We start from the raw sequence: 45914 nt of genomic DNA on the forward strand, positions 1-45914 counted from the left end.
TGTTTCAATCCGCACCCGGTCTTTCGACCGGGTGATGCTCTGCCTCGGAAACGGGTTGTTTCTGGGGCAAAGTTTGTTAGCACCGCGCGAACCTGCTGCGGTGAACCGGAGGCGTTCACCTGAGGTGCGCGTGGCGCCCAACTTCTTACCTTATTTTCAAAGAACAAGGTTCCGCGCGAACCTGCCGGAAAAGCACCCGTCGCTTCGGGTTCGCGGACATATCTCACAGAACCAACGGCCCCTCGAAGTCCACCGCCCGGAACACGCCGTACTGCTTCACCCGAAGGTGGGCCGATTCGGTGATGCGGTAGAAGCGCAGGTTGTCCTCAGCCTCGTCGATCTCGGCGAGCAGCGCGCGTTCGAGCTGTTCCATCTGCATCTCGTTGACTTGACACTCGAACACCGATTTCTGCACCCGCTGGCCTGTGCTCTCGCAGACCTTGGCCACGCGCCGCAGGCGCCGACGGCCAGCGGCGGTTTCGGTGGAGACATCGTAGGTGACGACGACCAGCATGGCGGCGCTATTTGGGCAGGTACGGCAGGTAGCCGTCCATCTCGCCGCGCACGGTGCGGGCCATCAGACGCGCCTGCACGAAGGGCACGATGCCGATCGGCACCTTGATGCCGAGCAGCGGGTGGGTGATTTCCTCCTGCTTGCGCTCCTGCCAGGCGGTGACGACGGCGCGTCGGCCGCTGTCGTTCAGCATCGCCGCGCCGCCTTCGCGTTCATCGAAATCCCTGGGATCGAGCTGACCGCGGTTGATCAAGGTGAGCGCCAGTCGGTCGGCCAGTACGGCGCGAAATTCCTCCTGAAGATCCAGCGCCAGCGCGGCGCGGCCGGGGCGCACGGCATGCAAATAGCCGAGTTGTGGATCGAGTCCCACGGTCTCCAGCGCCGAGCGGCAGTCGTTCATCAGCATGGAGTAGAGGAACGACAGCAGGGCGTTGAAGCGATCGAGCGGCGGGCGGCGGGTGCGGCCGTTGAGGGCGAAGTGCTCGCGCGCCTGCGGTTTGACGACGAGATTGAGCGCCGCGAAGTAGCCGCGCGCGGCCTCGCCCTCCACGCCGCGCAGGGTATCGAGATCGCGTGTTTGCGCCAGGGCGCGCAGTGAGGCGGCCAGGTTGTCCGCGGCGCGGGTGAGCTGCGCCTGCTCTGCGGCATCGGCGGCCTCGCGTGCCGCGCGCAGCAGCAGGCCGCGGCTGTTTTTGAGCTTGCCGGCGATGAGGGCGCGGGCGAATTCCAGCGCAAAGGCGCCATCCGCCGCGCTGCGGTGGTGTGCCTGGCGCAGCAGGATGTTGCCGGACACCGGCCCTTCGAGCCGCGCCTTGAAGCGGCCGCTGCCGTCCAGCAGCACCACGGATTTGCCCTCGTCGGCCATGCGGTGCAGCAGCGCGGGCGAGACCAGCACATTGCCGAAACAGACCAGGCTGCCGAGGTGATGCAGCGGCACCTGCAGGCGCTTTTCGCGCTCCACGTCGATGCGCAGGGTGCTGTTTTCCAGGTGCGCGTAGGCGTTGGGCGTCATCACGTAGAGCGTGTTTTGCAGCGTGTACATGCGCGGCTATCCCTGATCGGTGGCGCTGAACAGTTCGGCGCGCAGTTCGGTTTGCACAGTGCGCGCGGCCAATGCCGGCTGGCAGATCTCGATCAGCGAGCACTCGCGGCAGCGCGCGTCGTTCACCGGCGGCGGCAGGCGGCCACTCGCCAGCATGGCGCGGATCGCCTCGGCCGTCTCCACCACCAGCGCGCGCAGCGCCGGGCTGATCTCCACCTCGCGCCGGCGGCGGCTGGAGGCGTGATAGATGGCGCCCTGTGTCACCGGCCGGCCGAGCATCTCTTCCAGACACAGCGCCTGGGCGGCGAGTTGCAGATCGTCGTTCAGCCACTTCTTGCGCGCGCCGTGCTTGTATTCCACCGGATAGACGGTGCCATCCGGCCAGAACTCGACCACATCGCACTTGCCGATCAACCCCCTCTGGTCGGACCAGACCGGCAGTGCATACTCCACCCGTGCGCCGGACTGTTTGGTTTGGTAGGCGATCCGATCCACCCGGCCATGCTCGGCGTTGCCACGCGCCGTATGGATGTTGTCCGTGAACTCGCCTTCCATATGAATCAACCCACAGCGCCGGGGACAATAGGCGTAATGGTTGAGGGCTGAGAGTGGGATGAGGTCTGTGTCAGTCATCTTCACGCTGCTAAGATGCGTCTGGAACGCAGGCAATGTCGGAGGTGCGCGATGGCGACCCATTTTGAACAGATCGAGGCCCTGGCCTTGGCTTTGTCCACCAAGGAGCGCGGTGAATTGGCCCATCGGCTGATCATCAGCCTCGATGGCGAACCCGAAGGAACACCCGAGGAAATCGCCAAGGCTTGGGACGAGGAAATCGCCCGGCGGGTGGCGGAAATCGACGCTGGGACCGCAGTGTTGATTCCGGAAGAAGAGGTTTTTGCGGAGATCGACGACTTGCTGAGGCAAGCGGGGAAGTGAGAATCGTCTGGCAGGACCACGCAAAAATCGAACTCAGGGACGCGGTTCAATACTATCGAGCCAATGCTGGCGACCACGTCGCCCATGACTTCAGGAATGAAGTGCAGCACACGGCAAGGCAATTGCTCGAACACCCGGAAATCGGGGTGCGCCTCCACCAAAAACTCCGCCGTTACGCTCTGCACGGCTACCCCTTCAATCTTGTTTATCGCTTGACGCCAGAGACCATCATCATCGTAGCCTTGGCGCATCAGAGCCGCCGGCCGGGCTATTGGGCCGACCGGCGATAGTGCGCACTCCATCAATGGCATGGCTCGATCAACTCAACGCCATTGGGTAGACGGTCGCGGCGCACGACAACGCGGTAATCCGAAAAACTGCGCGGCGAGCCTGATAACCCATGCCGGCACATATCCCACCCGCACCGTCTGACAGCGTGGTTTGGTAGGAAATTCGATCCACTCGGCCATGCTCGCCGTTCCCTCGTTCGGTATGAATGTTGAGGAGCTAAGGGAGATAGGATCATTTTCAGCCGCGGTTTGCACGGTGGCGCCTTCACACAATCAACGTGGCACCGGACTTCACTGCCTGCGCATTGAGCGCGCCCGCCATGTAGCCGATGAAGTCGTCGTAAGCCAGCGACCAGGCGAAGAGACCGGGATAGGCGTCGAGAAGCGCAAGGCCGAAATCAATTTTCCTGGTCGCCCAGATTTGCACGCTGTGGCTTTGCAGCGCTTTCCAGTCCGGGCGTCCACCGCTCTTGAGGGCGTCAAGAAAGGGGCCGGGCGTCAGAACGGTGACGGTATCCGACGCGATGACCTTGAAGGCTTCCACGATAGCCGGGAACTGTTTGCCCGCTTCCCACTTGAAAAGCTCGTCTACCACAATCGGATTGCCGGCCTCTCTGACTTCCTGATTAAGCGCCGCCGTGCAGGCATCCGGCGTCACCTGGTTTTTTCTGAACAATTTTGCCAATACTGCTGCCGGGATCCGCATGGCGCGATGCTCGCGGAGTCCGCCGCCGGGCCTCAAACTTACCGACCAGACCTCCGCGTCCGCGTATTCGTTGTGCCGATTCACACGGCCACCAAGCTGCAGCAGGCTGGGGAGACCGGATGCTTCGCGCACGCCTGAACGGAACGAAATATCTACGCCGGCCTCAACCAGCGAGGTGGCAATCAGCATCCAGTCGATATCCTGTTTGTCGGCAAGCCGATCTTTGACACGCGCAAGTGTGCGCTCTCTGTCCAATGGGTTGAGCGCGGTGGAAAGATGCTCCACCTTAGCCCGGCCCTTTTGTTCTGCAAGCGTCAAGGCGACGACGGCGGCAGTCTGTACGGTGTTGAAAACCGCGATGCGCGGGCCTGGCAAGCCCGCCAGAAAATCGAGCAATGTCATCAGATCGAGGTTGTCTGGATGCTGGCGATAGCGGATGCGGCGCGTTTCTCCGTCGTCGAGCTTTGCCCTCAGCGTGTTGCCTACCAGTCGTGGTAACTGCATCGCTATCGCTGGATTCGCCGAGCCGGGGTTGCCGGATTTGCGGTAGAAATCATCCAGCGTCCAGAAGCGTGCGAGCGAGCCGGAGGCGAGCACGACATGACAGCCCCAGCGCTGCGCAAGCTGGCGCAGCCATTGCCAGGCCAACGGCCAGAGGTGCGCAGGCAAGGCGGCGTGCGCTTCGTCGATGAAGATTGCCGAGCGCGCCACTTGATGCAGTTTGCGTAGGCTCGCGGGATGGTTGCTCGCCAACGTCTCGAAAAACTGCACGGCGGTGGTGACGATGACGGGCGCGTGCCAGCGTGTCGCCAAACCGCGCGTCATCGGGTCGGAGAAATCAGTTTTGTGGTGGTGGGCGGCGACGGCGTGATCGGCGACTTCGTTATCCAGAATCAATGCATTGCGGTAGACATTGACCGACTGATCGATGATGTTGGTGAAAGGTTGGACGACGAACACCCGCCGTAAACCCTTTGCATGCGCCGCCCGCAGCAGATGGGCCATCACTGCTGTGGTTTTGCCGCTGCCGACCGGACTGTCGCATTCAACAATCGCGGGCGTGGGGTCGGCGGCGCGGCACGCCTTGTAATGTGCACGACGAAGGGCGGCGCGCTCGATTTCGCGGCAAGTATCGCCACGCTTCAAGCTGCTGACGTAGTCGTCAAGCCGCCTGAGCCGCGCTTCTGGGCACAACAGGGGCGCATCAATGAGCGGCGCGCCGTAATGGCGGGCCGTATCGCCGTGGTCAGCTTCGACGAGGCAGGCGAGCGCCATACGCAGATCGAGCGCCTCCGGCTTGAATGGCAACGCGACGGGCTTCGTTGGGTTCACGGCGAGCGCTTCGTGGTGACGATGCAGATAGTCGGAAAGCTTGGCGTTGGTGCGCGCGACGACATCGGCTGCGGGAAACCGCTCTCCCACTTCGTCGCCGCGCCAAGCCATTGCTCCGCGTGCTTTTTGGCCGGGAACGTCGGGCAAGCCGCGATGATGTGAATAGGCGAGCATCGCGGCGTAGCGAGCGGTTGGCGTGCCCAACCCGAACAGGTGCTTGGTCCCGGCATCGACGTGTTCGCGGGGCAGCGGCTTGCCCGTTGGAGAGGCCAGCACGGCCTGATTGTCTTCGTCGAGCTTACCCAGATCGTGAAACTCGGTTCCCAGCCCGACGGTTTCGACGAAGGCCGCAGCTTGCGGCAGCCCATGACCGGCATCGGCGGCAAGGCCTCGCGCTGTCTCGACCGCGCGGTGCAAATGGTCTCCATACGTTTGCGTCGGGTAGCCGCCCTTCGCACTATGCGCGAGCCAGTCCATGGTCGGCCTCAAAGCAAATCGATCAGCGTTAGCGCCGCGTTGCCTTGCCGGTCTGTCTTGCTGGCGAGTGTCTCGGGCAGCGCGTCGGGAAATCGATATTCGGCGCTGCTCTTCGACGGCTGATCGGGGTCGGCCAGCTTGGTCGGGGAAAGCGCGTCGAGAATGGCGAAGTCCGAGCACGAACCCAGCTTGTCGGAATGTTCGACATACCACGCGCGGGCCAGATCGACTGCCGGTCGCGCGTGCGAGCGAGTGTGCGGATACGCATAGCGGACCAATTCGAGCAACAGCGCGATGTCCGTCCCCGTGCAGCCGGTGCGCGCGGCGGCACTCGGGTTGACGAAAAATGGCATCAGATACAGGCCGTGCGGCACGAAGCGGTAGCCCATCGGCGCCATGCCGCGATCCTTGTCGTCCTGCACGCCGGCCTTGTTGGTGTTGGTGTGCCGCTCTATGTCGATGGGTGCGATAGAGAGGCCAAGGCCAAAGTGCACGCAGCCGGTACGGATGGCGTTCGCCTTGAACTCCTTGATCTCCTGTTCCTTGAAGCCGTGCTTCTTGGCTTCGTCATCTTTCATGCTTTCGAGAAAGGTGTTCCCGAACACGCGGCCGTCCCAGTAGGCGTCCTTGAACGCTTGGCCGTCGCCGGTCAGTTGCTTGGCAATGGCGGCACGATCCCTGCCGCGCGATTCGAGGATGCCAAAATGCGCGGGGTCAAGGCCCAAATCGTTCGACAGCGCCTCCCAAACCTCGCCCTTCCACTCGACGAGATCGCGGAGTTTGCGCTTATAGGACACGGGCGAAATTTCGCCCCGACGATCCGGTCGCTGACGCGGATCGCTGTCGCGGTCAGGGTCGCCGTTGGGGTTGGAGTTGCGCACTTCGATGACGAGCAGGCCAGTGCCGCGTTTGAAGCCGCCGACATCCTTGGTGTAGGTGAGCATGGGGTTCACGTTTAATCCTCCTGTGTGGGCTCGGTCGGGTTGGGTTCGGTTTTGCCGGGCGATTTGGCGAGGTAGCCGAGGATGAGTTGCGCCTTGTCGGCGTCGCTGGCGCGTTCGGGTATGTCGAGCAGGCTGATTTCCGAACAGGTGTCGCCAAGTTGATTGAGAAAATGTCGGGCGAGTTTCTCCGGCCCGTTGCCTTGCGGCTGGCGGGTTCGCGCCCACGCCTGATAGGGCAGGATGCGCTGCGCGTACAGCGCCAGCGCCGCTTCCGGCGTTTCCAGCGCGGTTTGCATCAGTGCGTTGCCGAGCAATTGGCCCGGCACGCTGCCGTTGCGCACGCCTTCACAGTATTGAAGATGGAGACTGTCGGCCAAGGCCAGCAGGCGACCGACGAGAAAAGCGGATGACGCCATGATGCGCTCCTGAGATGTGTTGGGTTCGGACTTGAAAAGCAGCAGGGCCAGAATCGCCGGCAGGGCAGCGAGTGCGGCGGCGCGTTTGTCGCTTGCCTTCAGCATGATCGACGCGTGTTCGCGCGCGCCGGCTGCCACGAGGAATCCCGCCCAACCCGCGAGTGCGTGGCGCAGGGCGCGCTGCGCCATCTGACGCTCGGTGTCGTCGGTGGCCAGCAGCAGCGTTAAGGCGTCTTCCGGGGAAAACGTATTGAATCTGCCTTGGTTTTCGTCGCCGCGAACCCAGAAGGTGTTGAGCCAGGATGCGACCTGATACGGAAAGGGCTGGACGGGTGTGATGTCGTTGCGCTCGCCCTTGGCCTTGCCCCAGCGCGCGAAGGCAACGGGCGGGCTGGTTCTGACACCGGTAACCCACGCTTTGGCAGAAACGAGAAAGTGCCGCATGGTGAAAGTGTGGTGCGACACGACCTTGGTTCGGTGGCCGTCGGGCTTGCGCAAGACGATGAGGTGAACGAGGGTTTCCGACTCGCGCGGCATGCCTTCCAAGGCTATGGCGATACGCTCGGTGCGTGCCTCGAAGCTTGCCGCCGCCGTGGCCTGCTCGGTGAATTCGTCGTCCACGTCATCCGGCAAGCTGCAAATATCGGCGACCTCTGCGTTGGCCAGCATGGGCAACTCGGCCTCCGGGTAAAACAGGAACAGGTTGCCGCCCCGGTACTGCCAGGTTTTGCCGCGCCGTTCGTTCTGGGTCAGGTATTCCAGTGCGCTCTTGGCCCGCTTGCGGGAATCCTTGCCCACCCGGAAGGAATCGGCGTCGGCTTTGCCGTAGCGGTACTGGCAGGAGGCGTCCCTGGTCATCGCGCGCAGGATGACTTTGCCCAAACCGGGGACAATCACATCCGCGAATTTTTCGCCTGCGTCGGTCGCGAGACGACCGTAGGCATCCGGCATCGATGGGGCGTCGCTGGTCTCGTCCGTCGATCCGGTACGTACGAGCAAGGCGTTTAGCAGCTCGGCCGTGCGTGCCGAAGTGATCGGGTAATCGCCGATTTCGTCCCAGTCCGGCAAATCAAGCAGCAGATTGCAGCTCTTGGCAGCCTCGGCCTCGCTTGTGGCGCAATAGAGTTTGAACAATTTTTCGTCATAGGCGGTGGCCAGTTGCGATTCGAGCTGGCGGACGAGTTCCGGAAAGAAGCGTCCTGGCGTCAGGCGCTGCAAGCGTTCCAGCAGGCTACGCAGCACGGCGTAATCCGGGTCGCCAAAAGGCAGAATGGCCGACAATTGCGCTGGCACGTCGGCAAGTGACCTGCTGGATTTCTCGTTCACGTTCCCTCGCTTGGCGTCGGTCCAGGAGCCCTTGAGGCCGGCGCAGCGCCCGCGGATCTGGCCGAATGCGTCTGCCCATCGGTTGACGTCAGCGTTGCGCGCCACTTCCACAAACGATTTGTCAAGGTCCAGTCGGTACAGCGGCAGGCTGCTGAAAACCGGTGTGCTGAAGCCATTGCCGCCCGGCTGCCATTTGCGCAGCGCGGACAAGTCATTATCCCAAGGCAGCACTTCGGTAATCGCGCCACTCGCGTCGAGCAACACCTTGTAGCTCGGGTATGTCGGCAGGGTTTTGAGTGATTTGTGCAGCGTGTCTGGCAGGTTCGGAATCGCGTTTGCCGCCTGCAGGAGTTCATTCAGCATGATGCGCCCCATAGCGTAAGACACCAGCCTCGATCACGAGCCCTTGCGAGTAAGTGAGCGCATGTTCGCCATAGGCGGACTTATTGAAAATCCGATCCGGAATCGATGGCAGGTTTAGGTTGATGTCGGTCTGCGTTGGCGTATCCCGCGCTTCGCCGACATAACTGGGCACGAATTCCCGCCAGCCTAGGCTTGGCACGTAATGGCACTGACCCCGCCTGAGGCGACGCTCGAAAATGTCCTTGAACGCGTGGCAAGGCGAACGCGTTCGTTCCAGCCACTGCCTGATTTTGGGCGGAAAATCTGTGTGCGAAGCCGGATACAGTTCTGCGAATAGTCGGTAGTGCACGTTGATTAGCACGGTGGCGAACAACTGGTAATTATTGCCGTCCTTGATCTGCCCACTTTTGCGCAGCGGGCCGCCGTAGTTGGTAGCGTAATGGTGATAAACGAGCGGCGCGCAGATTTCGACCCGGACTGGAACGATCTCGACTGCCGGATTCCAGAGGATAGCTTCGAAGATACCTTTGGCAGCGGAGCGCGTCGGCACCGGATAGGTGCCAGGCGAATCGCCGGTGTCCGGACGCGTCCACATCGCCGTCGGTCCTGCGATTTCGAGTTGGATATCATATTTTCTCTTCATGACTTTCTCATCATCAGATTTCGCCACGGCAACCCCGACATGCCCCGCCGGGCCGTAGTCGTCGATCTTGCGGTCCGCGGTCACTAGCGTGTTGGAATTCCAGTCATACAACCGAGCATGATGACTGGCGATCAGATAGGCCAGCACCCTGCCCGTGGTGCCGAAGCGCTCACAGGCCAGCAGCGCCCCGGCGGTGGAATGGGAAACCCGCCCGGCGCCGCCCTCGATGTGTGCGCTCTCGGCCTCAGCCCCGGTCGCCGCGTGCAGGTAACGCTGAAAGCCCGGCCGGTACTTGCCGAGGTCGTGCCACAAGCCCGCGAGCCGCGCCCACTCCTGCCCGCCGAACACACTCGCGTGGTTCGCCGCATGGCGGGCGACTTCAGCGAGGTGCTCCTCCAACGCGTGGATGCGCGTTCCGGACGATCCGGATGTTGAATGAGCCGCCGCTTGTTCTCGGCTGCCGCTGGTCACGGTGCCAATCATTTGGGACTCCCTTGGGCTTTTGCCCGTGTCGGGTGCCCATGGTGCGGCGCCACTGTCTTGAATCCTGAGACGGTGAGCAACATTCAACAAAAAATTTTTTGACGCAGCCGCCCTGGAAACGGCTGGCAGCCAACCCCGCGCGACGGCGTCATCGGTGCGCGGCTGGAATCGCGCCGCGAAGCTGCGCTCCTACCGGCGCGGGGCAATAGTGACGGCGCGGGCTGGCGGGCCTTCGCTCAGCGGTGCGCCAGGATGGCCAGCGCGAGCGAGCCCGTCAGCAGCGCTGCACCGAGCGCGCGCGTGCGGTACTGGGCGCCGGTGAGGCGCTCGACGCCGGCCAGGCCCATGCGGCCCATAACGTACACCACCACCAGCACCCACAGGCCGCGCGAGGTCTGCACGATGTTGACGATGGTGGCCTTGCCGGCCAGACCAAAGGCGATCATCAGGAACACCATGCCGGCGATCTGCGCCGCGGCATAGATGGCGAGTGCCCGGCCGAACGGCGCACTCACGCGCCAGCGCCTCGGCAGCAGCGCAAGCGAGATCGGCAGCGTGAGCAGCGGCGGCACGATGAGCGAGTACACGCCGATTTCGAGCGGGCTGATGCCGGCGCGGATGGCGCGCACCAGCAGCACGTCAGTGATGCCGTACAGGATGGCCGCGGCGGTGACGAACAGCGCCGAGCGCAGGCTGCCGCGCAGTTTGCCGTCCGACAGCAGGAACAGGCTGGCAAACGCGCCGGCGGCGCCGAGGTACACGAGCGGCTCGTACACCTCGGCCAGCCACAGCGCGGAAAAGCCGGCCACCGCGAACAGCTTGAGGCCCAGCATCGGCACCACGAACGAGGCGTCGCCGTGCCGCAGCGCGAGGATGAAGAACACCTGCCCGGCGACGACGGTGAGGCCGATCGCCGCCAGTGTGCCGGGCATCTGGGCGACGGCGTCGAAGCCCGCCCACGGCAGTGCCAGCGCCGCCAGCAGGCCGCAGGCGAGCTGGCTCAGGATGGAAATCTGGAACGGGTCGCGGCTGTAGACCCACAGACGCTTGGCCAGCGTGAACGAGAGCGCGTGCAGCCAGGCGGCGGCGAGGGTGAGCAGCACGTAGCTCGGCATGGTGTTCCGTGTTTGGGATCGCCGCACACGGGACAGGCCCGATAACCGGCTGGTCGGTCAGAAACCGGGCCGCGCGCTCCCTCGCTGCGACCGGTTGGGAGGGGGCGGTTTACTCGTCCCAGTCGCCGCCGAGTTCGTCCACCTCGTCGTCGTCGAGGTCGCCCGCGCTCTTTCGCCCACGCCCGCGCGGTGACTCGTCCCAGTCATCCTCGCTCTCGGCATCGGCGGCTGGCTGGTCGGTGTCGTCGGCGTCCTCGTCATCGATGGGGCCCGACCAGTCGTCCGGCGGCTCGGCCGGGTCGAGGTCCATCTCGTACCACTCGTCGAGGCTGATCTCGTCGAGCGTGCCGTCGACGTACTGCAGCTCGATCAAGGCGTTGTCCTCGTCGACGGCGATCACCTCGAAGTCGAGGCCCTTGTCGATGTGCTGATACCAGTTGCCCGGCACAGGGTCGAGGTCGTAACTCATCGGTCAATCCTCCGCATTGGGTGGCTCCCCCGCGGCCGCGATCAGGTCAGCAGCACGTCGAGGTGGGCGCGCACGCTGCGCGCCAGCGCGGGCAAATCGTAACCGCCTTCCAGTGCCGACACGATGCGCCCACGCGCGTGTCGCGCGGCCACGTCGCAGATCACGCGCGTCACCCAGGCGTAGTCGTCCTCGGTGAGGCACAACTGCGCGAGTTCGTCGTCGCGATGGCCGTCGAAGCCGGCCGACACGTAGATCATTTCCGGCGCGAAGGCGTCGAGCGCCGGCAACCATTCGTCGTCGACCGCCGCACGAAATGCAGCGCTGCCGAGGCCGGCGGCGATGGGTGCATGGACCACGTTCGGGGCGCGGAAGTTCATGTCCGTGTACGGGTAAAACGGGTGCTGGAAGCTGCTGCACAGCAGCACGTTCGGGTGGTGATGAAAGATTTCCTCGGTGCCGTTGCCGTGATGCACGTCGAAATCGACGATGGCCACGCGCTGCACCTGGCCGCCCGCCAGCGCGTGCGCGGCGCCGACGGCAACGTTGTTGTAGAAGCAGAAGCCCATCGCGCGGCGCCGCTCGGCGTGGTGGCCCGGCGGGCGCACGCAGCAGAACGCGTTGCTCACCGTGCCGGCGAGCACCAGCTCTGTTGCCTGCACCAGCGCGCCGGCCGCGCGCCGGGCGGCGGCGAGGGTGTACGGGTTCATGGCGGTGTCGGGGTCGATGTGCGTGAGCCCATGGTCCGGGCTGCGCGCGTCGAGCGCGTCGAGGTACTCGGCGTCGTGCACGCGCAGCAGTTGCTCGCGGGTGACTTCCGGCGCCTGGTAGTGGCGCAGCAGGGCGTCGATGCCGGTCGCGATCAGGTGGTCCTCGATGGCTGCAAGGCGCCCCGGCGCCTCCGGGTGCCAGGGGCCGGCGTCGTGTTCGCGGCAGTCGGGGTGGGTGATGAAGGCGGTGTGCATGGCTCAGCGTGGCGGCGGCGTGGTGAGGTCGAGCGTGACACGCACCACGGAGGGATCGTCCGGATCGTCCTTGACCCTGAAGCCGAGCTTGCGCACCAGGCCCAGCATGGCAGCGTTCTCGCGCAGCACGTCGCCCCACACCTCGCGGATGCCGCGCGTGCGCGCGTAGTCGATGATCTGGCGCATTAGCAGCGCGCCCAGGCCCTGGCCGGTCATGTGCTCCGGCACCACCACGGCGTACTCGGCGCGCTCGTTGTCCGGATCGGCGGCGATGCGCACCACGCCGAAGATTTCCGTGGTGCCGGGAATGCCGTGCTCGGTGAGGATGAGCGCCATCTCGCGGTTGTAGTCGATCTGCGTCAGGCGCGCCGCTAGGCTGTGCCCAAGCTCCTTCATCGGCACGAAAAAGCGCAGCCGCACCTGCTCGGGCGTGAGCTGCTCGAAGCTCTTCTGCAGCATCGGCTCGTCCTCCGGCAGGATCGGGCGCAGCAGCAGCTCGCGCCCGTCGCCGACCACGACTGCCGTTTCGAGCGCCTTCGGGTACGGGCGGATGGCCAGGCGCGGTACCGCCGGCTCGGCCACCGCTGCCACGCGCACGCGCACGTCCACTGCCAGCACGCCGTCCGGGCTCGCCAGCAGCGGGTTGATGTCGAGCTCGATCAACTCGTTCACGTCGGCCGCCATCTGCGCCACCTTGATCAGCGTGAGCGCGATGGCGTCGAGGTTGGCGCCGGGCAGGCCGCGGTGGCCCTTGAGCAACTCGTACACGCGCGTGTGCCCGATCAGCTCGTGCGCGAGGCGCATGTTCAGCGGCGGCAGGCCGAGCGCGGTGTCGTTCAGCACCTCGACCGCCGTGCCGCCCGCCCCGAACAGGACGAACGGCCCGAACTGCGGGTCGACCGCCACGCCGACGATCAGCTCGTGGCTGCGGCTGCGGTCGAGCATGGGCTCGACCTGAAAGCCCTCGATGCGCGCGTCCGGCCGCTTGCTGGCGACGCGTTCGAGCATCTGCTCGGCGGCGCGCAGCACCGCGTCGGCGTTCGGCAAATCGAGCGCCACGCCGCCGACGTCGGTCTTGTGCAGGATGTCCGGCGAGCGGATCTTGAGCGCCACCGGCTGGCCGATCTGCGCCGCCGCCTGCGCCGCCGCGGCCGGCGAATCCGCGTGCCGCGGCGGCACCAGCGGAAGGTGGTACGCGGCGAACAGCTCCGCCACCTCGTCCGCCGACAGCCACTCACGGTGATCCGCCAGCGCCTGCTGGCACACGTAGCGGGCGCGCGCGGCGTCCGGCTCGAACTGCTCCGGCACCGACGGCGGCGTCTGCATCAGCGCGAGGCGCCCGCTGCGGTAGCGCTCCAGGTACATGAAGGCCCGCACGGCTTCTTCCGGCGTGCGGCAGGTGCCGATGCGGTTCTCGGAAAACACCAGCCGCCCGGCGCGCGCCGCCTGGTCACCCACCCAGCTCGTCACCAGCGTCTTGCCGGGCTGCGCCTTGACGGCGCGGATCACCGCCCGCGCCGCTTCCACGCCGTCCGCCACGGCCACCGGCGCGTGCAGCGCCAGCACCGCGTCCACGTTCGGGTCCTGCAGCAGCGGCGCGAGCGCTGCTTCGTACCGTTCGGGCGGGGCGTCGCCGATGATGTCGACCGGGTTGCCGTGCGACCAGTTGGCGGGCAGCACCTTGTCGAGCGCGGCGATGGTTTCGGGCGCCAGCTGCGCCAGGTGGCCACCCATATAGCCGAGCGCGTCGGTGGCCATGATGCCGATGCCGCCGCCGTTGCTGACGATGGCGAGTCGATCGCCCGCCGGCAGGCGCGTGGTGGCCAGAATCTCCGCCGCCGTGAACAGCTCGTCCAGCGTGTGCACGCGCAGCATGCCGGCGCGGCGGAACACGGCGTCGTAGACGGCGTCGTTGCCGGCGAGTGCGCCGGTGTGCGAGGCCGCCGCCCGCGCCGCCGCCTGGCTGCGCCCGGCCTTGACCACCACCACCGGCTTCACGCGCGCCGCGGCGCGCGCCGCCGACATGAACTTGCGCGCGTTCACCACCGCTTCCATGTACAGCAGGATGGCGTCGGTGTCCGGGTCGCCCGCCAGGTAATCGAGCATGTCGCCGAAGTCGACGTCCGCCACGTCGCCCAGCGACACCAGGTGCGAGAAGCCCACCCCGCGCGGCTGCGCCCAGTCGATGACGGACGTGATGACCGCCCCCGACTGCGCCACGAAGGCGAGCCGCCCGCGGCGCGGCGACAGGTGCGCGAAGCTCGCATTCAGCCCATGCCCCGGCACCATGATGCCGACGCAGTTAGGTCCCACGATGCGCAGCAGGTGCGGCTGGGCCGCGTCCAGGACCGACTGTTGCAGCACCGCGCCGCGCGGGTCGCCGTTTTCCTTGAAACCGGCCGAGATGATCACCGCCGCGCGGGTGCCGCGGGCGCCGAGTTCGGCAATGAGCCGCGGCACGGTGTGCGCGGGCGTGGCGATGACGGCCAGGTCCGGCGCCAGCGGCAGGCTCGCCACGTCCTTGTAGGCCAGCACGCCCTCGACCGCCACGTACTTGGGGTTTACCGGCATCACCGGCCCGTTGAAGCCGCTGCCGAACAGGTTGCGCGCGATCACCGCGCCGACCGAACCCGGCCGGGTGCTGGCACCGATCAGGGCGACCGATTTCGGCTTGAACAGGTAATCGAGGTTGCGGATGGTCATGGCAGGGCCGAGGCGGCGGGACTGGCGGCGATGCTAGCGCAGGACTGCGCGTGGCCTCATGTCACTGTCGGTGCCGCGTGGCCGGGACAGCGACCTTGCTCGGGGACGGGGGCGGTTTCAGGGGGCACGCTGAGGGTGCCGGGCGAAGGACGCCCGATCCCGTGTCGGAACCTGCGCTTGGGTAGCGGATTCCGGTACTGGGCACTTGTGCTCAGCGTGCTTGCCAGATCGACCGCAACGGCTGACTATTCCGGCTGATCGGTGCGTCGCCGGCCCGTTGCCCGCGGCGCGCGAACGCAACGCGCAGCCCGGCTGCGCCGCGAGGTGCGAATGGTCAGGGCGCGCACGGCAAGGCTCCTTGGCATGGCGGCATTCATCGCCCTGTGTGTGGCATGGGGCGGTGTTGCAAGGGCAGCTGGTCCGGCCGCGGGCGGCACCGGGCCGGTGCTGTGCGTCGCCGCCGGGCAGACGCTGGAACTCGACGTGCGGTTTCACGACGCGCCGCCGGCCGGTCTCCGCCTGTTGCGCGAGCCGGGTGGGGAGGTCGTCGCGAGTTTTCACGGCCGCTTCGGTCAGGGTGCCGGTGCCGAGTGGCAGGCGGGAGCGGGGCCGTGGCGGGGTGCCGCAGGTGCCGGCTGCTATCGGCTGGTCGGCATTCCCGACGCGCCGGGTGGTCCGCCGGTCTGCCTGGTCGGAAAGGGACGCATCGGATTTGCCGTCGGCCCGGACGCGCCGCTGTTCGCCACCGTGCGCTATCGCGGTGCCGACCTCCAGCCGGCCGATACGGGCTGCGAGGCGTTCCCGGCGGCGCGCGACGATGGCGAGCCTGTGGCCAGTCCGCGCCCACCCGCTGCGGCGGCGCCCGATGACGACGGCGGATTTCCCTGGCCGCCGCCGCGTCCTTCCACGCGGCGCGTGCTGTCGCGGCCGCTGGCAATCGGTGACGTGGCGATACCCACCCTGGGCAGCGTGGCGGATCGCCTGCAGGCGGCGCTCGAAAGCGCGGGCTACGTCGAGTACGGGTACTACCCCATACCGGGCGGTTTTGCGCTTGCCACGCGCCTTGAGCGCATCCACCCCGACGGGCGCGCCTACGCCGAGCCGGCCCGCTGGGAGTGGGGGCAGGCGGCGCTCACGGGCTTTGATCTTGGCGCGTACGTGCGGGCGCTGTTCGATGTGGAGCAGGGGCGGTTTCGCGTGATCGTGTTCGTGGTCACCGACGCGCCGCTCGACACCACGCCCGACGCGCCGCGCGCCGCGCAGGCGCTTGCCTGGCCCGGGCGGGGCGCGCCGACGCTGCCGTCCGCCCTGCGCAAGCAGGCGTATTCCGACGAGGCCTACACGGCCGCCCTGGTGTACGAGTTCGAGTCCCGCGGGCGCGGCCACGAGGCCGCCTTCAAGGCGCAAAGCCGCCTGACCGGTGACGCGCACCTGCGTCAGGCCAGACTGCTGGCGGCGCTGGAGTGACGGGCATGTGGATGCCCGCCCGCAGCGCCAAGAAACGCCTCGCGCTGGTGTGGTTCCTGGGCGTGCTGCCGCTGTTTGCGTTCGTGCTGGTGCTGAGTCTCACCTCGCCCGAGCAGGGCGCACGCACCTGGGCGTGGTTCCTGCCGACGGTGATGCCGAACCTGTCGCTGATCGTCGGCGTGTGGGTGGCCGACAGCCGCGCCGGCAAGGCCGACGAGCGCCAGGTGGACGCCTTCACGTACCGCCTGACGCTGGGGCTTTCGGCGTTCTACCTCGCCACCATCGGCGTGCTGTTTGCGACCCACCCTTACCACCCGCAGGGCCTTGCCGAGTGGCTGCGCGCCTCGCAGCCGTGGCTCGCGGCCCTGCAGGGCCTGGCCTCGCTGGCCATGGGGGCGTTTTACGTGCAGCGGTCGGGGTGAGGCGCCCCGCGCTCGGAAGCTGGTCTTGCATCACAACCGGGAGATCATCATGAACGCATCGAACGACGGTCGGATGGCGGTCGCGCTGTTGCTGGTGGTGGCCACGATGCCCGCGAGGGCGGCTGACCCCGCCTTCCAGGCGTTCTTTTCTGCCACGTGTCCTGCCGCCCCTGGCGGAAGCAACCTCGAAAACGTCTGCCTTGCCGCGGGCACGAACATATCGGGCGACAGTGAAAGTTCTCTCAATCCGAGCCAGCCGCTGGCAGCGACTGATCAGCCCCTGGCGCGCGCCAGGGAAAAAGCGGCAGCCCTGCACGCGGACACGGATGAGGGTGCCGGCCCGGTTGCCGCAGAAAAGGTGGCACAGGTGGGCCCGTTCAGTTTGCTGGTCTCTGGCTCCGGCGAGTGGTTCGACCGCGATGCGAGTGGCGGCGAGCGTGGCTACGATGGTGACAGCTACGGCATCGAGCTGGGGCTCGATCGCCGGCTGTCCGATCGCGCGCTGGTTGGCGGGTTCGTCACTTACGCGCACACCAACGTCAACTTCGATGCCGATGTGGCCACTTCGTTTGTATCGCCCCCGAACGCAGGTGGAACCGATGTCAACAGCGGAAGTCTGGTGATTTTTGGTGCCTACAGTCTGAGCGACGCAGCCTACCTGGAGGCAGCGGCCGGCTACGGCCTGGGCGATTACGAGTTTCGCCGCAATGCCGTGGCGCAAGACTCCAACAACACGTTCACGATTCCAGTTCGCACTCGGGGCGACAGCGACGGTCAGGATTATTGGGCCAGTGTCGGCGGTGGTTACGACGTCGCCAAAGGCGCAGCCAGCTATGGACTGTATGGCCGCGTCACTTGGGCGCGTTCTGAAATCGACGGCTATCGCGAGAAGGATCTCAACGCCAGCGGTTTCGCCTTGCTGGTCGGTGACGCCAAACGTACATCGCTCACCACCACGCTCGGTGTGCGCGCGAGCCGCGCCGTCAGCTTCGACTGGGGCGTGCTGGTGCCGGCCGTGCGGGTGGAGTACGAGCACGAGTTCGAGGACGATCCGTCCAGCGTCACGTCGGCATTCATCGATGTTCCGGGATTGACGTTCTCCCCGGCCCGTGACGACCCCGACCAGGACTGGTTCAACCTGGCCCTTGGCACGCAGTTCATCCTGCCGGGCGGGCTGATGCCGTTCTTCGAGGCGCAGGCGCGGCTCGGTCAGCGCGACGTGGACCGTTATCAGGTGGTGCTCGGCGTGCGCTCGGAGTTCTGAGGCGCCGCCCATGCGCCTGCGCGCGGTGCTGCCCGGTTTGATGCTGGCGATCGCCTTGTCCGCCGTCGGGCAGGCGGTCGGCGCCGCGCCGGCGGTGTCCGACGTGGCGGCATTGCAGGTCGTGGACTGCCTGCTGCCGGGCCAGGTACGGCGTCTTGGCACGCGCGTGACGTACCTGTCCGCCCGACGCCCGGCGCGCCTGCCGGCGCGCGAGTGCGAGATTCGCGGCGGCGAATACGTGGCTTACGACCGGGCCGACTACCGCAGCGCGCTGCGAGTGTGGGAGGAGCAGGCCACGCAGGGCGATGCACGCGCGCAGACCTACGTCGGCGAGATCTACGAGAAGGGTCTTGGCGTGCCGCCGGACTACGCGCTGGCGGCGGTGTGGTACCGCAAGGCGGCGGATCAGGGCGACGCCCGCGCGCAGGTCAACCTGGGTCACCTGTACGAGGCCGGGCTCGGCGTGGACCGTGACCCGCAGGCCGCGCTGCGCTGGTACGCGGCCGCTGCTGGTGGCAAGGCCAACGTGGCACTGGAGCCGGTCGCCGCGACCCCGTCGGCGGACCCCGAGGCCGCGGCCCTGCGCGAGCAGCTCGCGCAAACCGAGCAGCAACTTGCCGCCGCGCGCGAGCAGTTGCAAGGCGCCACCGCTGCCTTGGAGGCGGAACGTGACCGCAGCCGGCGGGTGGCCGAGAGCGGCAGCACCGCGAGCGCGCAGCTCGCGGCGCGCGAAGCCGAGCTTGCTCGCCAGCAGCAGGAGACGGCGCGCCTGCAGGCGCAGACGCGGGACTTGAATGCCCGGCTCGCGGCCGCGCAGACCCGGCCGCCCGAGCCGGCGGCACCCGCGGCGCCGGTTGCCGGCCCGACGGTCACGCTGATCGAACCCCCGCTGCTGCGCACGCGCGGCGCGCCGGAACTGCCCGTGGCGCCCGATACGGCGCGGGATCTCGTCGGTCGCGTCACGGCGCCAGCCGGGCTGCTTTCCTTCAACGTCGACGGCCGCCCGCAGGACACCGACGCCAAGGGCCTGTTTCGCGTCAAGGTGCCGGTCGGCCGCGAGCGTCAGGCGGTGACGCTGGTGGCCGTGGACCGCCAGGGCGAGCGCGTGCAGCTCGACGTGGTGCTGGTGCCGCGCCAGGCGGCGCCCGTGCAGCCCGCGCAGCCGGTACGACCGCCGGTCGATTTCGGGCGTTTCCATGCGCTCGTCATCGGCGTGGATGCGTACCGGCACCCGCAGATGCGCGCGCTGAAGACCGCCGTCAGCGACGCCGGCGCCGTGGCCGACGTGCTCGGCAAGCGCTACGGGTTCAACGTCACGGTGCTGCGAAACCCCACACGCTACGAGATCCTCTCCGCGCTCGCCGGGTATTTCGAGACGCTCGGCGAAGAGGACAACTTCCTGCTCTATTACGCCGGCCACGGCACGCTGCAGGAAGGCGGGCCCGTAACGCGTGGCTACTGGCAACCGGCCGATGCCGAACCGGGCAGCCCGGCCAACTGGATTTCGAGCGTCGAGATCACCGACCAGCTCGGCGTGCTGCGGGCGAAGCAAATTCTGGTCATTGCCGATTCCTGCTACTCGGGGGCGTTGACGCGCTCCGCCGTGGCCCGCATGCCGGGGCAGTCCGCAGCCGAGCGCGACAACTGGCTGAAGCTGATGGCCCGCAAGCGCTCGCGCACGGCCTTGACCTCCGGCGGGCTGGCGCCGGTGCTGGATACCGGCAGCGGCGGGCACTCGGTGTTCGCGGCGGCCCTGCTCGACGTGCTGCGGACCAACCAGGACGTGCTGGAGGCGCAGCGGTTGTACCGCGAGGTGTCGGCCCGCGTGGCGCTGGCCGCGGAGCGGTATCGGGTCGAACAAGTGCCGGAGTACGCGCCCATCGGCACGGCCGGCCACGAGGCGGGCGATTTCTTCTTCGTGCCGGCGGGGCAAACGGCCGCGGCGCCTGCTCGCACCCCGACACCGCGCATGGCGCTGCGCTGAGCCGTTTACCCCGCCGGCGTCGCTGTGCCAAGCTACCGGCCGGCCGTGCCAGCACAGCCCGTGACATCGATACCGAACCCGCAACCGAGGAGCCTGCCGTGCGCGAACTGACGCTTGAAGAAGTACAAACCATCCTCACCGAAGGCGTCGCGCTGGCACGCTCTAAGGGCTTTCCGTCCACCGTCGCGGTGGTCGACATGGGCGGCAACGTGCGCGGCGTGCTGCGCCCCGAGAAAGGCCGCATCGCCAATCCGGACATCGCCATCAAGAAGGCCTGGACGGCAGCCGCGCTGCACCGCAGCACCACGCAGGTGCGCGACATCATGATCACCACCGACAAGTTCGGGCACGGCCTGCAGTTCACCGACGAGCGCTTCTGCATCGTCGGTGGCGGCTTCCCGATCCGTGATGAGGCGGGCGACGTCATCGGCGGCGTCGGCACCAGCGGCGGGCCGCTTGATCTCGACATCGAATGCTCGCTGGTCGGCATGCGCAAGCTCGGTTTCCCGACCGACTTCGCGGACCCGCTGGCTGGTGCGCCGATGACGGCCAAGGGTGCCAAGGCTACGAAGGCCGCGCCGGCCAAGGCGGCCAAGGCTGCACCGGCGAAGGCCGGCAAGGCGCCCGCCAAGGGCAAGAAGAAGTAACCGGAGGCTCGCCATGCTGTACGCAATCTGGATCGAGGACGTGCCGGACAGCCTGGAGCGCCGGCTGCGCGTGCGCGAGGCGCACCTGAACCGCCTGCGCGGTTTCGTGGCCGAGGGCAAGGTCAAGATGGCCGGGCCGTTTCCGAAGGTGCCGGGCGTCGAGCTGACGAAGGGCGGCTTTGCCGGTGGTCTCATCGTGGCCGAGTTCGACTCCGCCGATGAGGCCGAGCAGTGGCTGAAGGAAGACCCCTACTACGCCGAAGGGGTGTTCAAGCAGTACTGGATCCAGCCCTACATCAAGGTGCTGCCCGCCGACTGACGCGCCGCTGCCTGCGGCGCCCATGGCCGCCGCGGGCAGGTTTTCTTGTGGCCTTTCGGAGCGCGCATGTCCGCCCCCGTCGCAATCGCCGCCGTGTCGGAGTTGGCGCCCGGCCGTTTTCCCGACCAATCCACGCACAGCCTGTACCAGGCCGCCGTCGCCAGGCTCCTCGCCGAGTGGCCGATCAAGCCGGGTGACATCCAGGGCCTGCTGGTGGCGCCGGCCGGCATGGCCGACGGCGTGTCCGAGAACATCTTCGTGCACGAGCGCCTGGTCGAGGAACTCGGCCTCGACGCGACGTTCGCGGAGACCATCAACGTCGGCGGCTCGACGCACGCGGTGATGGCCATCCGCGCCGCGCTCGCCATTCGTGCGGGCCTGGCCGACGGCGTGCTGTGCGTGTCGGCGGGCCGTTTTCCGAACGTGGGCGGCGGCGGCGCCGAGCGCAACACACGCATCTTCGCCCACCCCGATTTCGACAGCCTGTACGGGCCATACATCCCGCCCATCTACGCGCAGGTGGCGACGCGCCACATGCACGAGTACGGCATCGGTCGCGATGCGATGGCGGCGGTGGCGGTCGGCCAGCGCGCCTGGGCGCTGCGTCACCCGCAGGCGCTGATGGCGCGCAAGGGGCCGCTCACGGCCGATGTCGTGCTTGCCTCGCGGCCCATCGCCTCGCCGTTTCACCTGCTCGACTGCTCGGTGCCGTGTGATGGCGGCGGCGCGTATCTGGTGGCGAGCGAGCGCCTGGCGCGGCGCCTGAATCCCAAGCCCGCCTGGCTGCGCGGCTACGGCGAGATGCACCGCCGCGCCAACGTGAGCCAGCTGCGCTCGCTGGATGACGTTGGCGGGCAGGCGGCGGCGCGGGCGGCGTTCGCCATGTCGGACCTCACTCCCGCCGACGTGCGCGTCGCGCAGCTCTACGACTCGTTCAGCTACAACCCGATCCTCGGCGTCGAGCACATGGGTCTCGTGCCGGCGGGGCAGGGCGGGCGGTTCTTTCTGGACGGCCGCGGCGCGCCGGGCGGCGATCTGCCGGTCAACAGCAACGGCGGCCTGTTGTCGTTCGGCCATACCGGAGACGCATCGGGTCTGTCGGTGATCGCGGAGGCTGCGCTGCAGGTCATGGGCCGTGCCGGCGAGCGGCAACTGCCGGCGCCGGTCGCACTCGTGCATTGCTACGGCGGCATGATGAGCGAGCACGCCGTGCTGCTGCTGGGAGATGCCCCGTGAGCAAGCTGTTGCCCGACATCGACGACCTCACGCGCCCGTTCTGGGACGCCGCGCGCGACGGGCGGCTCGTGATGCAGCGCTGCGCCGACTGCGGCGCCTACGTGTGGCACCCGCAGCCCTGGTGCCGGGCCTGTTACGGCCAGAATCTCGCCTGGCAGCAACTCAGCGGGCAGGCCGAGCTGTTCACCTACTCGGTGGTCCACTACGCGCCGTTGCCCGGTTACGCCGACGACGTGCCCTACGTGCTGGCCACGGTGCGCCTGGCCGAAGGGCCGCAGATGATGAACAACATCGTCGGCTGCGACTGGCAGCAGGTGCGCATCGGCCAGCGCCTTGCCCTGTGCTGGGAAGAGCGCGCCGGCGGCATCCGGGTGCCGCAGTTCACACCGCTGCCGTGACCCCGGCGCGTCCGGCGTGATGGCGCCCGGCGCCGCGGCATGAACACCCCCTGGACACGCGACGCGCGTGAGGTTGCGAGCGATCTCGGCGTCGACCCGGCGCGGGGTCTTGCCGACGCCGAAGCCGCGCAGCGCCTGCGCCGCGACGGGCCGAACCGCCTCGCCGCCGTCCGCCCGCGCAGTCTCGCCGCCATCCTGTGGGCGCAGTTGCGCAGCCTGCTGGTGGGCCTGCTGGCGGTCGCTGCCGGCATCGGCTTTCTGTCCGGCGACCGCGTCGAGGCCATCGCCATCCTCGCCGTGATCGCGCTCAACACCGCCATCGGCTTTTTCAGCGAACTGCGCGCCGTGCGCTCCATGGAGGCACTGCGCAGGCTCGGCGTCACCACCTGCCGCGTGCGCCGCGGCGGGCGCCTGCAGGAGCTTTCGGCCGACGCGCTGGTGGCCGGCGACATCGTGCTGCTGGAAGGCGGCGACGTGGTGCCGGCCGACCTTCGCGTGCTGGAGGCGGCGCGCGTGCAGGTGGACGAATCCGCGCTCACCGGCGAGTCGCTGCCGGTCGCGAAGCACGCCGAGCCGCTGCCCGCCGACACGCCGCTCGCCGAGCGCGCCTGCATGCTGTACCGCGGCACCGCCGTCAGCGCCGGCACGGTGCTCGGCGTCGTGACGGCCACTGGCATGGCGACGGAACTTGGCGCCATCACCCGCCTGGTGGGCGCGGCGAAACCACAAACAACACCGCTCGAACGCCGCCTCGACCGGCTCGGGCAGCGGCTCGCGGTGCTGGCGCTGGCGATTGCGGCGGTGGTGGTCGCCGTCGGACTCGCCAGGCATCACGCGCCGATGCTGATGGTGATGACCGGCATCGCGCTCGCGGTGGCCGCGTTGCCGGAGGGCCTGCCGGTGGTCGCCACGCTGTCGCTGGCGCGCGGCATGCACCGAATGGCGCGGCGAAACGCGCTCATCAACCGCCTGGCGGCGGTGGAGACGCTCGGCGCCACCACCGTCATCTGTACCGACAAGACCGGCACGCTGACCGAGAACCGCCTCACCGTCACGCACCTGGTGCTGCCGGATGCCGGTCCGCGCGAGCTGCCGGCCGATGCCGTGCCGCCCGCGCTGGCGACGGCTCGCGCGCACCTGCTGGACGCCGGCCGGCGGTGCAACAACGCCGTGCTGCACGGCGAGCAGGGCATCGGCGACCCGCTCGAAGTCGCCCTGCTGCTGGCGGCGCTCGACCTGCCGGCCATCGATGTGGAGCGCGTTGCCGAAGAGCCCTTCGACCCGGTGCGCCGGCTCATGGCCACCGTGCACGGCACGCCCGGCAATTACCACATCGCCGTCAAGGGCGCGCCGGAGGCGGTGCTGGCGCGCTGCGTGGCGGTGGCCGACGGCGATGGCACGCAGCCGATCGACACCGCGCAGCGCCAGCGTTGGCTTGCCGCCAACGAGGCGCTCGCCGCCCGCGGCCTGCGTGTGCTGGCGCTCGCGCGTCGTCAGTGCGACACGCTGCCCGACGATCCCTGCGCCGATCTCACCTTGCTCGGGCTGGTCGGCCTGATGGACCCGCCGCGCGCGGACGTGGCATCCGCCATCGCCGACTGCCGCGCCGCCGGCATCCGCGTGGTGATGGTTACCGGCGATCAGCTCGCGACCGCCCGCCACGTGGCGCAGACGCTGGGCCTGACAGACGGCGACGGTGCGGCCTTGCCCGGCGAGGCACTGGAGCGGCCGCAGGACTACGGCGGCGAGGCGGCGGTGCTGGCCGCGCGCGTGTTCGCGCGCGTGAGTCCGGCGCAGAAGATGGCGCTGGTGACGCACCTTCAGGCCCGCGGCGAGGTGGTGGCGATGACCGGCGATGGCGTCAACGACGCGCCGGCGCTGAAGCAGGCCGACATCGGCGTCGCCATGGGCCGGCGCGGCACGCAGGTGGCGCGCGAGGCGGCCGCCATGGTGCTGCGCGACGACGCGTTTGCCAGCATCGCCGCGGCGGTGGCGCAGGGACGGGTGATCTTCGGCAACATCCGCCGCTTTGCGGTGTACCTGCTGTCGTGCAACCTGAGCGAGGTGCTGGTGGTCGGCCTCGCCACGCTGGCCGGCGGCCCGCTGCCGCTGCTGCCGCTGCAGATTCTGTTTCTGAATCTGGTGACGGACGTGTTCCCGGCGCTGGCGCTCGGCGCCGGCGAGGCCGACGGCAGCGAGATGCGCCAGCCGCCGCGCCCGCCCGGTGAGCCCATCCTCACCACCCGGCACTGGCGGCAGGTGGTCGGTTACGGCATGGCCATCACGGTCGCCACGCTGCTGGCGTTCGGCATCGCGCTCGGGCCGTTCGCGGCCACGCCGCCGCAGGCCGTGGTGGTGGCCTTTCTCACGTTGGCGCTCGCGCAGTTGTGGCATGTGGGCAACATGCGCCCGGCCGGCAGCCCGCTGCTCGGCAATGCCGTCACGCGCAACCGGTACGTGTGGGCGGCGCTTGGGCTGTGCGTCGCCCTGCTGGGTGCGGCCGTGTACTGGCCGCCGCTGGCCGTGGTGCTGCATCTTGCGCCACCGGATGCAGCGCAGTGGGGTCTGATTGGCGTCGCCAGCCTGTTGCCGGTGGCGGGGCGGTGGGCCGTGGACAGCCTGCGCGGAGGTGCGCGTCATGCAACACCCTGAGTTCGATCTCGATCCGGGCATCGTTTACCTCAACCACGCCGCGGTGGCGCCGTGGCCGCGGCGCACGGCGGACGCGGTGGCGCGCTTCGCGGCCGAGAACGCCCGCGACGGGGCGCGGCACTACCCGCGCTGGCTCACCGTCGAGCGGCGGTTGCGCGAGCGGTTGGCGCGGCTGATCGGCGCCGCGGCGCACGACGTGGCCCTGCTCAAGAACACGTCGGAGGCGATCTCGGTGGTCGCCTTCGGCTTTCCCTGGCAGGCCGGCGACAACGTGGTGCTGGCGGCCGAGGAGTTCCCGTCGAACCGCATCGCCTGGCAGGCGTTGTCGCGGCTGGGCGTCGAGTGCCGGGTGGCGCAACTCACCGGCGCCGCCGATCCCGAACAGGTGCTGCTGGACCTGATCGACCACCGCACGCGCGTGCTGGCGGTGTCGTCGGTGCAGTACGGCCGCGGGCTGCGCATGGATCTGGAACGCCTCGGTGCCGCCTGCCGGGCGCGCGGCGTGGCGCTGTGCGTGGATGCCATCCAGAGCCTGGGTGCGTTGCCGTTCGACGTGAACGCTGTGCAGGCGGACTTTGTGATGGCGGACGGCCACAAGTGGATGCTGGGGCCGGAGGGCCTAGCCCTGCTGTGGGTGCGGCCCGAGTGGCGCGAGCGCCTTGCGCTGTTCCAGTACGGCTGGCACATGACGCGGGAGGCCGGCAATTTCGACGCCACCGCGTGGCAGCCGGCGGACGACGCGCGCCGCTTCGAGTGCGGCAGCCCGAACCTGCTCGGCGCGCACGGGCTCGACGCCAGCCTGTCGCTGCTGGAGGAGGTCGGCATTGAGTGTGTGGCGGAGGCGGTGCTGGCGCGCGGCGGGCATCTCGTCGAACGCATCGCCGCGCGGCCGGAACTCGAACTCCTGAGCGATCCGAGCCCGCACCGCCGCTCCGGCATCGTCACCTTTCGTCACCGCGGCATCGACAACGCCGCCTTGCATCGTCGTCTCACCGAAGCCGGCGTGGTGTGCGCGGCGCGCGGCGCCGGGGTGCGCTTCTCGCCGCATTTCTGTACGCCTGTCGAGCAACTCGACGCGGCGCTGGCAGTCGTACCGAAATAGCCCACCGCGGGCCGCGGGTAAAATCGCGAGCCCCCTTTCACGACACGGAATCCGCATGGAAGCCTTCCACGGCACCACCATCCTGTCCGTCCGGCGCAACGGCCGGGTGGTGCTGGGCGGCGACGGCCAGGTCACGCTCGGCAACATGGTCATGAAGCGCGGCGCGCGCAAGGTGCGCCGGCTGCACCACGGCCGGGTGCTGGCCGGTTTTGCCGGCGCCACGGCGGACGCCTTCACGCTGTTCGAGCTGTTCGACGCCAAGCTCGAAAAACACTCCGGCCAGCTCGCCCGCGCGGCCGTGGAACTCGCCAAGGACTGGCGCACCGACCGCCTGCTGCGGCGGCTCGAAGCCATGCTGGCGGTGGCCGATGCCGAGACCTCGCTGATCGTGTCCGGCAACGGCGACGTGCTGGAGCCGGAGGACGGCCTGATGGCCATCGGCTCCGGCGGCGCCTACGCGCAGTCCGCGGCGCGCGCGCTGCTGGACCACTCGCCGCTCGACGCGCGGCAGATCGTGGAAGCCGCGCTCGGCATCGCCGCCGACATCTGCATCTACACCAACCACTCGCTCACCATCGAGGAGCTCGGCGCCTGAGGCGCACCGCCATGTCCATGACCCCGCGCGAAATCGTTCAGGAGCTCGACAAGCACATCGTCGGGCAGGATGCCGCCAAGCGCGCGGTGGCGATCGCCCTGCGTAACCGCTGGCGCCGCCAGCAGGTGGCCGATCCGCTGCGCGCCGAGATCACGCCGAAGAACATCCTCATGATCGGCCCGACCGGCGTCGGCAAGACCGAGATCGCGCGGCGTCTGGCGCGGCTTGCGGGTGCGCCGTTTTTGAAGATCGAAGCGACCAAGTTCACGGAGGTGGGCTACGTCGGGCGCGACGTCGAGTCCATCGTGCGTGACCTGATGGACGTCGCCGTCAAGCAGACCCGCGAGCAGGAACTCGCCAAGGTGCGCCACCGCGCCGAGGACGCCGCCGAGGAGCGCGTGCTCGATCTGCTGCTGCCGGGTTCGCGGGACAGCGAGGGCTGGTCGGCGGCCGAGGGCAGCGCCGACACGCGCCAGAAGTTCCGCAAGCGCCTGCGCGAGGGCCAGCTCGACGACAAGCAGGTGGAGATCGAGGTCTCGCTGCCCCAGGTCGGTGTCGAGATCATGGCCCCGCCCGGCATGGAGGAACTCACCCAGCAGTTGCAGGGCATGTTCCAGAACATGGGCGGCCGGCGCACGCGCCGCCGCCAGGTGCGCGTCGCCGAGGCGCTGCGCCTGCTGACCGACGAGGAGGCGGCGAAGTTCGTCAACGACGACGACATCAAGCGCGCCGCCGTGCACAACGCCGAGCAGAACGGCATCGTGTTCATCGACGAGATCGACAAGATCACCCAGCGCGGCGGCGACCGCGGCGGCAGTGGTGGCAGCGGGGGCGAGGTGTCGCGCGAGGGCGTGCAGCGCGACCTGCTGCCGCTGATCGAGGGCAGCACCGTCACCACCAAGCACGGCCAGGTGCGCACGGACCACATTCTGTTCATCGCGTCCGGCGCGTTTCACCTGAGCAAGCCGTCGGACCTGATCCCGGAGCTGCAGGGCCGGCTGCCGATCCGCGTGGAACTCGACTCGCTGCGCGTCGAGGACTTCGTGCGCATCCTCACCGATACCGACGCCGCGCTCACCGAGCAGGCGAGCGCGCTGCTGGCGACCGAGGGCGTGACGCTCGTCTTTGCGCCGGATGGCGTGCGGCGCCTGGCGCAGATCGCCTTCGAGGTGAACGAGCGTACCGAGAACATCGGCGCGCGGCGTCTGCACACGGTGATGGAGCGGCTGCTCGAAGACTTGTCATTCACCGCTGCCGACCGCGGCGGTGAGCAGGTGATGGTGGACGCCGCCTACGTGGACCAGCGCCTGGCGGACCTCGCGGGCGATCAGGATTTGAGCCGCTACATCCTTTGAGGCGCGTTCAGGCTGGCTGCCGGACCCGCCACACGATCAACCCCGCCGCCACCAGCGGCAGGGCGAGCAGCAGAAAGTAGCGCCCCATCGGCCAGCCGAGGCTGATCAGCACGCCGCCCGTGTAGGGCCCGAGGATGGCGCCGAAGCGCCCGGCGCCGAGCGCAAGGCCGACGCCCGTGGCGCGCGCCGAATCCGGATACAGCCGCGCCGCAAGCGAATAAAGACCAATCAGCCCGCCGAGCGCGAAGAAGCCGGCCAGCACGGTGAGCGCGAACAGCACGTTCACGGCGCCGCTGGCCTGGCCGATGGCCATGATGAGCAGGCCGCCCAGCACGAAGAACCCACACATCATCGGGTGCATGGGCCAGCGGGCGGACAGGTGGCCGAGCGCCAGCATGCCGATGCCGCCGCCGAGGTTCAGCAGCATGCCGGCGCCGATGGCGCGCTCGCTAGGCACGCCGGCCTCGACCAGCACCGTCGGCGTCCAGTTGAGCAGGAAGTACAGCGTGAGGTTGCCGAGGAAAAAGCACGCCCACAGCGCAAGACTCGGCGCGAGCCAGTGCCCGCGCAGCAGGTCCGCCACGCGCACCGGCGCGGTGTTGGTTGCGGTGTCGGGCGCGGCGCCGAGCCGAATGCCCAGCGTGGCGGCGATCTGCTCGGCACGGCGCCGTGCGCGCGGGCTCACGCTGCGGCCGAGGTAGTGCAGCGATTCCGGCAGCCCGAACAGCAGCAGCGGCAGCGTGGCGAGCGTGAACACGCCGCCGGCCACGAATACCGCCGGCCAGCCGAAGGTCGGAATGAGCTGGCCGGCGAGAAATCCCCCCGCGATGCCGCCCACCGGGTAGCCCAGATGCATGAAGGCGATGGCGAGGTTGCGCCGCGCGTCCGGTGTGTATTCGGCGACCAGCGTGTTGAGGCTCGGCAGCAGCGCGCCGATGGCAAGGCCGGTGAATACCCGCAGCGTCATGAGCTGCGCCACCGTGCCGGCGGCGGCGGTCAGCAGTGTGCTGAGGCCAAGCACCGTGGTGGCGATGAGGATCATGCGCCGGCGGCCGATGCGGTCCGCCGCCGGCCCGAGCACGAACGAGCCGATCGTCATGCCGACCAGGCCGCTGCTGAACACGATGCCGAGCGTTTTCGGGTCGAGCTGCCAGGCCTTGGCGATGGCCGGCGCGGCGAAGGAAATCGCCAGCAGGTCGAAGCCGTCCAGCATGTTGACCAGCCAGCACAGCGCCACCACGCGCCATTGCAGCGCGGACATCGGCCGCGCGTCGAGCTGGGCCTGGAGCGAGGTCGCCGCGTCGGCCATCGGCCAGTCTCCCGTGATTATTGGCCGCTGGCGCGGTCCGGCCGAGGTCAGGCCGGCTTCAAGCCTACCTTCAATCCAGCGGCTGCGGCCCCGCCATGGGCACGTCCAGATATGCGCAGTCGGCGCCGACGAACCGGGCCAGCGCGTCGATGAGCTCGCCGTAGGGCGCGGCCTCGTCGCCCAGCTCCGCGAGCGCGGCGGCGAGCGCCGGCACCCAGCGCGCCAGGTGCCGGTCCAGAAAATCGGCCTGCGCGCGGCGCAGGTTGTCGGTGTTGTCGGGTGGCGCGCCGGCTTCGAGGAAGGCGAGATAGTGCATGAACTCGATTTCCGTCAGCAGGTGATCCGGCCGCTCGCGCGCGCCGCCGGCGGAGAAGTCGAGCCCGAAGTAGCGATAAAAGCGCAGCAGCTCTTCCCACAGTTGCTGCTCGGGTGGCGCGCCGTCGTGGCGGGCTTCGAGCAGCGCGACCCGCGGGCGGCTCCCGATGGCGTCGAACAGCGCGGTGTGCGTCTGCCCGAGCGCACGCGCGTCGCGCAGCGGCGGCGTGACGAAGGTGTAGCGGTAGGGCAGGGCGCGGGCGGTGTCGGCGAACGCCGCGTACAGCTCGCCGTCGGCCAGCGCCGCGCCGATGTCGCCCTGCGGGAACTGCAGCGCGGTGGCGAACAGGCCATACAGACGGCTGCGCGTGGCGGCGTCGGACGGCGCCTCGATGGCCAACTCCGCGGTGTCGAGTGCCGCTTCGCTCATGCCGCGACCGGCACCAGCGTGAAGTCGCCCGAGAACGACTTGCGCCCGGCGCGCTCCCGGTTGCCGCCGCTCCACACGCCAAACGCCAGCTTGGTCGGCGTGCCGGGCTCGAACTGCGCGTACTGGTTGCCCACCTTGAGCGGGCGCTCCAGCACCACGTGCCAGCGGCCGTCCTTGTGGATGGCCTTCGAGCTGAGCTGCGCGTCCTTGCCCGGCCGGCGGGTGGAGGTGCCGTAGCCCTCGGCCACCACGTCGAAGGGCTGCTCGGCCTTGTCCGCCTTCCAGTACCAGGCGTTCACCGGCTCGCCGGGGCTGCCCATGGTCGCGGCGCTGGCCTTGGCGGTGAGCGGGAACATCACCGCCACGCCGTCCACGAACTGATCGAGATCCGCAATCCTGTCGTGCCGGTCGCTGGCCCATGACAGGCGCAGCGCCAGCACCTTGCCGTTGTGCAGGCCGGCGACGCTGAGGCCGTGGATCACGCCATGATCGGTGCTCTGGGCGATGAAGGGCGAGATGGCCTCGATGGCCGGGTTGCCCTTCAGCGGCGTCGGCACCATGGGGAAATCCTGCCCGGCGGCTTGCTGCCAGATGGCGTTGGCAGGGTCGAGCAGGGTGGCGGCGTCGGCCGTGACGCGCTTGATTTCCATTACACGGCCTCCTGCAGCGGATCGTTGCTGAAGTCCTTGAAGCGATCCCAGAAGTTGCGGCCGATCAGCAAGTCCATGATCTCCGACGGCTCGCCCTTCTGGCGCCTAGCGCGCTCGGCCTTGAGCCTGGCGATGACCGGCACCACGTCCGGCCCGAACAGCGTGATCAGCACCTCGGCCTCGACGCGGCCCTCGTCGGTGATGGAGCCATCCTCGGCAAAGGCACGCGTGGTGTCGAACGGCGGGATGTAGAACACGTTCGGTTCCGTGCCGTACTCCGGGTGCAGCGGCAGCGCCACCTTGTGCACGTGGATCAGTTTGTACAGATCGCTTTCCTTGTCGTCGAGGTAGCCGAACATGCGCGTGCGGCCCGGGCACTGACGGTCGCAGGCCGGCGCGATGCCCTGCTCGACGCGCGGGTAGCACATCACGCACTTCTCGGACTTCTGCGACACCGGGTTGTAGTAGATGGCCTTGTACGGGCAGGCCTCGACGCACAGCCGGTCGCCGTTGCAGCGCTCCTGGTCCAGCACCACGATGCCGTCCTCGGCGCGCTTGTACAGCGCATTGTGCGTGCAGGCCTTCAGGCACGGCGCGTCGGCGCAGTGGTAGCACTTGCGCGGCAGGTAGAAGTAATAGCCGTTCGGCCAGTCGCCGTCGCCCTCGTCCTCGTCCCAGTTGTAGCCCCACTTGGGGTCCTCGCCGGTGACGGCGGAGGTCGGCTTCAGGTGCACCGACTGGCCCTTGCCGGCGAAGAACACGTCGGCGTGGTTGAAGGTGAAGTTGTCGCCGACGTCGGCGAGCGTGGTCAGCTTGCCGGGGGTCGGCGTGCCGTCCTTGGCGTAGCCGCCGCCCATCTTTTCGTACTCGCGCGGGTAGCCGGCGCCTGGGAACGTGGTCACGTTCATCCAGCGCATGTGCTCGGTGCCTTCGCGCGTGGTCCACAGGCTCTTGCAGGCCTGGGTGCAGGTCTGGCAGCCCATGCATTTGTTCAGATCGATGATGTTGCCGACCTGCCGGTCGTGGCGCAGCAGTTCTTCCTTGGGCGCGCCGCGGGGTGCGAATGCCATGGTGATTCCTCCTTGAAAGGCGGCTTGAAAGACGGCTGACGCCGCTCAGGCCTTCTTGATCTTGCGAAAGTCCACCCGCACGCCGCGGTCGGTGCTGGGGCCGGGGCTGCCGTTGTAGAGGTAGTAGCGCAACTGCTCGTAGCCGCCGGCCAGATGCAGCGGCTTCGGCTGGCCGATCAGCAGGCGGTCGTAGACCTTCCATTCCGGGAACTGGTAGGCCTCCCAGAAGTAGACGACCACCTGGTCCGGCGCCACGGTGGGCGTGGTGCGCAGCATGATCTCGAAGTTCGAGAAGTCGTTGAACACCTCGACCATCTCGCCGTCGGCGACGCCACGTTGCTTGGCAATCTTGTCGTTGACGTGCATCACCGGCTGGGCGCGGTGCAGGCGCATCAGCGAGGGCTGCGCGAGGTGCACCGAGTGCACGCTGTGGCGCGGGTGGCCGCCGGTGATGGCGAACGGGTGATCGCCGCCGATCTTCGGCTGCGCCTTCCAGCGCGGCAGCGCCTCATTCGCTTCGAGGTACCAGTCGTGGTCGAGGTAGAACTGCGCCCGGCGCGTGTAGGTGGGGTAGGTCTTTTTCTCGTCCACGTGCCAGCGCAGGCTGAAGAAGGGCTTGCGCGGGTCGTACTCGTTGGCGACCACGTCCTTCATGAAGCCCATGCCGAAACTCGCCTGCTCGATCATGCCGGCCTTGCGGAAGGACTCGTAGGTGGTGCCCTTGGGGAAGGTGCCGGTGGCCTCGGCGATCGCCACCATTTCCTTGAGCGCGTCCTCCTGCGTCTTGAGGTAGCCGTTCATGCTGTAGCGGTTCCACAGGTCCGCGTAGCGGCGCTCCTGGCCGAACACGTCCTGGTAGCCGGTGAGGCCGCGCTCGGCGGCGATGGCGACCACCTTCTGCAGGATGGCGGAGTAGATGTCCCACTCCGGCTTGCACTCGCCGGGCGGCTGCACGGCCTGCTCGATCATGCACATGCGCGGGTTGGTGGTGATCGAGATGGTCATGTCCGGCTTTTCGTAATACCAGGCCGCCGGCAGGACGATGTCGCAGAACATGGCCGTGGACGACATGCGCGGCTCCACCGCGAACATCATCTTCAGCTTCGGGAACAGGTGCTTGGGGTACTGCAGCGCGGCGCTGCGCACGCGCCGGATGGGGTTGCTGGCGGTGATCATCAGCACCCGCGGCTGCTTGTCCGGCGCCGGGCGCAGGTGGGTCTTGTTCCACCAGCCCTTCTCGATCGCCTCGTCCATGTAGCCGGTGAAGGACTTCTTCAGCGCCGGGTCGTGCCAGGCGGCGTTGTCGTACAGCTCCTTGTAGCCGGCGTGGTGGTAGAGGAAGAACACCGGCGGCACGGTGCCGACGATGGCCGTCATCTGCTTGACGAGCTCGACGCCGATCAGCTCCTGGCTGATTTCCGGATCCGCGGCGCGCGCCTTGGCGGCGAGCGCGTCTTCGAGTTCCTTGATCTGCGCGAGCCCGCCCAGGTGCACGGGCTTCTCCAGCAGCATCATCATCTCGACGTGGTCGGCCGGCATGGCCCAGGAGTTCCAGCCGGTGCCGGGCTTGCCCCAGTTGCCGGTGAGCGCCATGGCCAGCATGAGCGACCGCTCGGCAAGATCGCCGTGATAGATCTTGGCCGACGAGAAGCCGATATAGGCTGCCGTGCGCTTGGTGGCCACCTTCTTGGCGAGCGTGCGCACCAGCGACGGGTGCACGCCGGTCATGGCCTGGGCTTTCTCGGGCGTGTGTTCGGCGAGCACCTTCTTGAGGCTCTCGAACACCGGTATGACGGTGACGGTGGTGCCATCGTGCAGCTTCACCTCGAAGCGGCCTTCGAGCGCCGGGTCGCCGGAAAACTTGAGCGTGCCGCGCGGCGCCTTGGCGATGGCGCCGGCCTTGCTGTCGTACACGTAGAGCTGGTCCTCGCGGCCGGCGCCGGTGACGTCCGTCTCGCGCAGGAACTTGCTGCTGTCCGTGCGCACCAGCAGCGGCAGGTCGGTCTGTTCCTTGATGAAGGGGCGGTCGATCAGGTTCTCGCTGACCAGCACCTCACAGATGGCCATCCAGAAACCCGCGTCGGTGCCGGTTTTCACCGGCACGTGGTAGTCGGCGTGGATGGTGCTCGGGCTGTAGTCGGGCGCGATCGACACCAGCTCCGTGCCGTTGTAGCGGGCCTCGGTCAGGAAGTGGTACACCGCCGGCATGGTGTACGACCAGTTGGTGCAGGTGGTGAATACCAGCTCGGCGTCGAACAGGTTGTCGGCGCTGTAGCCGATGTGCATCTTGCCGATGGTGTCGGAGATGCCCTTGTAGAAGTCGCCGATCAGCACGTTGAGGTCCGGATTCACGCCGCCGATGGCGGCGTTCATGCGGTGGCTGCCGGCCCAGCCGACGCTGCCCAGATGCGCGTGCGGCGGGTCGAGCACGAAGCTGTCCGGGCCGAACTCCTCCAGGCCGTCGACGATGGCGCTGGCGATGTCGCCGACCGCCTCGTCCCAGGAAATGCGCTCCCACTTGCCGGAGCCGCGCTCGCCGATACGCCGCAACGGGTACTTGATGCGCTCGTCGCCGTACAGGTTGCTGTGGAAGGAGCAGCCCTTCTGGCAGCCGAGGGGGTTGTAGTCGGGGTAGTTGGGGTTGCTGGCGTGGTTCTTGGCCGATTGTTCCTCGCGCCAGACCATGCCGTCCTTCACGTACACGTGGAACGAGCACGAGCCCGGCAGACACACGTTGGTGTGCGAGCCCCAGGTGACCTTGTCCCAGTTCCAGATCTGCCGGTACAGGTCCGGCACGCCGCGGTAGTCGAGGGTCTTTTCGGCGGCGAACACGTCGCGCACGAAGGCGGACGACACGGCGCCGCCGAGCTGCGTGAGGGTCAGCGCCAGCGCGGTGCCGCCGCTGCCCTTGAGGAAGCCGCGCCGGGTGACGGCGAGCCCCGGTTCGTCGGCCCCCATCGACAGTCCCTGGTCGATCTTGCCCATGCCGTTCTCCTCCGTGTGCGGGCGGGGTGCGGCGCGACTGTAGTGCACCGCCCGGCGGCGTGTAAACAAACATCCGCTAAGGTAATTGGGTGCGGGAGTAATCGGCCTTCGAGCTTGGCCGCCGGGTGCGCCTGCCGGTAGAATGCCGGCCTTACCAGCACCTGTGGCGACGGGCGGCGGCAACGCCTCCCGCCGCTTTTGCTGCGCCCGACGCAACCACCGGAGCCCGCAGTGCCCGAGCCAGCACTTCTCGCCCTCGCCGACGGCACGCTGATGCAGGGCGTGTCGGTCGGCGCCCGCGGCCACGCCGTGGGCGAGGTGGTGTTCAACACCGCCCTGACGGGGTATCAGGAAATCCTGACCGACCCGTCGTACTGCCGGCAGATCGTGACGCTGACCTACCCGCACATCGGCAACGTCGGCTGCAACGCCGAGGACGAGGAGGCGGGGCAGGTACACGCGGCGGGGCTGGTGATCCGCGACGCGCCGCGCTTGCGGTCGAACTGGCGGGCGGAGGTGTCGCTGGACGACTACCTTCGCGAGCGTGGCGTGGTGGCGATTGCCGGCCTCGACACGCGCGCGCTCACCGGACGCCTGCGGCGGGGCGGTGCGCAGGCTGGCTGCATCGTGGCCGGGCCTGACATCGACGCCGAGTTCGCTGTGGCTCAGGCGCGCGCCTTTGCGGGTCTCACGGGCATGGACCTCGCGCAGGTGGTGAGCTGCGAGGCGGCTTATCCCTGGCAGGGCAGTACCTGGACTCTGGACGGCTTCGAGCCGCCGCCCGCGCCGCGCTTTCGGGTGGTGGCGTACGACTTCGGCATCAAGCGCAACATCCTGCGCTGTCTCACCGCGGTCGGCTGCGAGGTGACGGTGGTGCCGGCCAGGACGTCCGCCGCCGACGTGCTGGCGCGCAAGCCCGACGGCGTGTTCCTGTCGAACGGCCCGGGTGACCCCGAGCCTTGCGACTACGCGATCGACGCGATTCACGAGTTTCTGGACCGCAGCGTCCCGCTGTTCGGCATCTGCCTTGGCCATCAGTTGCTGGGCCTCGCCGCCGGCGCGCGCACCGTGAAGATGAAATTCGGTCACCACGGCGCCAACCACCCGGTGTTCGAGACCGCCACCGGGCGGGTGCTGATCACGAGCCAGAATCACGGCTTCGCGGTGGACGAGGCGAGCCTGCCGGCGCACCTGAAGCCGACGCACCGGTCGCTGTTCGACGGCTCGCTGCAGGGCGTTGTGCACACCGAAAAACCGGCATTCAGCTTTCAGGGCCACCCGGAAGCGAGCCCCGGCCCGCACGACGCGGCGCACCTGTTCCAGCACTTCACCGACCTGATGGCGGCCCACCGCGGCGCCTGAGGACCACCGTGCCCAAACGTACCGACATCAAGAGCATCCTCATCGTCGGCGCTGGCCCGATCGTGATCGGCCAGGCCTGCGAGTTCGACTACTCGGGCGCCCAGGCCTGCAAGGCGCTGCGCGAGGAGGGTTACCGGGTCATCCTGGTGAACTCGAATCCGGCCACCATCATGACCGACCCGGACATGGCGGACGCCATCTACATCGAGCCGATCACCTGGCCGGTGGTGGCGAAGATCATCGAGCGCGAGCGCCCGGACGCGCTGCTGCCGACCATGGGCGGGCAGACGGCGCTGAACTGCGCGCTCGACCTCGCCCGCGAGGGCGTGCTGGAACGATTCGGCGTGCAGATGATCGGCGCCACGCGCGACGCCATCGACAAGGCCGAGGACCGCGAGCGCTTTCGCGAGGCGATGCGCCGCATCGGGCTTGCCACGCCGCGCTCGGCGCTCGCCCACAGCATGGAGGAAGCCCTGCAGGTGCAGGCGCAGATCGGCTTCCCGACCATCATCCGGCCGTCGTTCACCATGGGCGGCAGCGGCGGCGGCGTGGCCTGGAACCGCGAGGAATTCGTCGCCATCTGCGAGCGGGGCCTCGATCTGTCGCCCACGCACGAGCTGCTGATCGAAGAATCCATCATCGGCTGGAAAGAGTTCGAGATGGAGGTCGTGCGGGACCGCAACGACAACTGCATCATCATCTGCTCGATCGAGAACTTCGACGCCATGGGCGTGCACACGGGTGACTCCATCACCGTGGCGCCGGCGCAGACGCTCACCGACCGCGAATACCAGATCATGCGCAACGCCTCGCTCGCGGTACTGCGCGAGATCGGCGTCGAGACCGGCGGCTCGAACGTGCAGTTCGCCGTGAACCCGGCCGACGGGCGCCTGGTGGTGATCGAGATGAACCCGCGCGTGTCGCGCTCGTCGGCGCTGGCCTCGAAGGCGACCGGCTTTCCGATCGCGAAGGTCGCCGCCAAGCTCGCCGTCGGCTACACGCTCGACGAGCTCAAGAACGAGATCACCGGCGGCGTGACGCCGGCCTCGTTCGAGCCCAGCATCGACTACGTGGTCACCAAGGTGCCGCGGTTCAACTTCGAGAAGTTCCCGCAGGCCGACGGCACGCTGACCACGCAGATGAAGTCGGTCGGCGAGGTCATGGCCATCGGCCGCACGTTCCAGGAGTCGCTGCAGAAGGCCATGCGCGGGCTCGAAACCGGCATCGATGGATTTGTACCGGCGCTCGTCGGCCGCGACGAGGCGGCGCTCGACACGCTGCGCCAGCGCCTGCGCACCCCGTCCGATGACCGCCTGCGCTACATCGGCGATGCGTTCCGCTGCGGTGTTTCGCTGGGTGAGGTGCAGACGCTGACGGGCATCGATCCGTGGTTCCTGGATCAGGTGGCCGAGATCATCGAGGTGGAGGATGAGATCGCCAGCGCGAGCCTCGCCGCCACCGATGCCGCCCGGCTGCGCGCCTGGAAGCGCCTGGGTTTCTCCGACAGCCGCCTTGGCACGCTGCTCGGCGCCAGCGAGGACGCCGTGCGCCAGCGTCGCCGCGCGCTCGGCGTGGTGCCGGTGTACAAGCGCGTCGATTCCTGCGCCGCCGAGTTCCCGGCCGCCACCGCCTATATGTATTCGACCTACGAGGACGAGTGCGAGGCGCAGCCGACCGACCGCCGCAAGGTGATGATCCTCGGCGGCGGGCCGAACCGCATCGGCCAGGGCATCGAGTTCGACTACTGCTGCGTGCACGCGGCGCTGGCGCTGCGCGAGGCCGGGTTCGAGACCATCATGGTCAACTGCAACCCGGAGACGGTGTCGACGGACTACGACACTGCCGATCGCCTCTACTTCGAGCCGCTGACGCTGGAGGACGTGCTCGAAATCGTCCGCGTCGAGCAGCCGTGGGGCGTGATCGTGCAGTTCGGCGGCCAGACGCCGCTGAAGCTCGCCCGCGCGCTGCTGGCGGCGGGTGCGCCCATCATCGGCACCACGCCGGACGCCATCGACCGCGCCGAGGACCGCGAGCGCTTCCAGCAGGTGGTGGACAAGCTCGGCCTGCTGCAACCGGCCAACCGCATGGCGGCAAGCCTGGAGCAGGCGCTGACTGCCGCCGGGCAGATCGGCTACCCGCTGGTGATGCGCCCGTCGTACGTGCTGGGCGGCCGCGCCATGGAAATCGTCTACGACGAGGCGGGCCTGCGCGCCTATATGCAGAACGCCGCCCACGTGTCGGCGGCCTCGCCGGTGCTGCTGGATCGCTTTCTCGACGACGCGCTGGAGGTGGACGTCGATGCCGTCTGCGACGGCAAGGATGTCGTCATCGGCGGCGTGATGGAACACATCGAGCAGGCCGGCGTGCATTCCGGCGACTCCGCCTGCTGTCTGCCGCCGTATAGCCTCGCGCCCGAGGTCGTGACCGAAATGCGCCGCCAGACGGTGCAGCTCGCGCACGAGCTCGGCGTGGTCGGGCTTATGAACATCCAGTTCGCGGTCAAGAACGGCGACGTTTACCTGCTGGAAGTGAACCCGCGCGCGTCACGCACAGTTCCGTTCGTGTCCAAGGCGACGGCGGTGCCGCTCGCCAAGGTGGCGGCGCGCTGCATGGCCGGTATCGATCTCAAAACGCAAGGCGTCGCGGGCGAAGTGACGCCGCCGTACTACGCGGTCAAGGAAGCCGTGTTCCCGTTCGCCAAGTTCCCGGGCGTCGACATCATCCTCGGGCCCGAGATGAAATCCACCGGCGAGGTGATGGGCGTCGGGCGCAGCTTCGGCGAGGCCTACGGCAAGGCGCAGCTCGCCGCGAGCAACCCGCTGCCGCGCGGCGGGCGCGCCTTCATCTCCGTGCGCCAGGCCGACAAGACGGCGCTGCTGGTACAGGTGGCGGCGGATCTGCGGCAGATCGGCTTCGAGCTGGTCGCCACCCACGGCACCGCCCAGGTGCTGACCGAGGCCGGTATCCCGTGCGCGGTGGTGAACAAGGTCAAGGAAGGCCGCCCGCACGTGGTTGACCTGCTCACCAATGGCGAGATCGCCTTCGTGCTGAACACCACCGAGGGCAAGCAGGCGATCGCCGATTCGTTCGCCATCCGCGCCGCGGCGCTGCGCTACAAGGTGCCGCATACCACCACGCTGGCCGGTGCGCGCGCCACGTGCCTTGCGCTGCAGGCGGGCACGGATATTCGCGTCGAGAGCCTGCATTCCCTGCATACCGAGTTGACCTGATGACCCGCGAACCCCTCACCGCCCGCGGCGCCGAGCAGTTGCGCCGCGAACTCGAAGACCTGAAATCCGTGCAGCGGCCGCGCGTGATCGCGGCCATCGCCGAGGCGCGCGCGCACGGCGATCTGAAGGAAAACGCCGAGTACCACGCCGCCAAGGAGCAGCAGGGCTTCATCGAGGGCCGCATCAGCGAGATCGAGGATCGTCTCGGTCGCGCCGAGGTGATCGATCCCGCCAAGCTCGCCGCCGGCGGCAAGGTGGTGTTCGGCGCCACCGTGCAGCTGGTGAATGTCGACAGCGACGAGGAAGTGACGTATCAGATCGTCGGCGTCGACGAGGCCGACATCAAGCAGGGCCGCGTGTCGTTCCGGGCGCCGCTGGCGCGCGCGCTGATCGGCCGGGCGGTCGGCGACGAAGTGACGGTGCCGGCCCCGGGCGGCGAACAGAACTATGAAATCCTCGGCGTCGAGTACTGCTGAGCCCGTGATCCTGCGGTGAGCCGGCGCGGCAACACGCGCCGCTGGCTGCAGCGGCACGTCTCCGATCCCTACGTGCGTCAGGCGCAGGCGCAGGGCTACCGGTCTCGGGCCAGCTTCAAGCTGCTCGAAATCGACCAGAGCGACCGGCTGCTCACGCCGGGCGCGACGGTGGTGGACCTCGGCGCCGCGCCGGGCGGCTGGTCGCAGGTGGCGGCCGAGCGCATCGGCCCGCGCGGGCGGGTGGTGGCGGTGGACCTGCTCGACATGGGGCCGCTGCCGGGGGTCGAGTTCATCCAGGGCGACTTTTCCGAGCAGGCGGTGCTCGACGCGATGCTCGCCCTGCTGCCGGACGGCGCCGACCTTGTGATGTCCGACATGGCCCCCAATCTGACGGGAGTGCGCGATGTCGACCAGCCGGCGGCGCTGTACCTCGTTGAACTCGCGCTCGATTTCGCGGTTCGCGTGCTGAACCCGCGCGGCGCCCTGCTGGTCAAATGCTTCGAGGGCGCCGGCAGTCAGGAGCTGCGGGCGCTGTTCGGGCGCCGCTTCGGGCAGGTGCTGGTGCGCAAGCCCGACGCGTCGCGCGACCGCAGCCGCGAGCACTACTTGATCGGCCGCGCTATGCTGCCGATAACCCCCAGTCATTCCGCCGACCGGAGCGAAGAATCGTGAATTCCATGTCCCGCAACGTCATCCTCTGGGTCGTGGTGGCCCTGGTGCTGATGGCGGTGTTCAACAGCTTCGGTCCGCGCCGGGCCAGCGAGCGCACGGTCGACTACTCGCAGTTCATCGCGCAGGTGAAGGAAGGCCAGGTCGACCGCGTCGTGGTCGAGGAAGGCAGCGTGCGCGGCGTAACCAGCAGCGGCGAGAAGTTCGTCGTCTACACGCCAAACGACCCGCACATGATCGACGACCTGCTGGCCAACAAGGTCGGCATCGAGGTCGCCGCGCCGGATCGGCAGTCGCTGCTGATGCAGGTGTTCATCTCCTGGTTCCCTATGCTGCTGCTGATCGGCGTGTGGGTGTTCTTCATGCGCCAGATGCAGGGCGGCCCGGGCAAGGGCGGCGTGATGCCGTTCGGCAAGAGCCGCGCGCGGATGCTCACCGAAGATCAGGTGCGCGTGACCTTCGCAGACGTGGCCGGCGTGGACGAGGCCAAGGAAGAAGTGCACGAGCTGGTGGACTTCCTGCGCGACCCGTCGAAGTTCCAGCGCCTCGGTGGCCGCATCCCGCGCGGCGTGCTGATGGTGGGCTCGCCCGGCACCGGCAAGACGCTGCTGGCGCGCGCCATCGCCGGTGAGGCCAAGGTGCCGTTCTTCACCATCTCGGGTTCAGACTTCGTCGAGCTGTTCGTCGGCGTCGGCGCGTCGCGCGTGCGCGACATGTTCGAGCAGGCCAAGAAGCACGCGCCGTGCATCATCTTCATCGACGAGATCGACGCCGTCGGCCGGCACCGCGGGGCGGGCCTCGGCGGCGGGCACGACGAGCGCGAGCAGACGCTGAATCAGTTGCTGGTGGAGATGGACGGCTTCGAGGGCAACGAGGGCGTCATCGTCATCGCCGCCACCAACCGCCCGGACGTGCTCGACCCGGCGCTGCTGCGCCCTGGCCGCTTCGACCGCCAGGTGGTGGTGCCGCTGCCGGACATCGTCGGCCGCGCGCAGATCCTGAAAGTGCACATGAAGAAAGTGCCGCTCGACGCCGACGTGCAGGCCGAGGTGATCGCCCGCGGCACGCCGGGTTTCTCGGGCGCGGATCTCGCCAACCTGGTCAACGAGGCGGCGCTGTTCGCGGCGCGCCAGAACAAGCGCGTGGTCGATCAGGAGGATTTCGACCGCGCCAAGGACAAGATCATGATGGGCGTCGAGCGGCGCTCGATGGTGATGAGCGAGGACGAAAAACGCCTCACCGCCTACCACGAGGCCGGCCACGCCATCGTGGGCCTGTCGGTGCCCTCGCACGACCCGGTGTACAAGGTCAGCATCATCCCGCGCGGGCGGGCGCTCGGCGTGACCATGTTCCTGCCGGAGGAAGACCGCTACAGCCTGAGCCGCGAGCGGCTCGAAAGCCAGATCAGCAGCCTCTACGGCGGGCGCATCGCGGAAGAACTCGTGTTCGGCGCGCAGGCTGTGACCACGGGCGCCTCGAACGACATCAAGCGCACCACCGAGATCGCCCGCAACATGGTCACGCGCTGGGGCATGTCGGCGCGTCTGGGGCCGATGACGTTCGAGGAAGACGAGGGCGAGGTGTTCCTGGGTCGCAGCGTGACGCAGCACAAGAACGTGTCCGACGACACCGCGGCGACCATCGACGAGGAAATCCGCGCCATCCTGGAGCGCAACTACGCGCGCGCCAAGGAAATCGTCACCGCGCGTCTCGACACCCTGCACGCCATGGCCGACGCGCTGATGCGCTTCGAGACCATCGACAAGGATCAGATCGACGACATCATGGCCGGCCGGCCGGTGCGCGCAGTGACGCCGGCGCCGACCGACCGGCGCGCGCCGCCGCCCGCGCCAGCGACGGATGCCGGCGCCGACGGCGCGCCGAGCCTGCCCTGACGACGCCGGGCGCCGCCGGCTGGCGGCGCCCGCGGCCAATTCCGCATCCATGCTGCTGAACTGCGCCGGCAAGCCGCTCGATGTGTCGCGGCCGGCCGTCATGGGCGTACTGAACCTGACGCCGGACTCGTTCTCGGGTGATGGCCTGGCGGACGACGTCGAGGCCGCCTGCGAGCGCGCGCTGGCGCTCGTGGCCGCCGGCGCGGCGGTGATCGACATCGGCGGCGAATCGACCCGCCCCGGCGCGGCACGGGTGTCGGTGGACGACGAACTCGCCCGCGTATTGCCCTTCATCGAGCGCCTGGCGCCGCGTCTGACGGTGCCGATCTCCATCGACACCCGCCACGCGGCGGTGATGCGCGCGGCGGTCGGCGCCGGTGCCGGGCTCATCAACGACATCGCCGCGCTGCGCGAGCCGGGGGCGCTGGCCGCCGCGGCGGGGCTTGGCGTGCCGGTCATCGTCATGCACATGCAGGGCGAGCCCGGCACCATGCAGCAGGCGCCGCAATACGACGACGTGGTCGGCGAAGTCGCCGGGTTTCTGGCGCAGCGCGTGGCGGCGTGTGTCGCGGCGGGTATCGCGCGGGAGCGCATCCTGATCGACCCCGGCTTCGGCTTCGGCAAGACGGCGGCGCACAACCTCGCGCTGCTGCGGGCCCTGCCGGTGCTGTGCCGGCAGGGCCTGCCGGTCGTGGCCGGGCTGTCGCGCAAGTCGCTGATCGGCGCCGTCACCGGCGCGCCTGTGACGCAGCGGCTCGGTGGCAGTATTGCGCTCGGGTTGCTGGCGGCGCAGCGCGGTGCGCGGCTGCTGCGTGTCCATGACGTTGCCGAGACCGTGCAGGCGCTCGCCATGCTGGACGCTGTACAAGGGGAATCGAATGGCTGAGCGACGTTATTTCGGCACCGACGGCGTGCGCGGCACGGTGGGCGAGGGCTTTTTCACGCCGGATTTCGTGCTGCGGCTCGGCTGGGCCGCCGGCACGGTGCTGCGCCGGGAGGGCCGCGGCACGGTGGTGGTGGGCAAGGACACCCGCGTGTCGGGCTACATGCTGGAGTCGGCGTTGGAGGCCGGTTTGTCGGCCGCCGGCATGGACTGCCTGCTGCTGGGGCCGATGCCGACGCCGGCCGTGGCGTACCTGACGCGCACCTTCCACGCGCGCGCCGGCATCGTCATCAGCGCGTCCCACAACGCCTACCCGGACAACGGCATCAAGCTGTTCTCGGCCAGCGGCGAGAAGCTGCCGGACGCGGTCGAGGCTGAGATCGAGCGTTGTCTCGGGGAGCCGCTGACCATGGTGGCGCCGACCGAGATCGGCAAGGCGCGCCGTGCCGTCGACGCCGGCGGACGGTACATCGAATTCTGCAAGCGGGCGCTGGCCGATGGGCTCGACCTGCGGGGCCTGAAGATCGTGGTGGACGCCGCCAACGGGGCCGCCTACCAGGTGGCGCCGGCGGTGTTCCGCGAACTCGGCGCCACGGTCACGGCCATCGGCGTGGCGCCGGATGGCTTCAACATCAACCTCGACTGCGGCTCCACGGCGCCGGCGGCCCTGCAACAGGAAGTGCTGCGCCAGGGCGCGGATCTAGGGGTTGCGCTCGACGGTGACGCCGACCGGCTGGTACTGGTGGACGCCGCGGGCGAGCTGGTGGACGGCGACGAGATCCTCGGCATCCTGGCGCTGGCCCGGCACGCGGCCGGCACGCTCGGCGGCGGTGTGGTCGGCACACAGATGAGCAATTTCGGCCTTGAGCAGGCGTTCGGCCGTGTCGGCATCGCCTTCGAGCGCGCCAAGGTGGGCGACCGCTACGTGATGGAGCAACTGCGCGCGCGCGGCTGGCTGCTGGGCGGCGAGACCTCGGGGCACGTGCTGTGTCTTGACCGCACCACCACCGGGGACGGCCTGGTCACGGCGCTGCAGGTGGTGTCGGTGCTGCGCGAGCGGGGCCGTACGCTCGCCGAGTTGAAAACCTTCATGCACAAGTACCCGCAGCGGCTGGTCAACGTGCGCATGACGCCGGGCTTTGACCCGGACGGCAGTGCCGTCGTGCGCGAGGCGGTCGACACCGTGCAGGCGCAGCTCGCCGGGCGCGGGCGGGTTCTGCTGCGCAAGTCCGGCACCGAGCCGCTGGTGCGGGTGATGGTGGAGGGCGCCGACGCGGGAGAGGTGGATCACCTGTGCCAGCAGATCGCGGGTGCCGTGCAGGCTGCCATGGGACGGGCGTGACGGCCCCGTTGCGTTTGATTGCGGGCGCCTGCGCCATTACCATGCGCGGCCTTTTTGTCAGCTCCATCAAGTGCTCATGTCGCGTCCGCTGGTAGTCGGAAACTGGAAGATGTTCGGCGACCGGCAGATGGTCGCCGGGCTGGTTGGGGCCGTGGCCGAGGCCGCTGCGGCGCGGGCGGGCGTGGCCATTGCGGTTTGCCCGCCGTTTCCGTACCTGTCCCAGGCGGCGGCCGTGTTGCAGGGCAGCGCGCTGCGTCTTGGCGCGCAGAACCTCGCCGTCGAAGCATCCGGCGCCTACACCGGCGAGGTGTCGGGCGCCATGCTGCGCGATGTCGGTTGCCACTACGTCATCGTCGGCCACTCCGAGCGGCGCAGCCTGTTCGGGGAAGACAGCGCGCTGGTCGCGCGCAAGTTCCGCGCGGCGCTCGCTGCCGATCTGACGCCCATCCTGTGCGTGGGCGAGCAGCTCGCCGAGCGCGAGGCGGGCGACACCGAGCGCGTCATCGCCGCGCAGCTCGATGCGGTGCTGGAGCTGTGTGGCGAGCAGGCGCTCGCCGGTGCCGTGATTGCGTATGAGCCCGTCTGGGCCATCGGCACCGGCAAGGTGGCGACGCCCGAGCAGGCGCAGGCCGTGCACCGTTTCATCCGCCAGCGGGTCAGCGCTGCCGGCAGCACGCCGACGATTTTGTATGGTGGCAGCGTGAAGCCGGATAATGCCGCCGGTCTGTTCGCGCAGCCGGACGTGGATGGCGGCCTGATCGGTGGCGCGAGTCTGGTGGCGGATCAATTCCTTTCAATCTGCGACGCGGCGCTTCCCCGATGATGATGGTCTTGCTGATTCTTCATGTGCTCATTTGCCTGGCGCTGGTGGGGCTGGTGCTCATCCAGCAGGGGCAGGGCGCCGATGCCGGCGCGGCCTTCGGCAGCGGTTCCTCGGGCACCGTATTTGGCGCGCGCGGGGCGGGTTCGTTCCTGACCCGGATGACCGCCGGCCTGGCCACGGCGCTGTTTCTGACCAGTCTGGTGTTGGCATATCTGGGCGCGCACGCCAGTGGTCCCGCCAGCGTTACTGATAAACTTCTGCCCCCGCCGGCACCGGCGAGCGAGGCTCCGGCACCGGCGAGCGAGGCTCCGGC

At 68.5% G+C, this 45914-nt stretch carries 39 protein-coding genes; 23 read left to right on the forward strand and 16 right to left on the reverse strand.

What is annotated here, in order from left to right; genetic code table 11:
- Nucleotides 1–223: 223 nt before the first annotated feature.
- The 3 genes from cas2 to cas4 are packed head-to-tail and all read right to left on the reverse strand — an operon-like array spanning nucleotide 224 to nucleotide 2189.
- Nucleotides 224–514 carry a CRISPR-associated endonuclease Cas2 gene (gene cas2 / locus AB7F93_RS10340; RefSeq protein ID WP_428302830.1) on the reverse strand — a complete coding sequence of 97 codons (291 nt, stop codon included), beginning with the start codon at nucleotides 512–514 and terminating at the stop codon, nucleotides 224–226.
- A 7-nt stretch (nucleotides 515–521) separates the two neighbouring features.
- On the reverse strand, nucleotides 522–1556 hold the full coding sequence (gene cas1c, locus AB7F93_RS10345; protein ID WP_428302831.1) for a type I-C CRISPR-associated endonuclease Cas1c: 1035 nt from the start codon (nucleotides 1554–1556) through the stop codon (nucleotides 522–524).
- 6 nt (nucleotides 1557–1562) lie between these two features.
- Nucleotides 1563–2189, reverse strand: a complete 627-nt coding sequence (gene cas4, locus AB7F93_RS10350; RefSeq protein WP_428302880.1) for a CRISPR-associated protein Cas4 — start codon at nucleotides 2187–2189, stop codon at nucleotides 1563–1565.
- 51 nt (nucleotides 2190–2240) lie between these two features.
- On the opposite strand from cas4, the gene AB7F93_RS10355 reads away from it, so the two are divergent.
- Entirely contained in the window at nucleotides 2241–2492 is a 252-nt protein-coding gene (locus AB7F93_RS10355; RefSeq protein WP_428302832.1) for an addiction module protein, read from the forward strand.
- Complete coding sequence (locus AB7F93_RS10360; RefSeq protein WP_428302833.1) at nucleotides 2489–2782, forward strand: type II toxin-antitoxin system RelE/ParE family toxin; 294 nt, start codon at nucleotides 2489–2491, stop codon at nucleotides 2780–2782. Before AB7F93_RS10355 ends, AB7F93_RS10360 begins: the two co-directional genes overlap by 4 nt.
- Nucleotides 2783–3047: 265 nt before the next feature.
- Here AB7F93_RS10360 and AB7F93_RS10365 read toward each other — a convergent pair whose 3' ends face one another.
- The 8 genes from AB7F93_RS10365 to AB7F93_RS10400 all read right to left on the reverse strand — a co-directional run bounded on the left by AB7F93_RS10365 (nucleotide 3048) and on the right by AB7F93_RS10400 (nucleotide 14721).
- On the reverse strand, nucleotides 3048–5297 hold the full coding sequence (locus AB7F93_RS10365) for a CRISPR-associated helicase/endonuclease Cas3 (protein WP_428302834.1): 2250 nt from the start codon (nucleotides 5295–5297) through the stop codon (nucleotides 3048–3050).
- 8 nt (nucleotides 5298–5305) lie between these two features.
- Nucleotides 5306–6241, reverse strand: a complete 936-nt coding sequence (locus AB7F93_RS10370; protein ID WP_428302881.1) for a type I CRISPR-associated protein Cas7 — start codon at nucleotides 6239–6241, stop codon at nucleotides 5306–5308.
- Between the two features lie 11 nt (nucleotides 6242–6252).
- On the reverse strand, nucleotides 6253–8346 hold the full coding sequence (locus tag AB7F93_RS10375) for a hypothetical protein (protein ID WP_428302835.1): 2094 nt from the start codon (nucleotides 8344–8346) through the stop codon (nucleotides 6253–6255).
- Complete coding sequence (locus AB7F93_RS10380; RefSeq protein ID WP_428302836.1) at nucleotides 8336–9472, reverse strand: CRISPR-associated endonuclease Cas3''; 1137 nt, start codon at nucleotides 9470–9472, stop codon at nucleotides 8336–8338. Before AB7F93_RS10380 ends, AB7F93_RS10375 begins: the two co-directional genes overlap by 11 nt.
- 236 nt (nucleotides 9473–9708) lie before the next feature.
- Nucleotides 9709–10587 carry an EamA family transporter gene (locus tag AB7F93_RS10385; RefSeq protein ID WP_428302837.1) on the reverse strand — a complete coding sequence of 293 codons (879 nt, stop codon included), beginning with the start codon at nucleotides 10585–10587 and terminating at the stop codon, nucleotides 9709–9711.
- A gap of 109 nt (nucleotides 10588–10696) precedes the next feature.
- Nucleotides 10697–11056 (reverse strand): DUF6763 family protein, encoded by a 360-nt coding sequence (locus AB7F93_RS10390; RefSeq protein ID WP_428302838.1) that lies wholly within the window; start codon nucleotides 11054–11056, stop codon nucleotides 10697–10699.
- A gap of 41 nt (nucleotides 11057–11097) precedes the next feature.
- Nucleotides 11098–12018 (reverse strand): histone deacetylase family protein, encoded by a 921-nt coding sequence (locus tag AB7F93_RS10395; protein WP_428302839.1) that lies wholly within the window; start codon nucleotides 12016–12018, stop codon nucleotides 11098–11100.
- A gap of 3 nt (nucleotides 12019–12021) precedes the next feature.
- Nucleotides 12022–14721 carry a GNAT family N-acetyltransferase gene (locus AB7F93_RS10400; protein WP_428302840.1) on the reverse strand — a complete coding sequence of 900 codons (2700 nt, stop codon included), beginning with the start codon at nucleotides 14719–14721 and terminating at the stop codon, nucleotides 12022–12024.
- 363 nt (nucleotides 14722–15084) lie between these two features.
- Here AB7F93_RS10400 and AB7F93_RS10405 point away from each other — a divergent pair, with 363 nt between their 5' ends.
- The 12 genes from AB7F93_RS10405 (at nucleotide 15085) to hslU (ending at nucleotide 28162) form a co-directional block, all read left to right on the forward strand.
- Complete coding sequence (locus tag AB7F93_RS10405) at nucleotides 15085–16188, forward strand: hypothetical protein (RefSeq protein ID WP_428302841.1); 1104 nt, start codon at nucleotides 15085–15087, stop codon at nucleotides 16186–16188.
- A 5-nt stretch (nucleotides 16189–16193) separates the two neighbouring features.
- Nucleotides 16194–16610 carry a hypothetical protein gene (locus AB7F93_RS10410; protein WP_428302842.1) on the forward strand — a complete coding sequence of 139 codons (417 nt, stop codon included), beginning with the start codon at nucleotides 16194–16196 and terminating at the stop codon, nucleotides 16608–16610.
- A gap of 49 nt (nucleotides 16611–16659) precedes the next feature.
- Nucleotides 16660–17874, forward strand: coding sequence for an autotransporter outer membrane beta-barrel domain-containing protein (locus AB7F93_RS10415; protein ID WP_428302843.1), 1215 nt, complete (start codon nucleotides 16660–16662; stop codon nucleotides 17872–17874).
- Nucleotides 17875–17884: 10 nt separating this feature from the next.
- The gene (locus tag AB7F93_RS10420) at nucleotides 17885–19858 is read left to right on the forward strand and encodes a caspase family protein (protein ID WP_428302844.1); all 1974 of its coding nucleotides are present in this window, start codon (nucleotides 17885–17887) and stop codon (nucleotides 19856–19858) included.
- 98 nt (nucleotides 19859–19956) lie between these two features.
- Complete coding sequence (locus AB7F93_RS10425) at nucleotides 19957–20505, forward strand: GlcG/HbpS family heme-binding protein (RefSeq protein WP_428302845.1); 549 nt, start codon at nucleotides 19957–19959, stop codon at nucleotides 20503–20505.
- Between the two features lie 13 nt (nucleotides 20506–20518).
- The gene (locus tag AB7F93_RS10430) at nucleotides 20519–20824 is read left to right on the forward strand and encodes a YciI family protein (RefSeq protein ID WP_428302846.1); all 306 of its coding nucleotides are present in this window, start codon (nucleotides 20519–20521) and stop codon (nucleotides 20822–20824) included.
- Between the two features lie 66 nt (nucleotides 20825–20890).
- Entirely contained in the window at nucleotides 20891–22060 is a 1170-nt protein-coding gene (locus AB7F93_RS10435) for a thiolase family protein (protein ID WP_428302847.1), read from the forward strand.
- Nucleotides 22057–22458 (forward strand): Zn-ribbon domain-containing OB-fold protein, encoded by a 402-nt coding sequence (locus tag AB7F93_RS10440; RefSeq protein ID WP_428302848.1) that lies wholly within the window; start codon nucleotides 22057–22059, stop codon nucleotides 22456–22458. The genes AB7F93_RS10435 and AB7F93_RS10440 overlap by 4 nt, the downstream gene beginning before the upstream one ends.
- A gap of 39 nt (nucleotides 22459–22497) precedes the next feature.
- A complete protein-coding gene (locus AB7F93_RS10445) occupies nucleotides 22498–25110 on the forward strand; it encodes a cation-translocating P-type ATPase (RefSeq protein ID WP_428302849.1) in 2613 nt (870 codons plus the stop codon).
- Nucleotides 25097–26212 carry an aminotransferase class V-fold PLP-dependent enzyme gene (locus tag AB7F93_RS10450; RefSeq protein ID WP_428302850.1) on the forward strand — a complete coding sequence of 372 codons (1116 nt, stop codon included), beginning with the start codon at nucleotides 25097–25099 and terminating at the stop codon, nucleotides 26210–26212. Before AB7F93_RS10445 ends, AB7F93_RS10450 begins: the two co-directional genes overlap by 14 nt.
- Nucleotides 26213–26267: 55 nt before the next feature.
- On the forward strand, nucleotides 26268–26807 hold the full coding sequence (hslV, locus tag AB7F93_RS10455) for an ATP-dependent protease subunit HslV (RefSeq protein ID WP_428302851.1): 540 nt from the start codon (nucleotides 26268–26270) through the stop codon (nucleotides 26805–26807).
- 17 nt (nucleotides 26808–26824) lie between these two features.
- On the forward strand, nucleotides 26825–28162 hold the full coding sequence (gene hslU / locus AB7F93_RS10460) for an ATP-dependent protease ATPase subunit HslU (protein ID WP_428302882.1): 1338 nt from the start codon (nucleotides 26825–26827) through the stop codon (nucleotides 28160–28162).
- A 7-nt stretch (nucleotides 28163–28169) separates the two neighbouring features.
- Here the strand turns inward: hslU and AB7F93_RS10465 are convergent, their stop codons facing one another.
- The 5 genes from AB7F93_RS10465 to AB7F93_RS10485 form a co-directional block, all read right to left on the reverse strand.
- On the reverse strand, nucleotides 28170–29471 hold the full coding sequence (locus tag AB7F93_RS10465; RefSeq protein ID WP_428302852.1) for an MFS transporter: 1302 nt from the start codon (nucleotides 29469–29471) through the stop codon (nucleotides 28170–28172).
- 70 nt (nucleotides 29472–29541) lie between these two features.
- Nucleotides 29542–30216, reverse strand: a complete 675-nt coding sequence (locus AB7F93_RS10470) for a molecular chaperone TorD family protein (RefSeq protein WP_428302853.1) — start codon at nucleotides 30214–30216, stop codon at nucleotides 29542–29544.
- Nucleotides 30213–30866: an ethylbenzene dehydrogenase-related protein gene (locus tag AB7F93_RS10475; protein ID WP_428302854.1), complete on the reverse strand. Its 654-nt coding sequence runs from the start codon at nucleotides 30864–30866 to the stop codon at nucleotides 30213–30215. The genes AB7F93_RS10470 and AB7F93_RS10475 overlap by 4 nt, the downstream gene beginning before the upstream one ends.
- On the reverse strand, nucleotides 30866–31936 hold the full coding sequence (locus AB7F93_RS10480; protein WP_428302855.1) for a 4Fe-4S dicluster domain-containing protein: 1071 nt from the start codon (nucleotides 31934–31936) through the stop codon (nucleotides 30866–30868). Before AB7F93_RS10480 ends, AB7F93_RS10475 begins: the two co-directional genes overlap by 1 nt.
- 45 nt (nucleotides 31937–31981) lie before the next feature.
- Entirely contained in the window at nucleotides 31982–34921 is a 2940-nt protein-coding gene (locus tag AB7F93_RS10485; protein WP_428302856.1) for a molybdopterin-dependent oxidoreductase, read from the reverse strand.
- A gap of 231 nt (nucleotides 34922–35152) precedes the next feature.
- Between AB7F93_RS10485 and carA the strand changes: the two genes are divergently transcribed.
- From carA to secG, 9 genes are all read left to right on the forward strand, one after another.
- On the forward strand, nucleotides 35153–36283 hold the full coding sequence (carA, locus tag AB7F93_RS10490; RefSeq protein ID WP_428302857.1) for a glutamine-hydrolyzing carbamoyl-phosphate synthase small subunit: 1131 nt from the start codon (nucleotides 35153–35155) through the stop codon (nucleotides 36281–36283).
- Between the two features lie 8 nt (nucleotides 36284–36291).
- Nucleotides 36292–39513, forward strand: coding sequence for a carbamoyl-phosphate synthase large subunit (carB, locus tag AB7F93_RS10495; RefSeq protein WP_428302858.1), 3222 nt, complete (start codon nucleotides 36292–36294; stop codon nucleotides 39511–39513).
- A complete protein-coding gene (gene greA, locus AB7F93_RS10500; RefSeq protein WP_428302859.1) occupies nucleotides 39513–39989 on the forward strand; it encodes a transcription elongation factor GreA in 477 nt (158 codons plus the stop codon). The genes carB and greA overlap by 1 nt, the downstream gene beginning before the upstream one ends.
- A gap of 15 nt (nucleotides 39990–40004) precedes the next feature.
- Nucleotides 40005–40661, forward strand: coding sequence for an RlmE family RNA methyltransferase (locus AB7F93_RS10505; protein WP_428302860.1), 657 nt, complete (start codon nucleotides 40005–40007; stop codon nucleotides 40659–40661).
- Between the two features lie 5 nt (nucleotides 40662–40666).
- The gene (gene ftsH / locus AB7F93_RS10510) at nucleotides 40667–42553 is read left to right on the forward strand and encodes an ATP-dependent zinc metalloprotease FtsH (protein ID WP_428302883.1); all 1887 of its coding nucleotides are present in this window, start codon (nucleotides 40667–40669) and stop codon (nucleotides 42551–42553) included.
- A gap of 49 nt (nucleotides 42554–42602) precedes the next feature.
- Nucleotides 42603–43439 (forward strand): dihydropteroate synthase, encoded by an 837-nt coding sequence (gene folP, locus AB7F93_RS10515; RefSeq protein ID WP_428302861.1) that lies wholly within the window; start codon nucleotides 42603–42605, stop codon nucleotides 43437–43439.
- Nucleotides 43432–44778 (forward strand): phosphoglucosamine mutase, encoded by a 1347-nt coding sequence (gene glmM, locus AB7F93_RS10520; RefSeq protein WP_428302862.1) that lies wholly within the window; start codon nucleotides 43432–43434, stop codon nucleotides 44776–44778. The genes folP and glmM overlap by 8 nt, the downstream gene beginning before the upstream one ends.
- 76 nt (nucleotides 44779–44854) lie before the next feature.
- Nucleotides 44855–45601: a triose-phosphate isomerase gene (gene tpiA / locus AB7F93_RS10525; protein WP_428302863.1), complete on the forward strand. Its 747-nt coding sequence runs from the start codon at nucleotides 44855–44857 to the stop codon at nucleotides 45599–45601.
- A 2-nt stretch (nucleotides 45602–45603) separates the two neighbouring features.
- On the forward strand, nucleotides 45604–45914 hold a 311-nt coding region (gene secG, locus AB7F93_RS10530), incomplete at its 3' end, for a preprotein translocase subunit SecG (protein ID WP_428302864.1).

The organism is Immundisolibacter sp. (assembly GCF_050250495.1).
In the GTDB taxonomy this organism is placed as follows: domain Bacteria; phylum Pseudomonadota; class Gammaproteobacteria; order Immundisolibacterales; family Immundisolibacteraceae; genus Immundisolibacter.

Bases quoted from the DNA above. Each gene is read 5' to 3' on its own strand.
- cas2 (WP_428302830.1), bottom strand. From the start codon at position 514: ATGCTGGTCGTCGTCACCTACGATGTCTCCACCGAAACCGCCGCTGGC.
- cas1c (WP_428302831.1), bottom strand. From the start codon at position 1,556: ATGTACACGCTGCAAAACACGCTCTACGTGATGACGCCCAACGCCTAC.
- cas4 (WP_428302880.1), bottom strand. From the start codon at position 2,189: ATGACTGACACAGACCTCATCCCACTCTCAGCCCTCAACCATTACGCC.
- AB7F93_RS10355 (WP_428302832.1), top strand. From the start codon at position 2,241: ATGGCGACCCATTTTGAACAGATCGAGGCCCTGGCCTTGGCTTTGTCC.
- AB7F93_RS10365 (WP_428302834.1), bottom strand. From the start codon at position 5,297: ATGGACTGGCTCGCGCATAGTGCGAAGGGCGGCTACCCGACGCAAACG.
- AB7F93_RS10370 (WP_428302881.1), bottom strand. From the start codon at position 6,241: ATGCTCACCTACACCAAGGATGTCGGCGGCTTCAAACGCGGCACTGGC.
- AB7F93_RS10375 (WP_428302835.1), bottom strand. From the start codon at position 8,346: ATGCTGAATGAACTCCTGCAGGCGGCAAACGCGATTCCGAACCTGCCA.
- AB7F93_RS10380 (WP_428302836.1), bottom strand. From the start codon at position 9,472: ATGATTGGCACCGTGACCAGCGGCAGCCGAGAACAAGCGGCGGCTCAT.
- AB7F93_RS10385 (WP_428302837.1), bottom strand. From the start codon at position 10,587: ATGCCGAGCTACGTGCTGCTCACCCTCGCCGCCGCCTGGCTGCACGCG.
- AB7F93_RS10390 (WP_428302838.1), bottom strand. From the start codon at position 11,056: ATGAGTTACGACCTCGACCCTGTGCCGGGCAACTGGTATCAGCACATC.
- AB7F93_RS10395 (WP_428302839.1), bottom strand. From the start codon at position 12,018: ATGCACACCGCCTTCATCACCCACCCCGACTGCCGCGAACACGACGCC.
- AB7F93_RS10400 (WP_428302840.1), bottom strand. From the start codon at position 14,721: ATGACCATCCGCAACCTCGATTACCTGTTCAAGCCGAAATCGGTCGCC.
- AB7F93_RS10405 (WP_428302841.1), top strand. From the start codon at position 15,085: ATGGCGGCATTCATCGCCCTGTGTGTGGCATGGGGCGGTGTTGCAAGG.
- AB7F93_RS10410 (WP_428302842.1), top strand. From the start codon at position 16,194: ATGTGGATGCCCGCCCGCAGCGCCAAGAAACGCCTCGCGCTGGTGTGG.
- AB7F93_RS10415 (WP_428302843.1), top strand. From the start codon at position 16,660: ATGAACGCATCGAACGACGGTCGGATGGCGGTCGCGCTGTTGCTGGTG.
- AB7F93_RS10420 (WP_428302844.1), top strand. From the start codon at position 17,885: ATGCGCCTGCGCGCGGTGCTGCCCGGTTTGATGCTGGCGATCGCCTTG.
- AB7F93_RS10430 (WP_428302846.1), top strand. From the start codon at position 20,519: ATGCTGTACGCAATCTGGATCGAGGACGTGCCGGACAGCCTGGAGCGC.
- AB7F93_RS10435 (WP_428302847.1), top strand. From the start codon at position 20,891: ATGTCCGCCCCCGTCGCAATCGCCGCCGTGTCGGAGTTGGCGCCCGGC.
- AB7F93_RS10445 (WP_428302849.1), top strand. From the start codon at position 22,498: ATGAACACCCCCTGGACACGCGACGCGCGTGAGGTTGCGAGCGATCTC.
- AB7F93_RS10450 (WP_428302850.1), top strand. From the start codon at position 25,097: ATGCAACACCCTGAGTTCGATCTCGATCCGGGCATCGTTTACCTCAAC.
- hslV (WP_428302851.1), top strand. From the start codon at position 26,268: ATGGAAGCCTTCCACGGCACCACCATCCTGTCCGTCCGGCGCAACGGC.
- hslU (WP_428302882.1), top strand. From the start codon at position 26,825: ATGACCCCGCGCGAAATCGTTCAGGAGCTCGACAAGCACATCGTCGGG.
- AB7F93_RS10465 (WP_428302852.1), bottom strand. From the start codon at position 29,471: ATGGCCGACGCGGCGACCTCGCTCCAGGCCCAGCTCGACGCGCGGCCG.
- AB7F93_RS10470 (WP_428302853.1), bottom strand. From the start codon at position 30,216: ATGAGCGAAGCGGCACTCGACACCGCGGAGTTGGCCATCGAGGCGCCG.
- AB7F93_RS10475 (WP_428302854.1), bottom strand. From the start codon at position 30,866: ATGGAAATCAAGCGCGTCACGGCCGACGCCGCCACCCTGCTCGACCCT.
- AB7F93_RS10480 (WP_428302855.1), bottom strand. From the start codon at position 31,936: ATGGCATTCGCACCCCGCGGCGCGCCCAAGGAAGAACTGCTGCGCCAC.
- AB7F93_RS10485 (WP_428302856.1), bottom strand. From the start codon at position 34,921: ATGGGCAAGATCGACCAGGGACTGTCGATGGGGGCCGACGAACCGGGG.
- greA (WP_428302859.1), top strand. From the start codon at position 39,513: ATGACCCGCGAACCCCTCACCGCCCGCGGCGCCGAGCAGTTGCGCCGC.
- ftsH (WP_428302883.1), top strand. From the start codon at position 40,667: ATGTCCCGCAACGTCATCCTCTGGGTCGTGGTGGCCCTGGTGCTGATG.
- folP (WP_428302861.1), top strand. From the start codon at position 42,603: ATGCTGCTGAACTGCGCCGGCAAGCCGCTCGATGTGTCGCGGCCGGCC.
- glmM (WP_428302862.1), top strand. From the start codon at position 43,432: ATGGCTGAGCGACGTTATTTCGGCACCGACGGCGTGCGCGGCACGGTG.
- tpiA (WP_428302863.1), top strand. From the start codon at position 44,855: ATGTCGCGTCCGCTGGTAGTCGGAAACTGGAAGATGTTCGGCGACCGG.